The organism is Streptomyces diastatochromogenes, from assembly GCF_002242805.1.
Classification (GTDB): domain Bacteria; phylum Actinomycetota; class Actinomycetes; order Streptomycetales; family Streptomycetaceae; genus Streptomyces; species Streptomyces diastatochromogenes.
The window spans coordinates 1-51,211 of the sequence record NZ_MCGQ01000057.1 but is presented as its reverse complement, the minus strand read 5'-3'; the positions used below and the strand labels follow the sequence as shown (position 1 = coordinate 51,211).

The 51,211-nt window shown below is 72.0% G+C and carries 52 protein-coding genes; 34 read left to right on the top strand and 18 right to left on the bottom strand.

What is annotated here, in order from left to right:
- Positions 1-610: 610 nt before the first annotated feature.
- From BEK98_RS43650 to BEK98_RS43620, 7 genes are all read left to right on the top strand, one after another.
- Positions 611-1,309, top strand: a complete 699-nt coding sequence (locus BEK98_RS43650; RefSeq protein WP_094222392.1) for a DUF6230 family protein — start codon at positions 611-613, stop codon at positions 1,307-1,309.
- A gap of 4 nt (positions 1,310-1,313) precedes the next feature.
- The gene (locus BEK98_RS43645; protein WP_094222391.1) at positions 1,314-1,769 is read left to right on the top strand and encodes a DUF6114 domain-containing protein; all 456 of its coding nucleotides are present in this window, start codon (positions 1,314-1,316) and stop codon (positions 1,767-1,769) included.
- Between the two features lie 53 nt (positions 1,770-1,822).
- Positions 1,823-2,473 (top strand): M15 family metallopeptidase, encoded by a 651-nt coding sequence (locus BEK98_RS43640; RefSeq protein ID WP_094222390.1) that lies wholly within the window; start codon positions 1,823-1,825, stop codon positions 2,471-2,473.
- 145 nt (positions 2,474-2,618) lie between these two features.
- Entirely contained in the window at positions 2,619-3,596 is a 978-nt protein-coding gene (locus BEK98_RS43635) for a sporulation protein (protein ID WP_094222389.1), read from the top strand.
- A 26-nt stretch (positions 3,597-3,622) separates the two neighbouring features.
- Complete coding sequence (locus BEK98_RS43630; RefSeq protein WP_094222388.1) at positions 3,623-5,245, top strand: LCP family protein; 1,623 nt, start codon at positions 3,623-3,625, stop codon at positions 5,243-5,245.
- A gap of 124 nt (positions 5,246-5,369) precedes the next feature.
- On the top strand, positions 5,370-5,825 hold the full coding sequence (locus BEK98_RS43625; protein WP_094222387.1) for a tellurite resistance TerB family protein: 456 nt from the start codon (positions 5,370-5,372) through the stop codon (positions 5,823-5,825).
- Between the two features lie 206 nt (positions 5,826-6,031).
- Complete coding sequence (locus BEK98_RS43620; RefSeq protein ID WP_244202232.1) at positions 6,032-7,057, top strand: sulfotransferase family protein; 1,026 nt, start codon at positions 6,032-6,034, stop codon at positions 7,055-7,057.
- Between the two features lie 192 nt (positions 7,058-7,249).
- Here BEK98_RS43620 and BEK98_RS43615 read toward each other — a convergent pair whose 3' ends face one another.
- Complete coding sequence (locus BEK98_RS43615) at positions 7,250-8,209, bottom strand: ABC transporter substrate-binding protein (protein ID WP_094222386.1); 960 nt, start codon at positions 8,207-8,209, stop codon at positions 7,250-7,252.
- 245 nt (positions 8,210-8,454) lie between these two features.
- Between BEK98_RS43615 and BEK98_RS43610 the strand changes: the two genes are divergently transcribed.
- The 4 genes from BEK98_RS43610 to BEK98_RS43595 are packed head-to-tail and all read left to right on the top strand — an operon-like array spanning position 8,455 to position 12,486.
- Positions 8,455-10,989, top strand: a complete 2,535-nt coding sequence (locus BEK98_RS43610; protein ID WP_094222385.1) for a sensor histidine kinase — start codon at positions 8,455-8,457, stop codon at positions 10,987-10,989.
- The gene (locus BEK98_RS43605; protein ID WP_094222384.1) at positions 10,986-11,456 is read left to right on the top strand and encodes a roadblock/LC7 domain-containing protein; all 471 of its coding nucleotides are present in this window, start codon (positions 10,986-10,988) and stop codon (positions 11,454-11,456) included. Before BEK98_RS43610 ends, BEK98_RS43605 begins: the two co-directional genes overlap by 4 nt.
- Positions 11,457-11,486: 30 nt before the next feature.
- On the top strand, positions 11,487-11,903 hold the full coding sequence (locus BEK98_RS43600) for a DUF742 domain-containing protein (protein ID WP_094222383.1): 417 nt from the start codon (positions 11,487-11,489) through the stop codon (positions 11,901-11,903).
- Positions 11,890-12,486 carry a GTP-binding protein gene (locus BEK98_RS43595; protein WP_094222382.1) on the top strand — a complete coding sequence of 199 codons (597 nt, stop codon included), beginning with the start codon at positions 11,890-11,892 and terminating at the stop codon, positions 12,484-12,486. Before BEK98_RS43600 ends, BEK98_RS43595 begins: the two co-directional genes overlap by 14 nt.
- A 3-nt stretch (positions 12,487-12,489) precedes the next feature.
- Here BEK98_RS43595 and BEK98_RS43590 read toward each other — a convergent pair whose 3' ends face one another.
- Genes BEK98_RS43590 through BEK98_RS43580 form a run of 3 tightly spaced genes read right to left on the bottom strand, consistent with a single transcriptional unit; the run spans position 12,490 to position 14,929 of the window.
- Positions 12,490-13,158, bottom strand: coding sequence for an ABC transporter permease (locus BEK98_RS43590; RefSeq protein ID WP_094222381.1), 669 nt, complete (start codon positions 13,156-13,158; stop codon positions 12,490-12,492).
- Positions 13,155-13,808, bottom strand: coding sequence for an ABC transporter permease (locus BEK98_RS43585; protein ID WP_094222380.1), 654 nt, complete (start codon positions 13,806-13,808; stop codon positions 13,155-13,157). Before BEK98_RS43585 ends, BEK98_RS43590 begins: the two co-directional genes overlap by 4 nt.
- Positions 13,805-14,929 (bottom strand): ABC transporter ATP-binding protein, encoded by a 1,125-nt coding sequence (locus tag BEK98_RS43580; protein ID WP_167444412.1) that lies wholly within the window; start codon positions 14,927-14,929, stop codon positions 13,805-13,807. The genes BEK98_RS43585 and BEK98_RS43580 overlap by 4 nt, the downstream gene beginning before the upstream one ends.
- A 233-nt stretch (positions 14,930-15,162) precedes the next feature.
- Between BEK98_RS43580 and BEK98_RS43575 the strand changes: the two genes are divergently transcribed.
- Positions 15,163-17,184, top strand: a complete 2,022-nt coding sequence (locus BEK98_RS43575) for an ArnT family glycosyltransferase (protein WP_094222379.1) — start codon at positions 15,163-15,165, stop codon at positions 17,182-17,184.
- On the opposite strand, the gene BEK98_RS43570 is transcribed toward BEK98_RS43575, so the two are convergent.
- Genes BEK98_RS43570 through BEK98_RS43560 form a run of 3 tightly spaced genes read right to left on the bottom strand, consistent with a single transcriptional unit; the run spans position 17,177 to position 19,646 of the window.
- Positions 17,177-17,905 (bottom strand): FAD:protein FMN transferase, encoded by a 729-nt coding sequence (locus tag BEK98_RS43570; protein WP_094222395.1) that lies wholly within the window; start codon positions 17,903-17,905, stop codon positions 17,177-17,179. The two genes, BEK98_RS43575 and BEK98_RS43570, sit on opposite strands and share 8 nt — an antisense overlap.
- A gap of 3 nt (positions 17,906-17,908) precedes the next feature.
- Entirely contained in the window at positions 17,909-18,295 is a 387-nt protein-coding gene (locus tag BEK98_RS43565; RefSeq protein WP_094222378.1) for an FMN-binding protein, read from the bottom strand.
- 13 nt (positions 18,296-18,308) lie between these two features.
- Positions 18,309-19,646, bottom strand: a complete 1,338-nt coding sequence (locus BEK98_RS43560) for a ferredoxin reductase family protein (RefSeq protein WP_094222377.1) — start codon at positions 19,644-19,646, stop codon at positions 18,309-18,311.
- Between the two features lie 151 nt (positions 19,647-19,797).
- Here BEK98_RS43560 and BEK98_RS43555 point away from each other — a divergent pair, with 151 nt between their 5' ends.
- Positions 19,798-20,490 (top strand): response regulator transcription factor, encoded by a 693-nt coding sequence (locus BEK98_RS43555; RefSeq protein ID WP_094222376.1) that lies wholly within the window; start codon positions 19,798-19,800, stop codon positions 20,488-20,490.
- Positions 20,487-21,932, top strand: a complete 1,446-nt coding sequence (locus tag BEK98_RS43550) for a sensor histidine kinase (protein ID WP_094222375.1) — start codon at positions 20,487-20,489, stop codon at positions 21,930-21,932. Before BEK98_RS43555 ends, BEK98_RS43550 begins: the two co-directional genes overlap by 4 nt.
- A 25-nt stretch (positions 21,933-21,957) precedes the next feature.
- On the opposite strand, the gene BEK98_RS43545 is transcribed toward BEK98_RS43550, so the two are convergent.
- The 5 genes from BEK98_RS43545 to BEK98_RS43525 form a co-directional block, all read right to left on the bottom strand.
- Complete coding sequence (locus tag BEK98_RS43545; protein WP_244202231.1) at positions 21,958-23,250, bottom strand: PP2C family protein-serine/threonine phosphatase; 1,293 nt, start codon at positions 23,248-23,250, stop codon at positions 21,958-21,960.
- A 78-nt stretch (positions 23,251-23,328) separates the two neighbouring features.
- Positions 23,329-23,736, bottom strand: coding sequence for a peptide-methionine (R)-S-oxide reductase MsrB (gene msrB, locus BEK98_RS43540; protein ID WP_094222373.1), 408 nt, complete (start codon positions 23,734-23,736; stop codon positions 23,329-23,331).
- 24 nt (positions 23,737-23,760) lie between these two features.
- Complete coding sequence (gene murC, locus BEK98_RS43535) at positions 23,761-25,152, bottom strand: UDP-N-acetylmuramate--L-alanine ligase (protein WP_094222372.1); 1,392 nt, start codon at positions 25,150-25,152, stop codon at positions 23,761-23,763.
- 192 nt (positions 25,153-25,344) lie between these two features.
- Positions 25,345-25,818 carry an indole-3-glycerol phosphate synthase gene (locus BEK98_RS43530; protein WP_208643398.1) on the bottom strand — a complete coding sequence of 158 codons (474 nt, stop codon included), beginning with the start codon at positions 25,816-25,818 and terminating at the stop codon, positions 25,345-25,347.
- Between the two features lie 127 nt (positions 25,819-25,945).
- Positions 25,946-26,818 (bottom strand): dihydrofolate reductase family protein, encoded by an 873-nt coding sequence (locus BEK98_RS43525; protein WP_094222371.1) that lies wholly within the window; start codon positions 26,816-26,818, stop codon positions 25,946-25,948.
- A 37-nt stretch (positions 26,819-26,855) separates the two neighbouring features.
- Between BEK98_RS43525 and zapE the strand changes: the two genes are divergently transcribed.
- From zapE to BEK98_RS43485, 8 genes are all read left to right on the top strand, one after another.
- Positions 26,856-27,959 carry a cell division protein ZapE gene (zapE, locus tag BEK98_RS43520; protein ID WP_094222370.1) on the top strand — a complete coding sequence of 368 codons (1,104 nt, stop codon included), beginning with the start codon at positions 26,856-26,858 and terminating at the stop codon, positions 27,957-27,959.
- A 165-nt stretch (positions 27,960-28,124) separates the two neighbouring features.
- Positions 28,125-28,520, top strand: a complete 396-nt coding sequence (locus BEK98_RS43515; protein WP_094222369.1) for a hypothetical protein — start codon at positions 28,125-28,127, stop codon at positions 28,518-28,520.
- An 81-nt stretch (positions 28,521-28,601) separates the two neighbouring features.
- Positions 28,602-29,180: a carbonic anhydrase gene (locus BEK98_RS43510; protein WP_094222368.1), complete on the top strand. Its 579-nt coding sequence runs from the start codon at positions 28,602-28,604 to the stop codon at positions 29,178-29,180.
- Positions 29,181-29,188: 8 nt separating this feature from the next.
- A complete protein-coding gene (locus BEK98_RS43505) occupies positions 29,189-30,685 on the top strand; it encodes a SulP family inorganic anion transporter (RefSeq protein ID WP_094222367.1) in 1,497 nt (498 codons plus the stop codon).
- Positions 30,686-30,832: 147 nt separating this feature from the next.
- Positions 30,833-31,651 carry a slipin family protein gene (locus BEK98_RS43500; protein ID WP_094222366.1) on the top strand — a complete coding sequence of 273 codons (819 nt, stop codon included), beginning with the start codon at positions 30,833-30,835 and terminating at the stop codon, positions 31,649-31,651.
- 10 nt (positions 31,652-31,661) lie between these two features.
- The gene (locus BEK98_RS43495) at positions 31,662-32,210 is read left to right on the top strand and encodes a YbhB/YbcL family Raf kinase inhibitor-like protein (protein WP_208643397.1); all 549 of its coding nucleotides are present in this window, start codon (positions 31,662-31,664) and stop codon (positions 32,208-32,210) included.
- Between the two features lie 89 nt (positions 32,211-32,299).
- Complete coding sequence (locus BEK98_RS43490) at positions 32,300-33,148, top strand: polysaccharide deacetylase family protein (protein ID WP_094222365.1); 849 nt, start codon at positions 32,300-32,302, stop codon at positions 33,146-33,148.
- Positions 33,149-33,166: 18 nt separating this feature from the next.
- On the top strand, positions 33,167-33,349 hold the full coding sequence (locus tag BEK98_RS43485) for a hypothetical protein (RefSeq protein WP_094222364.1): 183 nt from the start codon (positions 33,167-33,169) through the stop codon (positions 33,347-33,349).
- On the opposite strand, the gene BEK98_RS43480 is transcribed toward BEK98_RS43485, so the two are convergent.
- The gene (locus BEK98_RS43480) at positions 33,341-34,012 is read right to left on the bottom strand and encodes an ABC transporter (RefSeq protein ID WP_094222363.1); all 672 of its coding nucleotides are present in this window, start codon (positions 34,010-34,012) and stop codon (positions 33,341-33,343) included. The two genes, BEK98_RS43485 and BEK98_RS43480, sit on opposite strands and share 9 nt — an antisense overlap.
- Positions 34,009-34,887: an ABC transporter ATP-binding protein gene (locus BEK98_RS43475; RefSeq protein ID WP_094222362.1), complete on the bottom strand. Its 879-nt coding sequence runs from the start codon at positions 34,885-34,887 to the stop codon at positions 34,009-34,011. Before BEK98_RS43475 ends, BEK98_RS43480 begins: the two co-directional genes overlap by 4 nt.
- Before the next feature lie 105 nt (positions 34,888-34,992).
- On the opposite strand from BEK98_RS43475, the gene BEK98_RS43470 reads away from it, so the two are divergent.
- From BEK98_RS43470 to BEK98_RS43440, 7 genes are all read left to right on the top strand, one after another.
- Positions 34,993-35,709 carry a peptidyl-tRNA hydrolase gene (locus BEK98_RS43470; RefSeq protein ID WP_167444411.1) on the top strand — a complete coding sequence of 239 codons (717 nt, stop codon included), beginning with the start codon at positions 34,993-34,995 and terminating at the stop codon, positions 35,707-35,709.
- A 10-nt stretch (positions 35,710-35,719) separates the two neighbouring features.
- Positions 35,720-36,361 carry a TetR/AcrR family transcriptional regulator gene (locus BEK98_RS43465; RefSeq protein ID WP_094222360.1) on the top strand — a complete coding sequence of 214 codons (642 nt, stop codon included), beginning with the start codon at positions 35,720-35,722 and terminating at the stop codon, positions 36,359-36,361.
- 92 nt (positions 36,362-36,453) lie between these two features.
- Positions 36,454-37,062, top strand: a complete 609-nt coding sequence (locus BEK98_RS43460) for a TIGR03086 family metal-binding protein (protein ID WP_094222359.1) — start codon at positions 36,454-36,456, stop codon at positions 37,060-37,062.
- A gap of 128 nt (positions 37,063-37,190) precedes the next feature.
- Positions 37,191-38,480, top strand: a complete 1,290-nt coding sequence (locus BEK98_RS43455) for an MbnB/TglH/ChrH family RiPP precursor modification enzyme (protein WP_094222358.1) — start codon at positions 37,191-37,193, stop codon at positions 38,478-38,480.
- 261 nt (positions 38,481-38,741) lie between these two features.
- The gene (locus BEK98_RS43450; RefSeq protein ID WP_094222357.1) at positions 38,742-39,509 is read left to right on the top strand and encodes a DUF4142 domain-containing protein; all 768 of its coding nucleotides are present in this window, start codon (positions 38,742-38,744) and stop codon (positions 39,507-39,509) included.
- A gap of 96 nt (positions 39,510-39,605) precedes the next feature.
- A complete protein-coding gene (locus BEK98_RS43445; RefSeq protein WP_094222356.1) occupies positions 39,606-40,397 on the top strand; it encodes a TIGR04222 domain-containing membrane protein in 792 nt (263 codons plus the stop codon).
- A gap of 151 nt (positions 40,398-40,548) precedes the next feature.
- Positions 40,549-42,183, top strand: a complete 1,635-nt coding sequence (locus BEK98_RS43440; protein ID WP_094222355.1) for an alpha/beta hydrolase — start codon at positions 40,549-40,551, stop codon at positions 42,181-42,183.
- On the opposite strand, the gene hemQ is transcribed toward BEK98_RS43440, so the two are convergent.
- Both hemQ and hemG read right to left on the bottom strand, forming a co-directional pair.
- Positions 42,180-42,911, bottom strand: coding sequence for a hydrogen peroxide-dependent heme synthase (hemQ, locus tag BEK98_RS43435; protein WP_094222354.1), 732 nt, complete (start codon positions 42,909-42,911; stop codon positions 42,180-42,182). The two genes, BEK98_RS43440 and hemQ, sit on opposite strands and share 4 nt — an antisense overlap.
- 5 nt (positions 42,912-42,916) lie before the next feature.
- Positions 42,917-44,395 carry a protoporphyrinogen oxidase gene (gene hemG, locus BEK98_RS43430; protein ID WP_094222353.1) on the bottom strand — a complete coding sequence of 493 codons (1,479 nt, stop codon included), beginning with the start codon at positions 44,393-44,395 and terminating at the stop codon, positions 42,917-42,919.
- A 158-nt stretch (positions 44,396-44,553) separates the two neighbouring features.
- Between hemG and BEK98_RS43425 the strand changes: the two genes are divergently transcribed.
- Both BEK98_RS43425 and BEK98_RS43420 read left to right on the top strand, forming a co-directional pair.
- Positions 44,554-45,516 carry a DUF4349 domain-containing protein gene (locus tag BEK98_RS43425; protein ID WP_094222352.1) on the top strand — a complete coding sequence of 321 codons (963 nt, stop codon included), beginning with the start codon at positions 44,554-44,556 and terminating at the stop codon, positions 45,514-45,516.
- Positions 45,517-45,543: 27 nt separating this feature from the next.
- Positions 45,544-46,938, top strand: coding sequence for an FAD-dependent oxidoreductase (locus BEK98_RS43420; protein WP_094222351.1), 1,395 nt, complete (start codon positions 45,544-45,546; stop codon positions 46,936-46,938).
- 28 nt (positions 46,939-46,966) lie between these two features.
- Here BEK98_RS43420 and BEK98_RS50470 read toward each other — a convergent pair whose 3' ends face one another.
- The gene (locus BEK98_RS50470) at positions 46,967-47,254 is read right to left on the bottom strand and encodes a hypothetical protein (protein ID WP_094222350.1); all 288 of its coding nucleotides are present in this window, start codon (positions 47,252-47,254) and stop codon (positions 46,967-46,969) included.
- Between the two features lie 92 nt (positions 47,255-47,346).
- Between BEK98_RS50470 and BEK98_RS43410 the strand changes: the two genes are divergently transcribed.
- On the top strand, positions 47,347-48,171 hold the full coding sequence (locus BEK98_RS43410; protein ID WP_094222349.1) for a rhomboid family intramembrane serine protease: 825 nt from the start codon (positions 47,347-47,349) through the stop codon (positions 48,169-48,171).
- 10 nt (positions 48,172-48,181) lie between these two features.
- Here BEK98_RS43410 and hemE read toward each other — a convergent pair whose 3' ends face one another.
- Positions 48,182-49,249 (bottom strand): uroporphyrinogen decarboxylase, encoded by a 1,068-nt coding sequence (gene hemE, locus BEK98_RS43405; RefSeq protein ID WP_094222348.1) that lies wholly within the window; start codon positions 49,247-49,249, stop codon positions 48,182-48,184.
- A gap of 110 nt (positions 49,250-49,359) precedes the next feature.
- Between hemE and BEK98_RS43400 the strand changes: the two genes are divergently transcribed.
- Positions 49,360-50,037: a DUF3000 domain-containing protein gene (locus tag BEK98_RS43400; protein WP_094222347.1), complete on the top strand. Its 678-nt coding sequence runs from the start codon at positions 49,360-49,362 to the stop codon at positions 50,035-50,037.
- Positions 50,038-50,351: 314 nt separating this feature from the next.
- Complete coding sequence (locus BEK98_RS43395) at positions 50,352-51,011, top strand: helix-turn-helix transcriptional regulator (protein ID WP_094222346.1); 660 nt, start codon at positions 50,352-50,354, stop codon at positions 51,009-51,011.
- The last annotated feature ends 200 nt before the right edge of the window (positions 51,012-51,211 follow it).

The following is a 51,211-nucleotide window of genomic DNA, read 5'->3' as shown; positions in this document are numbered from 1 at the left end:
GGGGGATGGTGGGTGGGGGGTGCCGCCGTCGCCGGGCCGTGACGCCTTCTCCGTACGTGACGGACCGGCGACGGCGGCCGGCCGGGCACCGGTCGAAGGCCTCGGGGGAAGGCCTCCGACCGGGCCGGACAGAGGGCGGCCGGGCACGGGCCGAGGAGGGGGAAGCGACCGTGCCGATGCCGCGCTGGTGCGGAGCGGTTGTCGGTTGTCGGAGAAAGGCAGAGCGGTTACCGAATGAAGGCCGGGAACGCGGCCGATACCGCTCGGCGGATCCGGCGCCACGGATCCGGGGAAACCAGGGAGAGTTGTAGACCTGATCAACCATCAACGTCAAGGCGCGGCAAGGGAGTTGCTGCTTATTGACGGTGGTCGGAGACCGCCTCCCGACCGGGCCCGTCGACGTCCCCGCACATCCAACACCCTTTTTTCACAACTCCCTTGACCCTCCAAAGTAACCGGCGGTAACTTCCTCGCAGGCTACTGCCGCGTAACGAGAAAGCCCTTGCATCCGCCGGGAGTGCGAGGAGGCGTACGCGGCAGCCACTGTCCGCGCCAGGACAACGCGCCACTGAAGCCCAACCCGCATTGATCTATGCCCATGGGAGCAGACATGGCCTCGTCCCCGGACCTCTCGTCCGCCGACAACACCCCCGAGAACCCGGGAAGCGGTTCCCCGTCCGAAACCTCAGCCGCGTCAGGGACCGCCGGCGGCGGCGAACGGCGAGGTCGGGTACGACTGCGCAGGGCCGCCGTCATGGCGGTGCCCGCCACCTTGGTCGCCGCCGGCCTGGCGATCCTCACCGCCGAGGGCGCGCTGGGTGTGCAGTTCGCGATCTCCGGCATGCCGTTCACCGTCACGGCCACGGAACTCAACGGCACCGGGTTCGAGCAGTTCGGCGGTCTCGACAACATGGCGGACGGCAGCCCGAACGCCGGGGACACCGGCGGGCAGGTGCTCGTCGTCACCTCCGCGATCAAGAACGCCACGCTCACCAAGCTGTGCCAGAGCGTCGACCTGGGCGGCACCAACCTGAAGATCACCGCCGGCGGCGGCGACCAGAAGGTGACCGCGAGCGACCTCACCACCGACTCGACCGAGCTGTCGGGCGACGCTGCTTTCGGCAACATCGAGATCGGCAACGACGCCAGCACGCTGAACAAGGCGAACGCGAAGGGCCCGATCGGCGTCTTCAGCCAGCAGGCCGACACCGTGCACATCGGCAACCTTCGGCAGACCAACTACGCGACCACCGCTGGTGTGTTCAGGCTGCCCGGACTCAAGCTGAGCTTCAGCGACAAGGCTTGCTGATCCGATGCCGGAGCGTCCACATCAGGGACTGAGGCCCGCCTTCCGCAGGTGGCGGGCCCGCCGGCCGTTCTGGGGCGGGCTGCTGCTGGCCCTCGGCGGCGGCTGGATCCTGCTCACCGAGAAGGCCTCGCTGAAGGTCGTCATGCACATCGGCATGCAGGGCCTGGCCGGCTATCTGCTGCCGACGCTGATGGTGCTGCTGGGTCTGCTGATCCTCTTCAATCCCTCCCAGCGGCTCTTCTACTCCATCACCGGCATCCTGCTCTCCCTGGGCACCTGGCTCACCTCCAACCTGGGCGGCTTCTTCATCGGCCTCCTCCTCGGCGCCACCGGCAGCTGCCTCGCCTTCGGCTGGCTCCCCGACCAGGCACCCCGGGTGAGCCGCCGTCAACGCCGCAAGGCGGCCCGGGCGGCGGGGCAGGGGCTGGGGGAAGGGGCGGGGGCAGGGGAACCGGCCTGAGTTCGACGCTCTACCGCTCACGGCCGAGTGGGGGCGTCGGCAATGATCAGTGCATGAACGAGATCGTGCTGATGTCGGATCCGAAGATCGCGGCCGTCCCGGTGGTCGACTGCGGTGAACCGCTCGTCGACGTCCGGCTGCGGGACCTCGCCGTCGGTGATCGCAACACCGACGACTCGGGGGCGTTCGCGCATCTGCGAGAAGGGGTGCTGACCCGGCTGCTCAAGGCTCAGGAGCTGCTGCCGGACGGCATACGGCTGCTGTTCGTCGAGGGGTACCGGCCGCCCGCGCTGCAGCGCCACTACTTCGAGGGTTATGCCGACGAACTGCGAGGCGACAACCCGGGTTGGTCGCCGGCGCAGGTGCGGGAGGCCGCGAGCCGGTACGTGTCGCCGCCGGAGATCGCGCCGCACAGCGCCGGCGCCGCGGTCGACCTCACCCTCGTCTCCGCCGACGGGCGGGAACTCGACATGGGGACCCGGATGAACGCCAGCCCCGAGGAGAGCGCGGGCGCCTGCTACACGGACGCCGGCAACGTCGGCGCCGAAGCACGCGCCAACCGGCGGCTGCTCGGGGACGCACTGACCGCAGCGGGCCTGGTGAACTACCCCACCGAGTGGTGGCACTGGTCCTTCGGCGACCGCTACTGGGCCCTGGCCACCGGAGCCGACAGCGCGATCTACGGCCCGCGCGAACTCGGTTGACCGGACCGCCAGGCGTTCTCTCACTACACCGTCACCCGAACAGGTGACCTGGGAACTTCACCGCCGTCGCGGCGAGTTCATCGGTCGGACGGACGGCAGTGGAAGGCCGTGCGGATGAGGCGACGAGTGAAGGAGCTACGGGGTCATGGTGTTCAAACGGCTGCTGGGGGCGATCGGGGTCGGCGACCCCTCCGTGGACACGGTGCTGGACGGCGGGGCGGCCCTGCCCGGTGGCCCGTTGTCGGGGCGTGTGCTGCTGCGCGGCGGCGACACGGCCGTGGAGGTCGAGCACATCGGCCTGGAGCTGATCGCACGCGTAGAGGCGGAGCACGAGGAGGGCGAGAGCGAGGGCGCCGTCGTCTTCGAGCGGTTCACCGTCGGCGGCGGCTTCCGGCTCGGCGAGCATGAGGAGCGCGAGCTGCCCTTCAGCGTGCCGCTGCCCTGGGAGACCCCGGTCACCGAGCTGTACGGCCAGCCGCTCGGCATCGTCCTGGGCGTGCGCACGGAGGTCGCGGTGGCGGGCGCCCGGGACAAGGGCGATCTGGACCCGCTCACCGTCCGCCCCCTGCCCGTGCAGGAGGCGGTCCTGGAGGCCCTCGGTCAGCTGGGCTTCGGCTTCCGCTCCGCCGACCTCGAGTACGGCCGCATCGGCGGTACGGGCCAGCAGCTGCCCTTCTACCAGGAGATCGAGCTGGCCCCGGCCCCGCAGTACGCGCACGCGGTGAGCGAGATCGAGCTGACCTTCCTCGCCTCCCCCACCGGCAGCGAGGTCGTCCTGGAGGCGGACAAACGCGGTGGCCTCTTCTCCTCCGGGCACGACGCGCTGACCCGGTTCGTCGTGCGCCACGAGGACGCGACCGCCCTCGACTGGAACACGGAGGTGGACGGCTGGATCCGGCAGCTGACCGAGCACCGCGAGGCCTACGGCACCCACGCGGCGTACGGCCACGGCGAGTCGCACCCCGTCCACGACTCAGGCCACCACCACTCCGGCCCGGGCCTGGGTACGGCCGTGGCGGCGGGCGCGGCAGGCCTGGCCGTCGGTGTGGTGGGCGGGCTGGTGGCCGCGGAAGTCGTGGACGAGATCGGTGACTTCTTCGAGGACGACGAAGAGGAGGACTGAGGACCACGGGGGACGGGAGGGGGCCCATGAGCGTCACCAGCAACCGGGGTACGGCTCCGTCGCGGCACGGCAGCACGGGCAACGGCCGTGACGGGCACGACGGCCGCGGCGCCCACAACGACCACGGCGGCCACGACAGCCACGACCGCCCCGAAGCCTTCCGGCCCGACCGGCACGGTCCGCGCATTCCCCGCGGTCGCAGGATCCGCAGAGCGCTCACCCTCTGCATGTCGCTGCTGGTGCTGGTCACGGCGGGCGTCGGCTGGCTGTATCTGAAGCTCGACGGCGGCATCCGGACCTTCGACTCCGGCGGTCTCTCCGACAACCGTCCCGGCGCCGGCTCGTCGAAGGGCGAGAACGTGCTGGTCATCGGCTCGGACGCGCGCACCGACGGCAACGCGGCCCTCGGCGGCGGCGACAAGGGCGACATCGGCCGGTCCGACACGACGTTCCTGCTGCACATATACGCCGACCACCAGCACGCCCTCGCGGTCTCCATCCCCCGCGACACCCTGGTGACCGTCCCGCCGTGCAAGCTCCCTGACGGCAGCTGGACCAGAACGCAGACCGACACCATGTTCAACGCGGCCTTCTCCGTCGGGGAGACCGACAAGGGCAACCCGGCCTGCACCCAGAACACGGTGGAGAAGCTCACCGAGCTGCGGGTGAACCACACGGTCGTCGTGGACTTCAAGGGTTTCGCCGCGCTGACCGAGGTCGTGGGCGGTGTCCGGGTGTGCCTGCCGAACGACGTCCACGAGAACGACCTCAACCCCCACCGCACCACCCGCGGCGGCCTGCTGCTCAGGAAGGGTGTGCAGACCGTCTCGGGGCAGCGGGCACTGGACTACGTCCGCATCCGGCACGGCATCGGAGACGGCTCGGACATCGGCCGGATCAAGCGCCAGCAGGCCTTCGTGTCCAGTCTGTTGAAATCGGTCAAGAGCGAGGGGCTCACGCCGACGAAGCTGCTTCCGCTGGCCGACGCGGCGACCAGGTCGCTCACCGTCGACACCGGGCTGGGCACCGCCGACAAGCTCATAGCCTTCGCGATGTCGCTGAAGGACATCGACCTGCACAACACCGAGTTCGTGACCGTCCCCTGGCGGTACTCCGGATCACGGGTGGCCGTCGTCGAGCCGGACGCCGGCGAGCTGTGGGCCGCGCTGAAGGCGGACCGCACGATCGACGGCACGGACGCGGGTGGCAGGAAGGGCAGCGGCGACGGGGCGTCCACGTCCCCCTCGCCCTCGCTCTCCCCCACCGCCTCACCCGTCTCCGGCGCGGGCATCGACGTGGCCGTCTACAACGGCACCACCGTCAGCGGGCTCGCCGCCCAGGGCGCCGCCGAACTCCGCGCGGACGGCTTCACCGTCACCGGTACCGCGACCGCCGCCTCCCAGGACCACGCCACGACGGTCGTCCAGTACGGTCCGGGCCTTGCGGCGCGGGCGCGGACCGTGGCCGAGGTGTTCCCGGGCGCCGAGCTGGAGCAGATCGGCGCGACCCGCATCAACGTCGTCCTCGGACGGTCGTACGCCGGCACCGGCTCCGCCGCACCGCCGACGGCGACCGCGGTGCCGACCGCGGTGGCCGACGGGGCACGGTCCGCGGACGAGGACCCCTGCGCGAACCTGACCTACGGCTGACATCGCCCCGAATTCAGTCCAGGTTGCCGGAACTTATCGGCCGCCTCACGAGTTTCTACGTTGCTGTAGAAGTTGCTGTAGACATGGGTGTCGAGGCATTCGACTGTGGATACGAGGAGTTCGCATGGCCCTGTGGGACCGCATCAAGGAGTCGGCGTCGCAGATGCAGACCCAGTTGGTTTCGAAGAAGAACGACCTGAAGAGCGGCGCCTTCCGCGACGCGAGCATGGCGATGTGTGCGCTCGTGGCCGCCGCCGACGGCACCATCGACCCGTCGGAGCGGCAGCGGGTGGCCCAGCTCATCTCGACGAACGAGGTGTTGCAGAACTTCCCGGCCGACGACCTGAGGCGCCGCTTCGAGGAGAACCTGAACAAGCTGACCACCGACTTCGACTTCGGCAAGGTGAGCGTGCTCCAGGAGATCGCCAAGGCGAAGAAGAAGCCCGCCGAGGCGCGCGCCGTGGTGCAGATCGGCATCGTCATCGGCGGCGCGGACGGGGACTTCGACAAGACCGAGCAGGCGGTGGTGCGTGAGGCGTGCTACACGCTCGACCTGCCGCCGCACGAGTTCGACCTCTGATCCGTCGCCATCCGCGAGGACGGGGGCATGCTCGACGACCTCGACCGTGCCCTCATCCACGCCCTGCACGGCCGAGCGCCGTTCAGCAGGACCGCCGGGGTGCCTGGCGACGGTGTAGGGACGGTCGTTCCGGTCATGGGATAGTGCTGCGACAGCCGGGCCTGGTCCTGAGTGTCGCGAAGCTGCGGAGGGTGACTTTGCGTTCCTTGGCCTTTGTCATTGGTACGGGGCGTAGCGGCTCGACCGCGCTGTCCCGCATCCTCAACACCCACCCGGACGTACTGAGCCTCAACGAGTTCATGGCCTCCGTGGGCGACGCCGCATTCCCCGAAGGGAAGCTGACCGGTGAAGAGTTCTGGCAGTTGCTCTTCCGGCCCGCTCCGCACTTCGAGCGGATGATCCGCAGCGGGCTGCCGCTGCCGGAGTTCCTCTACACACGCCGCCCCGGAAGGTATGCGGCGGAGACCACCGGAATTCCCGCGCTCTCCCTGATGGTGTTGCCCCACCTCACCGACGACCCGGACGGGCTCCTCGACGAGCTGCGCGCAGCACTGGTCCGGTGGCCCGAGCGCACCGCCGCCGAGCACCACCGAGCGCTGTTCGGGCTGCTCTGCGAGCGGTTCGGTCGGACCGCCGTCGTGGAGCGCTCCGGTTACTCGACAGGCTGGGCACCAGGACTACGGGCCGCGTTCCCGGACGCGAGGTTCGTGCACATGTTCAGAGACGGACCGGACTGCGCCCTGTCCATGAGCCGTCACCCCGGATACCGCACCATCTCCCTGCTGCGCGAGATCAAGGCACGAGCCGACGTCGACAGTCTGGCCGACCTGACCGACGAGCATGTGCGCTCGCTGCCCGCGGACCTGTCACCACTGCTCGACGAGCGCTTCGATCCCGCCCTCGTACGCGACCGGGACGTCCCCCTGCGGGCGTTCGGCGCCCTCTGGTCCGAACTCGTCACCGAGGGAACGGAGTTCCTCGGTCGACTGCCTGCCTGGCAGCGCACCACACTCGCGTACGAGGACCTGCTCGACGATCCCGCCGAAGAGCTGACCCGCCTGGCCGAGTTCATCGGTGTCGATCCCCTCCCGCAGTGGCTGCTCGCCGCATCCGCGCTGCTGGACCACAGCCGGCGCGGCTCCGCCCTGAGGCTGCCGGCCGCCGAACTCGCTGAACTGAGGGAAAGCTGCGCCCCGGGCACCCACGTCCTGGAGAGTCGACCGCTCCGGTGACCATCTCCCGGACCCGTACTCCCTCTTACACCGCCGAGGACCGCCACGCCCACGGTGGCACCCAGTTGCTGGACCACTTTGAGGAGCCCGGCCGCCGAGCCGATCTCCTGGGGCCCGTTCCGTCCAGCACGACGCGGGTGCCCCCGGAGGCCGGGGGCACCCGCGTCGTCGGGTCGTCCGTGCCGCGGTGCGTCAGTCGAGACCGGCGGACTTCAGCCAGGCCTTGGCGACGTCCAGCGGGTCCTTGCCCTGCAACTGCACCTGGGCGACCAGGTCCAGCAGGGTCGCCGTGTCCAGCTTGGCGGAGACGGCGTTGAGCGCGTCGGCGCCCTTCTGGGGCAGGGCGCTCTTGTAGACGAGCGGCTGGACGTTCTCGTAGCCGAAGAGGTTCTTCGGGTCCTGCAGGACGACGTGCTTCTCCTTGGAGATGGTCGCGTCCGTGGTGAAGATGTCCGCGGCCTGCACGGTGTTCTTCTTCAGGGCCGCCTTGGTGAGCGGGCCGCCCGCGTCCAGCGCCTTGAAGGACTTGAACTCCAGGCCGTACACGTCCTTGAGGCCGACCAGGCCCTGCTGCCGGGTCTGGAACTCCGGCGAGGCGCCGATGACCAGGTCCTTCGCGATGCCCTTGAGGTCGGCGATGGACGACTTGTCGGTGAGGTTGTACTTCTTCGCGGTGGCCGCGTTGAGCGTCACCGAGTCCTTGTCCTGCGCCGGCGAGGGCTGCAGCAGGGTCAGCTTGGAGTCCAGCTTGGCCTCGATGGCCGACGTGGTCGCCGCGACCGTCTTGGGCGTGGCCTTCGGGTCGAGGTAGGCCAGCAGCGCGCCGTTGTACTCGGGCAGGACCGATATGGACCCGTTCTTGAGCAGACCGTACGTGGTCTCGCGGCTGCCGATGTTCGGCTTGTAACTGACCTTGATGCCCTTGGCCTTGAGGGCCTCGCCGTAGATGTCACCGAGCAGGACGCTCTCGGCGAAGTTGTTGGAGCCGACGACCACGCCGTCGCCGCTCGCCTTGCTGTCCGAAAGGGGGTCGTCGCCCTTGCTGTCGGAGGAGTTACAGCCCGCCAGCAGGGCCGTCGCCGCCGCGAGGGCGACAGCCGCCGCGCCTCGGTTCCTCCGGATGGGCCTGCTGATGCGCTTGGTGGAAGTCACACCACTGATCCAATCCAGCCGGTTCTCGGTCAGTCAAGTACCTCTGGGTCACCGATTGGCTTCGATACGCGGTCAGTTGTGTGCAGAGGTTGTGCGCAGAGAGCGCTCACCTTGTAACTCATTCTTGATAAAAGGCGAGGTGATTGATCCTTCAAGGGGCCTGTAGTCTCACGGGAGTCGAAATCGGTCACAGCGGTGCACGGGGCCCGCTTCCGCCGTAAGGCACCCCCCATGAAGGAGGCTCGGTGTCCACGAACCAGGTGGACGCGCCCGCGCGGCATGCCCCGGTACACAGCGGTGTACGAGGCTTCGCCGACCGCTGGCCCTTCCGGCGCAAGCTCAACCTGCTCGTCGCCATCCCGCTCGCCGTCATCGCCGCCCTGCTGTCGTACTTCGTCACCGACCTGGTCGAGCAGTCGGACAACGCCGAGTCGGCGGCCCGGACGGTGCGGGACAGCGCCCAGGTGGCCCGGCTCGTGGACCGCGTCGAGGCCGAGCACCAGCAGGCGATCCTGCTGTCCGCGCGCTACGAGACCGGCTGGTCCAAGCCCTCGCTCGCCGACTACCGCGCGGCACAGGAAGCGGTGGAGACCCAGGTCGACAAGGTGCGCGCCACCTACGGCGACCGGCTGCCGGATGCCGAGGAACAGGCGCTCAGGGACATCGACGGCCTGTCCAGCCTGCGCCAGAGCGTCGAGCGGGGCTATCTGCCGGCCGATAACATCGACCCCGCCTACGTCGACCCGACGGGCCGGCTGATCGACGGCCTCGGACTCGACCGCGACCCCGCTCTCGCGTCGACCTTCACCGGCAGCCTGCTGGACTCCCTGCTGCGCGCGGACGCCGCCCACGGCGCCTTCGAGACCAGCGTGTTCTCCGCCACGACCGGGGACACCAACGCGCTGATCGAGTTCACCAGCGCGGTCGGTTCGTACGACCTCTACACCCACCAGGCCGACCGCTTCACCCGGTTCGCCACCGAGCGCCAGGCGCGGCAGCTGGCCGGCATCGACCACACCCCCGCGCAGCAGAACATCGCGGAGTCGTACGCCGAGCTGCAGATCGACCCCACGCAACTGGAGGCCGGGTCGAAGGCCGAGATCCACAAGGCGGTCCAGGACGCGCTGGCCGACTACCCCGACTACCCCGAACAGGCCGCCGCCCGGCTGAAGATCACCACCTCGCTGATCGGCCAGATCGCCGACCGCGCCGACCGCGAGTCCTCCTCCGCCCAGTGGCGCGCGGGACTGCTGCTGTACGGCTCGCTGGTGGGGTTCGCGCTGTGGATCGCCTTCTCGGTGCTGGTACGCCGCTCGGTGGTGCGGCCCGTACAGGCGCTCACCGGGGCCGCGCAGGAGGTCGCCGAGGTGGCCAGGCGCGAGCTGGACCGGGTGGCCGACGACGACGCCGAGGACGACGGCCCGCCCCGGCTGCGGGACATGCCGGTCACCGCGCGCGACGAGATCGGCGACCTGGCCGAGGCCTTCAACCGGGTGCAGACCACCGCCGCGGCCCTGCTGGCACGCCAGGTGCTCAGCCGCCGCAACACCGCCGAGATGTTCGGCAACGTCGGCCGCCGGGTCAGCAACCTGACCACCCGCCAGCTCGCGCTGATCGACGCCGTGGAGCGCGGCGAGACCGACCCGGAGCTGCTGGAGCGCCTCTACTCCATCGACCACATCGCCGTACGACTGCGCCGCAACGCCGACAGCCTGATGCTGCTGGCGGGCATCCGCGAGACCGCGCTGGACGGCGGGCCCCTGGCGCTCTCCAACGTGGTGCGGGCCGCGCTCGGGCAGATCGAGGGCTATCAGCGGGTACGGCTGTACGCCGCCTCGGACGCCAATGTCGCGCCCGACATCATCGGTGACCTGACCCTGATGATGGCCGAACTCGTGGAGAACGCGGTGTCGTTCTCCCCCGAGGGCAGCCCCGTGGAGGTGACCGTCCGCTCCGGCGCCGAGGGCGCCCACGTCGTCGTCACCGACCACGGCCTCGGCATGAGCGCCGAACGGATCGCCGAGGAGAACGCCCGCCTGATCCGCCGCGAACGCCTGGACCTGATGCCGACGAAGGTGCTGGGCCTGTTCGTGGTGGGCGCGCTGGCCCGCCGCTGGGAGATCGGGGTCGAGCTGACCCGTACACCCGGCGGCGGTGTGACGGCGGAGGTGACGCTGCCGGCCTCGCTGCTGCTGACGATGAGCCCGGTGGCGGAGCCGGTCGCCGTGGCACCGACGGCCACGGACGTCCCCTCCGGACCGGTGCCGTCCGGCTCCGCCGGGGAGACGAGCCAACCCCCGGGAGAGAAGACCCAATCCACCGGGGAGAAGACCCGACCTGCCGGGGAGAAGACCCAACCCGCCGGCCCCCTGCCACGCCGGCTGCCGAGCCGCGAGGCCACCGCTCCCGAGGCGCAGCCGCAGCCCATCTCCTCCGGCACCCCCGAGGACCAGCCGCAGCCCATCTCCTCCGCCACCCCCGAGGACCAGCCGCAGTTCGTCTCCTCCGGCACCGCCCGCCCCCTGCGCCGCCGCGTCCGCGGGGCCACGCTCCGCACGACCGCCGCCGCCTCCCCGGCCGTACCGCAGCCGGCGCGCCCCCGCGACGCCGAGGCGGAGCGCAGCGCGCTGGAGGAGTTCGAGGCGGCGGTGGAACGCGCCCACCGGGACAGCGACACCGGAAGCCACGCACGGCCCCACCCCGAGCCGACCTCCTCCCCTCCCCCCACGCCGACCCCGCCGCACGACCCGAACCACCTTCCGGAAGGAGCCGAGCAGTGAGCACGTCGACAGGTGACACCCCGACGGGCGGCACCGCGCCGACCGACCTGCAGGCAGCCGCAGCCGACTTCACCTGGCTGCTGAACCGTTTCGCGACCGAGACAGCGGGCGTCGTCGACGCGATCGCGGTCTCTTCCGACGGCCTGCTGATCGCCGTGTCGGAGCTGCGCGAGCGCGCCCACTCCGAACGGCTCGCCGCGATCGTCTCGGGCATCACCAGCCTGGCCGCCGGGGCCTCCGGCAACTACGGCCTGGGCGGCCTGAACAAGGTCATCATCGATCTGGAGGGCGGCCATGTCATCGTCTCCGCGATCGGCAGCGGCGCCGTCCTCGGCGTGGTCGCCGACAAGGACGCCAAGCTCGGCAACATCGCCTACGAGATGACGGTGTTCGCCAACCGCGCCGGTGCGGCGCTCAGCCCGCAGCTGGTGCTGGAGCTGAAGAACAGCGTCGGCGCCACGCGCTGAGGCGCGCCCGGACAGGAGGAGTGAACAGCCATGGCGGACGGCACCCCGCCCCCGGGCCCGGACCCGGTCGGCCCCGCCCCCGCCGTACGGCCGTTCCTGGTCACCGCCGGCCGGGTGGCGGATGCCGCCTCCGGCCGGTCGATGCCCGTGGAGACCCAGGTGGTGACCACCGCCGCGGGTCTCGACGCGCTCGGCCGGCTCTCCTTCGAGCGGTACGACATCGTCGCCGCCTGCCGGCTGCCGCAGTCGATCGCGGAACTCGCGGCCCGGCTGCGGCTGCACCTCAACGTGGTCCGCGTCCTGGCCGAAGACCTGCGCGAGGCGGGGCAGCTGACGGTGCACGTGCCCGACGCCGAGGCCACCCACGACGCCTCCGTCCTGCGCAGGCTCATCGATGGCCTCAGGGCCATCCCCGACTCCCGAGGGGAACCGAGTGACACCGACTGAACCGCTCACCCGGGGCACGGCCGCAGCCGCCGTGCGGCCGCCGCTGCCGGTGAAGATGGTGATCGCGGGCGGCTTCGGCGTGGGCAAGACCACCACCGTCGGCTCGATCTCGGAGATCGAGCCGCTGACCACCGAGGCGTCGATCACCGAGGTCGCGGCGGGCGTGGACGACCTCACGCACACCCCCCGCAAGACCACCACCACGGTGGCGATGGACTTCGGCTGCATCACCATCGACCCGACGCTGAAGCTGTACCTGTTCGGCACGCCCGGGCAGGAGCGGTTCGGGTTCATGTGGGACGACATCGTGGAGGGCGCGGTCGGCGGTCTGGTCATCGTCGACACCCGCCGCCTGGACGACTGCTACGCGGCCGTCGACTACTTCGAGCACAAGGAGATCCCGTTCGCGGTGGCGGTCAACGCCTTCGACGGGCAGGTGGAGCACTCCCTGGACGAGGTCCGCTGGGCCCTCGACGTCTCCGACGGCGTCCCGGTCGTGGTGTTCGACGCCCGGGAGCGCGGGTCGGTGCGGGACGCGCTGCTCGTCGTACTCGAACTCGCGCTGGCCCGCACCGAGAACTGAACCTCAGCTGCTCCGGCGCACGCCCGGCGAGACCACGATCCGGGACACCGCCCAGAACACCAGGAGGGTCGCGAGCGCCATCCCGGCGACCAGGGTGGCGCCGCCGACGACCTTCTCGTAGTTCTTCTGGTAGAGGCCGTCGATGATGTAGCGGCCGAGGCCGCCGAGGCTGACGTACGCGGCGATGGTGGCAGTCGAGACGATCTGGATGGCGGCCGAGCGCAGTCCGCTGAGGATCAGCGGGAGCGCGACCGGGAGTTCCACCTGGAAGAGGACCCGTGACTCCGGCATGCCCATGCCCCGGGCGGCGTCCACCGGGGAGGGGTCGACGGACCGGACCGCTTCGTAGGTCGTGACCAGGATCGGCGGGATGGCGAGCACGACCAGCGGGATCATCACGAGCCCCGTGCTGAAGCTCAGCCAGGTGACCAACAGCACCAGCAGGCCGAAGGTGGGCAGCGCCCGGGCCGCGGTGGCGATCAGCGCGAGCACGTTGCCGCCGCGCCCGTAATGCCCGGTGACCAGGCCGACCGGCAGCCCGATCGCGGCGGCGAAGGCGAGCGCCTCCAGGGAGTACTGGAGGTGCTCGACCACGCGGTACGGGATGCCGTCGTAGCCGTGCCAGTGGGCGCTGTCGCTGAAGAAGGCGTTGACGAAGTGCAGGACGTTCACCGGGCCGCGCGCTCCTTCGGCATCCAGGGGGTCAGCAGGACACGCACGCCGACCAGCACCGCGTCGACCAGGACGGCCAGTACGGCCGTCGTCACCACGGAGTTCACGGCGAGCAGGGGCCGGTTGTAGATCTGGGCGTCGTGCAGCAGGTTGCCGAGGGCGCCCTGGTTGCCGATCAGCATGCCGACGCTGACCAGGGAGATGCTCGACACGGTCGCCACCCGCAGGCCCGCGATGATCGCCGGTACGGCGATGGGCAACTGGACCTGGAGATAACGCCGTACGGGTCCCAGCCCCATGGCCGTGGCAGCGGCGAGGGTCTCCGGCGGCACCGAGCGGACGCCGTCCACGATCGCGGGGACCAGCACCACCAGGCTGTAGACGGCGAGCGGGATCATCACCGTGGTCTCGGTCTGGCCGGTGTAGTCGATGAGGACGACGAAGAAGGCCAGGGACGGGATGGCGTACAGCACGGTGGTCACACCGAACACGGGCGGGTAGAGCCAGCGGAACCGTACGCACAGCTGGGCCACGGGCAGCGAGACGAGCAGCCCGGCCAGCACCGGCAGCAGGGCCTCCCGCAGGTGCAGGCCGATCAGGCCGAAGTAGCTGTTCTGGAGGTCGCTCGGGATGTCGAAGAAGCCGCTCATCGGGCGGCCTTCGCATCCGGCCGGCCCGCGGTGTGGGCGGCGCGGACCGCCTCGCCGATCACCTGCTGGGAGACGACGCCGACGGCGCGCCCCTCGCCGTCCACGGCCACGGCCCAGCCGGTCGGCGAGAGCACGGCACCGTCGAGCGCGGTGCGCAGCGAGTCCGTGCCGGGCACGAACGGCCGCCCGTACGGCAGCAGTCGGTCCCGGTCGATCTCCCCGGCGGTGAGGTCGTCCGGCGCGCCCCAGCCGAGCGGCCTGCCGTCGACGTCCGTCACCAGGAGGTAGGGGGCCGCGCCGCGGGAGGCGAGCTTCTCCGCGCCCGCGTCGATCGCGACCACGGGAGCCGTCTGCAACTCCAGTTCGGCGGACGGGAAGAAGGAGAGCCGCCGGATGCCCCGGTCGGCGCCGAGGAAGTCCTCCACGAACGGGTCGGCGGGCGCGCTGAGCAGCTCGGCCGGCGGGGCGAACTGGGCGAGCCTGCCGCCGGTGCGCAGCACGGCGACCATCGTGCCCAGCTTGATGGCCTCGTCGATGTCGTGGGTGACGAAGACGATGGTCTTGCCCAGCTCGTCCTGGATGCGCAGGAGTTCATCCTGGAGGCCCTTGCGCACGATCGGGTCGACGGCGGAGAACGGCTCGTCCATCAGCAGCACCGGCGGGTCGGCGGCGAGCGCCCGGGCCACGCCGACGCGCTGCTGCTGGCCGCCGGAGAGCTGGTACGGGTACCGCTTGGCGAGCGCGGTGTCGAGCCCGACCCGCTCCATCAGTTCCGCCGCCCGCTCCCGCGCCTTCTGCTTGCTCCAGCCGAGCAGGCGAGGCACGGTCGCGATGTTGTCGAGGATGGTGCGGTGCTGGAAGAGACCGGCGTTCTGGATGACGTAACCCATCGACCGGCGCAGGGTGTTGACCGGCTGCTGCCGGATGTCCTGGCCGTCGAGGAGGATGCTGCCCTCGCTGGGCTCCACCATCCGGTTGATCATCCGCAGGGTCGTCGTCTTGCCGCAGCCGGAGGGGCCGACGAGGACGGTGATCGCGCGGTCGGGTATCTCCAACGAGAGCCGGTCGACGGCCACCGTGCCGTCCGGGTACCGCTTGGTGACTGCATCTATCCGTATCAAAACGCCGCGTACCCTTCGGTTTTGGCCAAGCCTGGGCCGTTGCGGGGAGAGTCTAGACGGCGAATGTTGCGGCACCTTGACCGGAGAGCGCCTGGCAGCCCGGCGTGACCGGACTGTGCCTGACCTGTGAGTTGCCTGAATCTCATGCGGCGCTCAGCAAAGGCTCAGAGATCCCCCAGACGCGGCCCCGATCGTCACGGCCAGGACCCCTCCTCCTGTTGGGAGCACGCGCCATGACGATCCTCGCCCCGCCGCACCGCAAGCAGTCCCCGCCGCCCGGCAGGGAAGGCGTGCGCCGCGCCGCCCCGCCGGACCCGCGCTGGGCCCGGCCCGCGCTGTGGGCGGTCCTGGTGCTGGCCGCGGCCCTGTACACCTGGAACCTGACCTCGCTCAGCGGCAACTCCTTCTACGACGCGGCCGTCTACAGCGGCACGAAGAGCTGGAAGGCCTTCTTCTTCGGCGCGCTCGACGCGGGCAGCTTCATCACCGTCGACAAGCCGCCGTTCGCCCTGTGGGTGATGGGCCTGTCGGCGCGCCTCTTCGGCTACGGCACCTGGCAGCTCGTGCTGCCGATGGCCGCGGCGGGCGTCGGCTCGGTGGCGCTGCTGCACCGCATGGTCAAGCGGGACTTCGGCCCGGTCGCGGCCACCGTCGCCGCCCTCGCGCTCGCCCTGACGCCGATCACGGTGGCCATCAACCGGGACACCAACCCCGACCCGATCCTGGTCCTGCTGATGCTGCTGGGCGCGGCCGCCCTGCTGAAGGCCGTGCGCACCGGCAGGCTCCTGCCGCTCGTGTGGTCGGCGGTGGCGATCGGCTTCGCCTTCAACACGAAGATGATGCAGGCGTACGTCGTCCTCCCCGTGTTCTTCGGCGTGTACCTGTGGGCCGCGCAGACCTCGCTCGGCCGCCGGATCCGCAATCTCGCCGTCGGCACGCTCGCGCTCGTCGTCTCCAGCGCCTGGTGGATGGTGGTCGTCGACCTGATCCCGGCCGCCGAGCGGCCCTACATCGGCGGCTCGACGGACAACACGGTGTGGGACCTGGTCATCGGCTACAACGGATTCGGCCGGATCTTCGGGGCGAGTTCGTCGGTGGGCGCGCAGGGCAACGGGGCGAGCTTCGGCGGCAGCGCGGGCCTGTACCGGATGTTCAACGACATCATGGGCGGCCAGATCTCCTGGCTGATCCCCTTCGCCGCCGTGGCACTCGTGGCCGGCCTGGTGCTGCGCGGCCGGGCCCCGCGCACGGACGCACAGCGGGCCGGACTCCTGCTGTGGGGCGGCTGGTTCGTCCTGCACTACCTGACGTTCTCCCTCGCCGAGGGCACCTTCCACCCCTACTACGTCACCGCCATGGCCCCGGGCATAGCGGCGCTGGCCGGTGCGGGCGGGGTCATGCTGTACCGGGCCTTCCGGGAAGGATCCGTCCGGTGGTCCTGGGTGCTTCCGGCGGCCGTCGCGGGGAGCGCGGTGTGGGCCGTGGTCCTGCTGGAGCGGGTCTCGGGGACCCTCTACTCCGTGGCGGAGGCCGTGATCGCGGTGGCGGGGGCCCTCGCGGTGACCGGGCTGCTGGTCGGACGGTTCCTGAAGCGGCGCCGGCTGATGGGCGTCGCGGCGCTGGCGGCCGTGGTCGCGCTGCTCGCCGGTCCCACCGCGTACGCGGTCTCGGCGGTCGGCTCCAGCCCCAACGGCACCAATCCGACGGCCGGTCCCGGCACCGGGGGCATGGGCGGAGGTCCGGGCGGTGGCGGCGGGCAGCGGCCGAGCGCGAGCGGGATGAAGGGCGCGCCCGCGACGAGCAGCGCGCCGACCGCATCGCCTCGGAGCGCGGGTACCCGGCCCACCGGCGGCGGCATGGGCGGCGACACCCAGGTCAGCTCCGAGATGATCACGTACCTCAAGAAGCACCAGGACGGCGCCACTTGGCTGCTCGCCGTGGCCACCGACCAGACCGCCGCCTCGGTCATCCTGGAGTCGGGCGAACCCGTCATCTCCATGGGCGGCTGGTCCGGCAGCGACGACGCCATGACCCTCGCCAAGCTCAAGACCCTGGTGAAGGAGGGCAAGCTGCACTACATCGTCGTCGGCGACAGCGGCCAGGGCTCCAACGCGGAGATCACCGCCTGGGTGAAGAAGCACGGCACGGCGGTGAAGTCCTCGGCCTACGGCTCGACTTCGGCGTCTGCTTCGACATCTACATCTACGCCCACGAGCAGCGGCCTGTACCGCCTGGACCCCTCGGACGTCAGCTGACCCCGGCCATCGGCACCCCGGCCGTCCGCACCACCCGCCGCCCGGCGTCGACCGCGAACACCTCGCAGCCGGCCCGGGCGGCGGCCCAGGCCACGCCCTCCTCGCCCAGCGCGAAGGCGGCCGTGGCGGTGGCGTCCGCCTCGGTCAGGGTCGGGGCCAGCACGGTCAGGCTGAGCAGCCCGGTCGCCGGGCGGCCGGTGCGTCCGTCGAGGATGTGGTCGCCGCGCTCGTACCGCCCGGAGGTCGCCACCGCCCCGTCGGTCACCTCCAGCACCGCGCAGACCCGGCCGGCGTCCTCGGGGTGCCGTATCCCCACGCGCCACGGCCCGCCGGAGACCACCACGTCGCCTCCGGCGTTGAGGCAGAACCGCCGTGCCCCGGCGGCCGTCAGCAGCTCCGCCGCCCGCTGCACCGACCAGCCCTTGACCACCGCGCAGGGGTCGAGGCCCCGGCCGGGCAGCCGGGCGTCGAAGGCGCCGCCGGTCGCGGTCCGGTACTCCTCGCACAGGCCCAGGACCTGGGCGAGGTCCGCGCTCACCGCCCCGGCGGCCGGCTCGCCCCGGTCCAGCCGGCACACCTCGCTGTCCGCACGGAAGGGGCTGAACCGGCGGTCCACCGCACGCAGCCAGGCGAACGCCTCGTCGGCCACGGCGTCCCAGGCGCCCTCGTCGTCGATCCGCAGCGACACCGGGAAGCCCATCACGTGCTCGACCCTCCGCAGCATCTACGCCTCGTCCAGCGCGGCCTGCAGCGACTTCTTGTACCCCTCGCTGGTGACCGTGGCCCCGGAGACCGTGTCGACGTCGGCGCTCTGCGCCTTGAGCGTCTCCTGGATCAGCGTCGGTACGGCGCCCTTGGTCTGGGGGCTGTCCGGCTGCTTCAGCATCCGCACGGAGCTGATCCGGTCCCCGTCGAGGGTCACCTCGACCTGGACGTCCCCCTTCTCGGTGGTGACGGTCGGCCCCGCCACGACCCGGCCGGACGCTGAGGCGCTCGGGGTCGTGGCGGTCGTGGGTGCCTCGGTGGCCGTGGTCCCGTGCGACGGCTCGTAGCGCCACAGCGGGACGAGTCCGGCGACGGTGAGGACCAGGACGGGCAGTGCTCGCTTCACGGTGTCGTTCTCCTCATCCCGCCAGGCTGAAGCGTTCGAAGTGGATCTGCCGCTTGGGTACGCCCATGTCGCGCAGGTGGCGCAGGACCGCGGCGGTCATCCCGGGCGGGCCGCACACGAACACGTCGCGGTCGCCGATGTCCGGGACCAGGCGGGCCAGTTCGCGGGGTGCGAGCAGGTCGGGGTCGGCAGGACCGGTGATCAGGTGCAGCTGGGCGCCCTTGGCGGCGGCCAGCTCGGACAGCTCCTCGTACAGGACCGCGTCCCGCTCCGCCGTCACCCGGTAGAGGAGGACGGCGTGGCCCTCGATGTCCTCCAACAGGGCGCGGATCGGGGTGATGCCGACCCCGCCCGCGATGAGCAGGCTGTCGGGGCGGGTGCGGTGCAGGGTGGTGAAGGCGCCGTAGGGGCCCTCGGCGAAGACGCGGGTGCCGGGCTCGATCCGGCGCAGGGCGGCCGTGCCCTCGCCGGCGGTCTTGACGGTCAGCCGGAGCTGCCGCCCGTCGGGGGCGGCCGACAGCGAGAACGGGTTGGCCTGCCACCAGCGGCCCGGGGTCAGGAACCGCCAGAGGAAGAACTGCCCGGCAGCGGCGGGCAGCCGGTCGAGGTCGCGGCCGGTGACGTACACCGAGACGACGGTGTCGGACTCGGCGACGACGGCCGTCACCCGCAGCCGGTGCCGCAGGTTGCGCCACAGCGGCAGGACCAGCCGGCCCACGAGGACCGCGCCGAGGGCCGTGCCCCACACCGTGTACCAGTAGGCGCGCGCGGCGGTGGACGCGGTGAAGGTCGTACCGGCCGCGACCTGGTGGCTGAAGGCCAGCAGGACGGCCAGGTAGGTGTAGAGGTGGATGAAGTGCCAGGTCTCGTAGGCGAGTCGGCGCCGGGCCCAGCGCGCGGACACCGCGCCCACGGTCACGATCAGGGCGAACGCGACGATCGCCCGCAGCACGCCCTCGGTGGTCTCGGCGAGGTCGACGAGCTGGTCCACCGGGTCCAGGGAGGACAGCTGGGCGTACCCGAAGGTGATGAAGACCAGGTGCGCGAGGAGGGTCCAGAGCACGGTGAAGCCGGTCCAGCGGTGCCAGGAGGTGAGCCGGTCCATGCCGATGCGGCGGTCCAGCCAGGGAAGCCGGGCCACCAGCAGCAGCTGGAAGGCCATGACGAGGGCGCCGTAGAGCCCGGCGAGGCGGCCGATGAGGATCAGCGCGTTGGAGCCGAAACCGGCATCGGCGAAGAGCACGGCCACGATGACGGCGTTGGCGGCCAGCAGGGCGTACAGGCCGGTGCGGGCCACGACCCGGGGGCGTATCGCCGTGGGGGGCGCGGGACGGGACTGGAGGGTCGTCACGGGCGGGCAGCTCCTAGATCGGGACCTGGGAGTCGAGCTTCGCCCGGGGATGCTGTCGTTTTCCTGTCGGACAACTTTCAACTGGATATCGATGTGCCTGGTGGGGACGGCCGGGTCTGGCGCAACAGGGCCCGTGAAGGAGTATGAGCGGGTGGAGAAAGTACGACTGCTGGTCGTGGACGACGACCCGCCGATCGCCGACCTGGTCGCCACGGTCGCCCGGTACGAGGGCTGGGAGGCGGTCACGGCGTACTCCGGCGAGGAGGCGCTCACCCGGGCCGCCGAGTTCCGGCCGGACATCGTCGTCCTGGACCTGATGCTGCCCGACGTGGACGGCTTCGGCGTGCTCGACCGGCTGCGCGGCTCGGGGACGATGGTGCCGGTGGTGTTCCTCACCGCGCGCGACGGCGTCGCCGACCGGGTCGCCGGGCTCACCCGGGGCGGGGACGACTACCTGGTCAAGCCGTTCGCGGTGGAGGAGCTGATGGCCCGGCTGCGCACGGTGCTGCGGCGCAGCGCGGGACCCGGCTTCCAGCGGTCCGTGCTGCGGGTCGCCGACCTGACGCTGGACGAGGACACCCGCGAGGTCCGCCGGGCCGGACGGCTGCTCGCCCTGACGCCCACCGAGTTCGAGGTGCTGCGCTATCTGATGCGCAGGTCGCCGTCGGTGCTCACCAAGGCGCAGATCCTCGACCACGTGTGGGAGTACGGCTTCGGCGGCCGCTCGAACGTCGTCGAGCTGGTCGTCAGCCGGCTGCGCCGCAAGCTCGACGAGCCGGGCGCCGAGCCGCTGATCCACACCGCGCGGGGCTTCGGGTACGCCGTGCGGCAGGCCGCCCGGTGATCGCCCGGCTGCGCCACGCCTACGCCAGACTCCGCCTCGGCACCCGCCTGGCCCTGGGCCTGGGCGCGCTGTCCCTGGTGGTGTTCGCCGTGGTCGGCACGGCCCTGACGACGTACATGCGGAACTATCTGTCGGACCAGCTCGACGCCCAGCTGGGGCTCGCCCAGGTCGCCCAGTCCAAGAGCATCGCGGAACAGGGCACACTCCAGGGCAAGAAGTACTACCGCTGGTACTACGCGGTGTACGACGTGTCGGACGGCACCCCCGTCCTGCGCAGGCCCGAGGAGAGCACCGACCTGCCCCAGGACATCGGCGACGTCACCGCCGTGGCCAGGGCGCAGATCGCCGCGGGCACCGAGGTGCTGCGCACCGAACACCTCACGGGCCAGGGCGAGTACCGGCTGCGCGCCTGCGAGGTCGAGCCCGGTGTGGTCCTGGTCAGCGGTGCCCCCATGGACGACATCGAGAACACGGTACGGCGGCTGGTCACGGTCCAGGTGGTCGCCTTCGGGCTCGCGCTGCTGGCGCTCGTGGTGTTCGGCCGCAGGACGCTCAGGCGCGGCCTCAAACCGCTCAGCGACATGGCGCACACCGCCCACGGCATCGCCTCGCACGACCTGACGGAGACGGCGGCGCGGCTGCCGGTGCGCGCGGACGGGCGGGACGGCGGTCCGGAGGTGGCGGAGCTGCGCACCGCCTTCAACACGATGCTGGACCACATCGACGACGCGCTCGCCGTGCGCGCGGAGGCCGAGCAGCGGCTGCGCCGCTTCGTCGCGGACGCCTCGCACGAGCTGCGCACACCGCTGATGTCGGTACGGGGCTACGCGGACCTCTTCCAGTACGCCGCAGCCAACGCCCCCGGGGAACGGGACAGGCACCTGGCCCGGCTGCGCGCCGAGGCCGCCCGGATGGGCGTCCTGCTGGACGACCTGCTGCTGCTCGCGCGCCTGGACGCGGCGGAGGTGGACGCGCCGCTGCGGCCGCAGGACGCGGATCTGGTGGAGCTGGCCGAGGAGGCGGCCGCCGCCTTCCGGGCCGGCCACCCGGAGCGCCCGCTGACCCTCGCGCCAGGGCCGGCCTCGGTGAAACTGCGCCTTGACCCGCACCGCATCCGACAGGTGCTGGACAACCTGCTCACCAACGCCGCGGTGCACACCCCGGCCGGTACGAGCGTGTCGCTGGCGGTGTCCGTCACGTCCGACGCCGCCCTGGTCCGGGTCGCCGACGCGGGCCCCGGCATCCCGGCCGCCGACCGGGACCGCGTCTTCGACCGCTTCTACCGGGTGGACAAGGCCCGCAGCCGGGACCGGGGCGGCAGCGGGCTGGGGCTGTCGGTGGCGCGGGGGCTGGTGGAGGCGCACGGCGGGAGCCTCGGGCTGGAGCGGGAGGAGGGGCTGACGGTGTTCACGGTCGGCCTGCCCCTGCGGGCCGCGCACTGAGGAAACCCCGCCTCCTCGGGGCAGTTCAGGAGCCCATCACCTCGGCGCCGTCCTCCAGTACCGCACTCTCCTTCCGCGGATACGGCCGTGCCGCGAGGACCGCGACGTCGTCCTCCGCGTTGCGTGCGTCCAGGCCGGTCAGGATGGTGTCCAGGACGTCGTCCACGCCGTGGCCGGTGAACCGGAGGGCGGACAGGCGGGCCATGGAGCTGTCGATGTCCTCGCCACGGCGTTCCACCAGCCCGTCGGTGAAGAGCACCAGTGTCTGGTCGGGGGCCAGCTGGTGGGTGGCCGACTCGTAGCCGCCGAAACCGGTGCCGAGCGGCGGCCCGACCGGCACGGGCAGCGGTACGGTCCGCCCGTCCCCGCTGATGAGCACGGGCGGCAGATGACCGGCGCTGGAGAGCGTGACCTGCCCCCGGCCGGGATCGATCCGCGCCAGCAGACAGGTGGCCGGCCTCCGCTCGGCCTCGCCGGCGGCGATGTCGTCCATCTGCCGCAGCACCCGGTGCGGGGGCAGGTCGGAGGAGGCGATGTAGCGCAGCGAGGAGCGGTAGGCGCTCATGTCGACGGCGGCCTCCAGGCCGTGGCCCATCACATCGCCGACGACCAGCAGGGTGCGGCCGAAATGGAGCCGCACGGTCTCGCACCAGTCGCCGCCGACCAGCACCCGGCTGCTGCCGGCCGGGAGGTAGCGGATCGCGACGTCCAGGTTCGGGTGCGGCCGGCCGGGCTCCGCCAGCAGCGCCCGTTGCAGGTCACCGGCGGTCTGGCTGACCAGGTCGTAGGCGCGAGCGTGCCGGATGTGGGAGGCCGCGCTCTCGGCGACGAGGGCGAGCCGCTCGGCCTCCGAACGGGTGAACCGCGCTCCGTACCGCCCCGCGACCAGGACGCCGTACTGGTCGTCGCCGCTGGTCAGAGGCACACAGAGCGCGGGCCGGCCGCGGCTGCCGGGCGGCTGCTCGGTCCAGGGCTCCGGTTGTCTGTCGGCCGCCGGGGTGCCTGCCTCCCGGGCCACGGCCGTGGCCCACCGGACATCGGGCAGCACGTCCGGATCTCCGGCGATCGCCTCGTACCCGGAGACGGTCTTCCCGGTGCGCCGCATGACCGCGGCCGCGCCGCCCACCAGCCGTACGACGGCCCGGGTCAGCTCGGAGCAGGTGGTTTCCTCGTCGAGTGTCGTACCGATCGCGCCCGCGGCAGCCCGCAGGGCCGTCAGCCGGACCTCCTCGCCCTCCGGCTCACCGGCCCGGTCCGCGCGGTGGCCGTCAGCGGGCACGGGCCTGCGACGGGCCTGGATCCAGCGCGCGACACCCATCACCCTCACAGAATCTCAAACCGGGGCAAGCCGGGCACCAGTCACTGGTGTCCCGGCCGCCCGTGGAGCCACGCCGCGTCAGGCCTCGTCGGGCGCCAGCCGCAGCGAGATGCTGTTGATGCAGTACCGCTGGTCGGTGGGGGTCGAATAGCCCTCACCCTCGAACACATGGCCGAGGTGGGAGCCGCAGCGGGCACAGCGCACCTCGGTGCGGACCATGCCGTGCGAGCGGTCCTCGATCAGCTCCACCGCGTCGGTGTCCTTCGGGTCGTAGAAGGACGGCCAGCCGCAGTGCGACTCGAACTTGGTCGTGGAGGTGAACAGTTCGGCACCGCAGGCGCGACAGGAGTACACGCCCTTGGCCTTGGTGTCCGTGTACTCACCGGTGAAGGCCGGTTCGGTGCCGGCCTGGCGCAGCACGGCGTACTCGGCCGGCGTCAGCTCCGCGCGCCACTGCTCGTCCGGCTTCTCGACGTCGTACGACATGAGCCTCAGCCCCTTTACTGCTGCTTACTGCTGCGACAGGCGGTCCAGGATCTGCGGGCCCAGGTCGGTCACGTCACCCGCGCCCATGGTGAGAACGAGATCACCGGGCTTCGCCATTCCCGCGATCACCGCGGGGATCTCCGCCTTGTCGTGCACGGCGGTGACGTCGGCGCCCGCCGCGCGCGCGGCCTCGATGATCAGCTCGCTGGTCACCCCGGGGATCGGGTCCTCACGGGCCGGGTAGATGTCGAGCACGACCGAGGCGTCGGCGAGCGCCAGGGACTCGCCCATCTCCTTGCCCAGCTCCTGGGTGCGGGAGAAGAGGTGCGGCTGGAAGACGACCAGGATCCGGGAGTCACCGGCGGCGCCGCGCATGGCCTCCAGGTCGGCGGTCATCTCGGTGGGGTGGTGGGCGTAGGAGTCGATCACCTGCACACCGGCCGCCTCGCCCTTGAGCTGCAGGCGCCGCTTGACCCCGGTGTAGGCGGCCAGCGCGGGCGCCAGCTCCTCGGCGGGAACGCCCAGGGCCGCACCGGCGGCCAGCGCGGCGACCGCGTTGAGCGCGTAGTGGCGGCCGGGCACGGAGACCCCGAAGGTCAGCTCCCGCCCGTCCAGCACGGCGGTGACCTGGCTCTTCAGCCCCTGCGGTACGACGGACAGGACCCGCACATCGGCGTCGGCGGCCTCCCCGTACGTCACGGTCTTCACCGACCCGTCCAGGCGCCGCGTCAGCTCCCGCGCACCCTCGTGGTCGGCGGAGATCACCAGCGTCCCGCCCGGCACGATCTTCCCGGCGAAGGTCTCGAAGGACTCGTAGATCTCGTCCATCGAGGCGTAGTTGGCGTGGTGGTCCAGCTCGACGTTGAGGACGATGGCGACCTCGGGCGCGTACTTGTGGAAGCTGCGGTCCGACTCGTCGGCCTCGGCGACGAAGATGTCGCCCTCGCCGTGCAGCGCGTTCGAGCCGGGCGCGTCCAGGTCGCCGCCGATGGCGTACGACGGCTCGCGGCCCAGCTCGCTCAGCGAGACGGCCAGCATCGACGTGGTCGTGGTCTTGCCGTGGGTACCGGCCACGGCGATCGGCCGCAGCCCCAGCATCAGCGCGGCCAGCGCGTCGGACCGGTGCACCACCGGGACGCCCAGCTCGGCGGCGCGGGCCAGCTCCGGGTTGTCCTTGCGGATCGCCGACGACACCACGACACAGCTCGCGTCGTCGGCGAGGTGCTCGGCCGCATGCCCGATGTGCACGGTCGCACCGAGCGCCCGCAGCGCCTCGGCGGTCGCCGACTCCTTGGCGTCACTCCCGGCCACCTCGGCCCCACGCTGCGCGAGGATCTTCGCGATACCCGACATCCCAGCACCGCCGATGCCGATGAAGTGCGGTCGGTCCATGGCGGCAGGAAGTCCGGGTGCCATGCAAGTCTCCATAAGATCCGGTACGAGGCTGAGCAGGCCTAGCCTATGCGCTGAAGGACCGGGCGCCTTGCAACGGGCGAGAGCTTGCCAACCGGAAGGGGCGCGGGACTGTGTCCGACATGCGGCTCCGCCGCGTGGGCGCGTCAGCCACAACACACCCGCACCCGCCTACGCGCCACATCCCCCCGGCGCCTAGGCCTTACTGTGCGAGAACAGCTTCAGCACCGGCACGCCCACTTTGTGCCGGGCCCGAGACGCCCAGTCCCGATGGAAGAACTCCTCCACATAGTGAGGATCGGTCAGCACGATCACCTCATCCGCACCGACCTCCGCGACCAAAGACTTCAGCGCGTCCAGCGGGTGATCCTCGACCAACCGCCCCTCGGCCTCACTGCTGGCAGCCCGCAGGGCCTGGACGGACACATCAAGCGCCTGCTGCCCGACACTCCGCGCCTCCTCGCCCTCAGGCGTCTCCCCCTCACGCCGGGCCTCGTCCAATTCGCCGAGGGCAATGTCGTCGATGGCCCGCAGCAGCCGGTCCGCCTGGTCGCCGCGCGGCTGAAGGAGCACATGGAAGGAGACCGACTCGTCTCCGTGCAAGGTGGTGACGAACTCCACGTCGACGGACGTCAGGGCCTTCTCGATCATCAGAACGCTTGTGAACACGCGGCGCCTCTTCCCTCCGTGGGCCCTGCAGGGCCCTGCGGAAACCATCCTGCCCCGTGATCGCACGGGTAGTGCCGGACCTAGTCTGCCCGCCCGAAGCTAAACGGAACGGCTGATTCCGCCGATTTCAGGACCGACGGTAACGACTGAACAGGAAACCGTCCTCTTCCAGCAGGGACGCGAGTTCGAAGCGCCGCGGCACGGTGACGGACGGCCCCCCGGCGATGCGCTGCGCGTCCCCCGCGCTGAGCATCGGCGACACGGTCAGGCACAGCTCGTCGAGCACGTCCGCGGCCACCAGCTGACCGAGCAGCCGGGGCCCGCCCTCGGTGAGCTGCCGGGTGTGGCCGAGGTCGGCGAGGGCGCGTACCGCGCGGGCCGGGTCGATGCCCGCACCCTCCCCGGCGACGACCACCCGGGCGCCGGCCTTCTCGGCGGCCGCGACCCGGTCCGGGGCGGCGGAGGCACCGGTGAGGATCAGGGTGGGCACCAGGGGCGACGTGAACAGCGGGAGGGCGAAGTCCAGGTCCAGGCCGGCGGTGACGATCGCGACGGCCGGGGCCGGGCCCTGCCCCGCGGCCTGCCGGGCCGCCGCGAACTCCGCACGCGCGCGTGCGGGGCGGTACCCCTCCTGCCGTACCGTTTCCGCGCCCACCACGATCACGTCCGCGAGCGCCCGGAGCGTACCGAAGACGCGCATGTCGGCCGCGCTGGAGATGGGCTGGGAGCGCCCCTCGTGCTGGGCGGCGCCGTCGAGGGTCGAGACCATGTTGGCCCGCAGCCAGGGCCGCCGGGGCCCGGAACCCGTCTCCGGGTACGCGTAGGCGGCGGCCAGCTCGGCGAGGGTCCACTCGCGGTTCATGAGCAGGTGGTCCATGGCGGCCTGACCGAGCGCGTGAGCGGCATGAGCACCGGCCGCCCCAGGCACCTCCTCCCCCTCCGCGCTCCCACCGAAGGCCTGGGCTGCTGTTTCGTAGGTCACAGGGAACAGGCGTCGCATGTCGTGCAGTGTGACACGGCGCTTAGCATGGGTAACCGTGTCGTCCTCCACCGCCGCCCCCGGTTCCAGCCCTTTGACCGATGCGGGCCCGCAGTCCCTGTGCGCCCGTGAGCCGCACGTCCCCGCGGACCGACTGGTCGCCGAGATGGTGCCGCCACCGCGTTTCGACTCGGTGCGCTTCGCCACGTACATCCCGGACCCGAACCAGCCCAGCCAGACCGAGGCCGTGCGGGTGCTGGACGGCTTCGCGGCCGGGCTCGGCGGCGCCCACGCCGTCGGCGGCGGCAAGCGCGGCTTCTTCGGATTCGGCCGGGCCAAGGCGCCGAAGACCCCGGCGGGCCCCCGCGGTGTCTACCTGGACGGCGGCTACGGCGTCGGCAAGACCCACCTGTTGGCCTCCCTGTGGCACGCCACCCCGGCGGAGCCCTCGCTCAAGGCGTTCGGCACCTTCGTGGAGCTGACCAACCTGGTCGGCGCGCTCGGCTTCCAGCAGACCGTGCAGACGCTGAGCGGCCATCGCCTGCTGTGCATCGACGAGTTCGAGCTGGACGACCCCGGCGACACCGTGCTCGTCTCCACCCTGCTCGGCAAGCTGGTCGAGGCGGGCGTGGCGCTGGCCGCCACCTCCAACACGCTGCCCGGGAAGCTCGGCGAGGGCCGGTTCGCCGCCGCCGACTTCCTGCGCGAGATCCAGGGCCTGTCCGCCCACTTCCGCGCCCTGCGCATCGACGGCGAGGACTACCGCCACCGCGGCCTGCCCGAGGCTCCGGCGCCGTACTCGGACGAGCAGGTGACCAAGGCGGCGTACGCGACCGCGGACGCCTCGCTGGACGACTTCCCGCATCTGCTGGACCACCTGGCCAAGGTGCACCCGAGCCGGTACGGCGCCCTGACCGACGGACTGAAGGCGGTGTGCCTCACCGATGTGCGGCCGGTGCCGGACCAGTCGACGGCGCTGCGGCTGGTGGTGCTGGCGGACCGGCTCTACGACCGTGAGGTCCCGGTGCTCGCCTCCGGCGTGCCGTTCGACCAGCTGTTCAGCGAGGAGATGCTGAACGGCGGCTACCGCAAGAAGTACTTCCGCGCGATATCCCGGCTCACCGCGCTGGCCCGGGACGCGAAGGGGCTCGTCAGCTCGTAGTCAAGGGCCAGTTCACGCCACCCGACCCGCACTTTTCACGCTCTCTTGCGCCCGTAACCCGCCGTTAACCCTGCAAAGGTCTTTGCAGGGTTAATGTGTTTCTTGACCAATCGTTGACCAATGCTTGGTTCGTGCAAGAGGCGTGAACTCCTGGGAGGAGGGTGCATGTTCCGAGGTACGACGGCCCGGACCCTGCTTGCCCTGCTCACCGCCGCCCTGCTCGCACTGCAGTTCTTCGCACCCACGGGAACCTTCGCACCCGCGCATACGCTCAGTCATGCGAAGGCCAAGGCCGCGCCCGAGACCGCGCGCCTCACGAAGCCCGTGCGCAAGGGGATGGGCACGTTCCGCGAGGGCGGCTGCTCCCAACAGCCCGTGGGTGACCAGCACCTGCGCGACCGGCAGCGCGGCTCCGCCTCCGGCTGGGCGCAGGAGCGCCCGCTCATAGCCCGTCAGGCGGCCGCCCCGCACACACCGGCCGCGTCCGGTGCCCCGCACCACCGCACCACGAGATCCTCCAGAGCCCACTCCCCGGCAGCTCTTCAGGTCTTCCGCTGCTGAGAGACGGCTCGTCCTCCCCCCACCACGAACGTCGTGCAAGCCCGACGCGCCGCTGCGGCGCGCCAGGAGGAGTCCACACGCATGCAGCCCCTCATCGACAACGCCCGTACCTTCGGACAGCGCCCTGAGGAGTTCGCCAAACTCGCAGAAGGCCAGTCCCCGCAGGTCCTGTTCATCACCTGCTCCGATTCCCGGGTCGTCCCGGCCCTGATCACGGGCGCCCGCCCCGGCGAGCTGTTCGAGCTGCGCACCGCGGGCAACATCGTCCCGCCGTACGCCTCGCAGCACCCCACCAGCGAGGCCGCCACCATCGAGTACGCCGTGGAGGTGCTCGGCGTCCGCGACATCGTCGTCTGCGGGCACTCGCACTGCGGTGCCGTCGGCGCGCTGGTGCGCGGCGACGACCTGACCGCCGTACCCGCCGTGCGCGACTGGCTCGCGCACGCCACCCCGCGCCCGGCCGGCGCGGCCGAGGACCCGGAGGTCGCCGAGGGCGTCCAGGCCCATGTCCTGACCCAGCTGCTGCGCCTGCGCTCGTACGCGTGCATCGAGCGCAAGCTGGCGCAGGGTCAGCTCGGCCTGCACGCCTGGTACTACGAGGTGCACACCGGCGCCGTACGCGCGCACCGCCCGCAGACCGACACCTTCGAAGCCCTGTGAGCGCGCCGATGAACAGCATTCTCATATCCCGTTTCCCGCATCTGAGGCAGGACTTCGCCGCCTCCCTGGTCGTCTTCCTGGTCGCGCTCCCGCTGTGTGTGGGCGTGGCCGTCGCCTCCGGCGTGCCGGCCGAACTCGGCCTGGTCACCGGCATCGTGGGCGGTCTCGTCACCGGGCTGATGCGCGGCAGCAGCCTGCAGGTGTCCGGACCGGCCGCCGGACTGACCGTGCTCGTCTTCGAGGCGGTCAAGGAGTTCGGGCTGCCGATGCTCGGCGCCATCGTGCTCACCACCGGCCTGCTCCAGCTGCTCATGGGCGCGCTGAAGCTGGGCCGGTACTTCCGGGCCATCTCGGTCTCGGTCGTCGAGGGCATGCTGGCCGGAATCGGTCTGGTCCTGATCGCCGGCCAGCTGTATCCGGCCATGGCGGCCAAGGCCCCCGACTCGGGCCTGGGCAAGATGGCCGGGCTGCCGAGGGCGTTCCTGGACGCCTTCGGCGACGGGGCCGCGCTGGCCTCGCTCGCCCTGTGCGCCGGCACCGTCCTGGTGCTGGCGCTGTGGAAGCACGCACCGGCGAAGGTGCGTACGGTGCCCGGCCCGCTCGCCGCGGTCGGCCTGGCCACGCTGGCCGCGCTGCTGCTCAGCCTGCCGGTGGCCACCGTCGAGGTGAAGGGGCTGCTGGGCGCCGTCCAGCCGCCGCCGCTGAGCGCCTTCGCCGAGTTCGCCGGCGTCGGGGTGCTCGGCACGGTCGTCGCGTTCACGCTGATCGCGTCCGCCGAGTCGCTGTTCAGCGCGGCGGCCGTGGACCGGCTGCACGACGGGCCGCGCACCGAGTACGACAAGGAGCTGATCGCCCAGGGCGCGGGCAACGCGGTGTGCGGCCTGCTCGGCGCGCTGCCGATGACCGCGGTGATCGTGCGCAGCGCGGCCAACGTGCAGGCGGGTGCCCGGACGAAGGCGTCCCGCGTGCTGCACGGCGTCTGGCTGCTGCTGTTCGCGGCCCTGCTGCCGGGCGTGCTCGCCTACATCCCGATCCCGGCTCTCGCGGGCATCCTGATCTACTCCGGCGCCAAGCTGGTGCCGGTCCGGGCGCTGGCCGTGCTGTGGCGCGAGCACCGCGGCGAGGCGCTGATCCTCGCCGTGACGGCCGTGTCGATCGTGGCGGTGAGCATGTTCGAGGGCGTGCTCATCGGCCTGGCGCTGGCGATCGTCAAGACGGCCTGGGAGGCCTCGCACCTCCGGATGGAGGTCGTCGACAAGGGCGCGGGTCCCATCGAGGCGTACCTGTCGGGCAACGCGACCTTCCTGCGGCTGCCGAAGATCCTCGACAGCCTGGAGTCGCTGCCCCAGGACCGCCCCGTCCGGCTCGACCTGTCCGGCCTGCACCATCTGGACCACGCCTGCCGCACGGCTCTGGAGAACTGGGCCGAGCGACACAGCGCGACGGGCACCGAGCCGGTGCAGGTGACCGCGCCTGAGGAGCCTGTCAGAGCCACGGTCGCCTGACACCCGGCCGCCGTCCCCGGGCCAGGGCGCCGACGCCCCTCGGCACCCTGGCCCGGCCTTTCCGTACCGCCCATGGCTTCCGCCCCGGCCCGGAACTATCGTTACAGCAGCGGACACAAAGCAAGGCCTCTCCCTGAGGAGGTCACCATGCTCCAGGATCTGCTGGGGGCCCTTGCGGCACTGGGTTCCGTCGGGGTCGTGTACCTGGCGATGGCGGCACGAGTCGTCAAGCAGTACGAGCGGGGTGTGCTCTTCCGGCTCGGGCGGGTCTCCGGTCACGTACGCGATCCGGGCCTGAACCTGGTGATCCCGTTCGTGGACCGGCTGCACAAGGTCAACATGCAGATCGTGACCATGCCGATCCCCGCCCAGGAGGGCATCACCCGCGACAACGTCACCGTGCGCGTGGACGCGGTCGTCTACTTCCGGGTGGTCGACTCGGTGAGCGCGCTGGTGAAGGTGGAGGACTACAAGTTCGCGGTCTCCCAGATGGCGCAGACCTCGCTGCGCTCGATCATCGGCAAGAGCGAACTGGACGATCTGCTCTCCAACCGGGAGAAGCTCAACGAGGGCCTGGAGCTGATGATCGACAGCCCGGCCGTCGGCTGGGGCATCCAGGTCGACCGGGTGGAGATCAAGGACGTGTCCCTGCCGGACGCCATGAAGCGGTCCATGGCCCGCCAGGCCGAGGCCGACCGGGAGCGCCGGGCCCGGATCATCAACGCCGACGCCGAACTGCAGGCCTCCAAGAAGCTCGCCGAGGCCGCCGCGCAGATGTCCGACCAACCGGCCGCGCTCCAGCTGCGGCTGCTGCAGACGGTGATGGCGGTGGCGGCCGAGAAGAACTCCACGCTGGTCCTGCCCATCCCGGTGGAGCTGCTGCACTTCCTGGAGAGGGGCCAGCAACCGGAGACAGGCCAGCAACAGCTCGCGCCGCACGCGGATGGTGGGCCTCCGTCCGGCTAGCGTGCCGGGCATGCGCAAAGGTTGGGTGATCGCCGTGGCCGCGATGGCCGTCGTACCGGGATGCGCGGACGGGGGCGGCTCGTCCTCGGTCCCTTCCCCCACCACCACCCTGAGGCTCACGGTCACAAGCCCCGCGTACGCGGACGCCGCCACGATCCCGAGCCGCTACACCTGCGAGGGCGAGAACGTCTCACCCCCGCTCGCCGTCACCGGCGTACCCCCGCAGACCGCCTCCCTGGCGTTGCTGCTGCAGGACCCCGACGCCCCGCGTGGCACCTTCACGCACTGGCTGGTGTGGGACATCGACCCGCACACCACACACCTCACGGCCGGCGAGGGCCCGAAGGGGGCGGCCGAGGGCCGCAACGGCTTCGGCCGGACGGGCTACGGCGGCCCCTGCCCGCCCCGCGGCGACAGCCCGCACCACTACGTCCTCACCGTCTACGCCGCCGACATCCGCCCGGACCTCGCCCCCGACGCCACCCCCGCCGACCTCCTCGGCGCCCTGTCCGGCCACACCCTGGCGACGGGCACGCTGACCGGGCGGTACGGCCGCTAGCAGCCCGCCGCCACCTGCGTGGGTGACGGTACTTCCACGCATGGGTGCATAGAACCGCAGAGCCGGTCAATTAGTACTATTTTCATATTGTGATTTCAGTAGCACGCAGTGTCACTGCCGTCTGCGCCTTGGGCGCGGCCCTCGCCGCCTGCGGTACCGCGGGCACCCCCGGCCCCGCGCGGCCGGACCACACCAAGCCCGCCGCCTCCCCGTCCGCCACACGTCCGCCGGAGCTCGCCCCGGGTCCGGGCGGTCTGGCGCAGGTGTTCGAGCACGGCCCGCGCACCCTGGGCAAGACCGTCGCGCTGACCTTCGACGCCGACATGACCGCCGATCAGGGGCCCCGCGCCGCCGCCGGCGAGCACTTCGACAACCCGGATCTGATCGGCACCCTGCGCGCGTTGAAGGTGCCGGCCACCATCTTCATGACCGGCCGGTGGGCCGAGCAGTACCCGGCCCAGGCCCGTTCCCTCGGCCACGACCCGCAGTTCGAGGTGGCCAACCACTCCTACAGCCACTACGCGTTCACCGCCGACTGCTACGGCCTGCCGACCGTTGCCCCGGACCAGGTGCGGGGGGAAGTCGAGCGGGCGTACGCCGCCATCCGCAAGGCGGGCGTGCCCCACCCGCTGCCGTACTTCCGTTTCCCCGGCGGCTGTTACGACCGTGAGGCGCTGCGCGCGCTCAGCGGGGTCGGAGTAACCGCGGTGCAGTGGGACGTGGTGAGCGGTGACGCGTTCGCCACGGACGCCGACGCGGTGGTCCGGGACGTGCTGGACGGGGTGAAGCCCGGGTCGGTGGTCGTGATGCACTGCACGCGCAGCGCCGCCCCGACCACCGAGCGGGTCGTCCGCACGGTCGTGCCGCAACTGCGCAAGCAGGGCTACCGGTTCGTGAAGGTCTCCGAGCTGATCGGCGAGACGAACGGCCACCGGTGACCGTCCTACGCTGAGGGCATGAGCGACGACGACTACTGCACCGTCACCGACGCGCCCCGACCCTCGAAGGCCGACGGCCCGCCGTACGCCGCGTGCGTGCTGTGCCAGGAGCCCACGGAGTATCCGGAGTCGTACAAAGGCATCACGCTGTGCCCCGTGTGTGAGTGGCAGGAGGCACAGCGCACCGCGTGTTCAGGGTGAGCGGCGGGCGGTAAGCGCACAGGCCGCCGCGAAGGCCGCGGCGGTGACGAGGCCGGCCCCGGCCAGGGGCAGCAGCGGCACCGGCACCCGGCCGGACTGCGAACCGGTCACCAGACCGCTGACCGCGGCCTGGGCCGGGGAGCCCGCGAGCACCACCGACAGCAGCGCGGCCAGCAGCATCGCGGGCACCGCGCGGCCGGTGGAGCGCAGCACCGGCCGGTTGGTGAGCGCGCCGACCGCACTGCCCAGCAGCGCGCAGGCCAGGGCGGCCAGGAGTCCGGCCGCGCCCGCCCTGAGCGGCGGGACATGGATCCGGTGGCCGTTGCTCGCCGGGTCGCTGACCAGCGTCACGACCAGGGTCGCCACCACCCCGAGCGCCGCCGAGGCGAGCAGCGCGGTCAGCAGGCAGGCCAGGTGGGTGCGGGCGGGACCGCGCGCCGCGGCGACGCAGACACGGGCGGCGTCCGGCTCGCCGGTGACACAGATCCGCACCAGCCAGGCGGCCACCGGCAGCAGACCGGCGGCCGCGTAGCCGAGCGAGTCGAGCACCGGCTGGCCGCTCTGTACGCCGATCGCGAGGAAGGCGGCGTAGAGGATCACCGGCGGCAGCCAGCGCTGCGAGCGCAGCAGCAGGTCGGCCTGATAGCGCAGGAGAGCGGTCATGGGCGGCTTCCGGGGTCGAGTGGGGTGGTGCCGTCCGGCTCGACGCTCACCACGTGCCAGGGCGGGCGGGCCGTCAGCAGGGCGCGCAGGAGGACGTCCGAATGGGAGGCGGGGACGGCGAGGCGGTGGACGCCGGGGGTGATCTCCTGCGCCGAGGTGACCGTCCGCACCGCGTCGGGCGGCAGCTGCGCCCCCGGCGGCCCCTGCACGGTGACCCGGGTGAGCGGCCCGGTCGGCGGTGGACTCCCGCTGTCCGTGCGGAGCTTGAGGCCGCCGTCCACGACGGTGTACGTCGCGTCGGGCGCCCCGGCCAGACGGCGCGGGTCGTGATCCACGAAGACGACGGCGCCCCCGGCGGCGGTCCGCTCGGCCACCGCCCGCTCCAGCTCGTCCCGCGCGGCCGCGTCCAACCCGGTCCACGCCTCGTCCAGCACCAGCAGCTCCGGGTCGGCGAGGAGGGCCTGCGCGACGGCGACCTTCTGGCTGCTGCCCTTGGAGAGGCGTGACATGGGGGTGGTCGCGTAGGCGGCTGCGCCGAACCGCTCCAGCCAGCTCTGCGCGGCGCTCGCGGCGGTCTTGCGGGACAGGCCGTGGATGGTGCCGAGGTGGGTCAGGTAGCCGGACGCGGTGAAGGGCAGGGCCGACGGGAAGCGCTCCGGGACGTACGCCGTGCGTGGGCGCCCGGTGACGCGGCCTTCGGTCGGGGCGTCCAGGCGGGCGACCAGGCGAAGGAGGGTTGATTTTCCGCTGCCGTTGTCTCCTTCGATGCGGGTGAGTGTTCCGGGGGTGAGGGTGAGGTGGATGCCTCTTAACACCCAGGGGCCGCGGAGGCCGTAGCGGCGGCCGACCTCGACCAGCCGTAGGTCACGTTGCATGGGGGGATTTTGTCCGGTCTCGCCGTAGGGGGTGATCATGAGTCCGGTGTGCGAGACGTCCGGGGCCGGTCGGGCAGTTCCCCGCGCCCCTTAAAGTTGGCTGGTGTGAGCCATGTTCCAGCGTCCCCCAGCGACAGTCCTTTCCACTCCGAGCCCAACCCCCGCGACGAGGCGCCGCAGTACGTCCTCCCCCTCGTCGTCCGTATCGAGCGGAGTGCTCCCCCTGCCCGTACCGATGCGCTGGAGACGGCCGCTCGGGCCGTGCTTCTGCTGCTCAGTGATGAGCGGGCCGCCGGCGACGGGGAGTGGGCTCAGGCCGTGCGGGACTGGGAGGACGCGCGGATCCGGAAGGTCGTGCGGCGGGCCCGGGGAGCGGAGTGGCGGCGGGCCGAGGCGCTGCCCGGGATCACGGTGAACGGCAAGTCCGCCGAGGTGCGCGTCTTCCCGCCGGTGCCACTGGACGGCTGGCCGAAGGATCTGGCCAAGCTGCAGGTGTCCGGAACGGAGCTGGACGATCCGGAGCCGCCCGTCGAGGCGGATCGTGCGCAGCCGGTGCTGTGGCTGAACCCCGAACTGGACATGTCGGCCGGGAAGACGATGGCCCAGGCGGGGCACGGCGCCCAGCTGGCCTGGTGGGCGCTGTCCGACGAGGAGCGGACCGCGTGGCGGGAGGCCGGGTTCCCGCTGGCCGTGCGCACCGCCGATCCCGCCGAGTGGCACCGGCTGACCGGCGGCGGGCTGCCGTTGGTGCGGGACGCCGGCTTCACGGAGATCGCGCCGGGCTCCTGCACGGTGGTCGCCGACCACCCCGCGCTGCGGTAGGGGGTGCCGGGTGACTCGGCTCGACGGGCGCGTCGAACGGGGCAACCGGACCCGGCAGTTGGTGCTGGGCCGGACCGTGGAGATCGCCTCGGTCGAGGGGCTGGAGGCGCTGACCGTCGGCCGGCTGGCCACCGAGCTGGAGCTGAGCAAGAGCGGGGTGTTCGCGCTGTTCGGCTCCAAGCAGGAGCTGCAGCTGGCCACCGTGCGGGAGGCGGCCCGGATCTTCACCGAGCGGGTGGTCCGGCCCGCGGGCGAGGTGCCGGCCGGCGTCGGACGGGTGTGGCGGCTGTGCGAGCTGTGGCTGGAGTACTCGCGGGGGCGGGTGTTCCCGGGCGGCTGCTTCTTCTACGGCGCCATGGCCGAGTTCGACGCACGGACGGGCCCGGTGCACGACGCGGTGGTCCGCGCCCAGCGCGACTGGTCGGCCCATGTGGAGCGCACGATCGAGGAGGCCCGTACGGCGGGTGAGATGCGCGCCGACACGGACGTCGCCCAGCTGGCCTTCGAGCTGGTGGCGTTGATGGAGACGGCGAACGCCCTCTCCGTGCTGCACGACGAGGAGACCGCCTACCGCAGAGCCCGGGTGGGCATCGCGCGGCGGGTGCGGGACGCGGCGACGGGAGAGGCGGCCCCGATTCCCGAAGTTCCTTGAGAGGGCGCGCTGTTGAGGGCTGCAACCGGGTTGTCGCCCCGGGTGTCGTAAAGAACTAGCACGATCGTTCGCACAGTTTTAGGCTCGCTGGTATGACCGTCACCGAGAACGACATCGTGGAACTCGACCGCATCGCCGTGCACGAGGCCGTGCGGGTGGTGGGACTGGCGCAGGAGCCGGACTGGGAGCGGGGCACCCCGTGCGCGGGGTGGACGCTGCGGCAGCTCGTGGCACACATGACCGCACAGCACGTCGGCTTCGCGGCCGCGGCGCGGGGTGCGGGACACGAGGCGGTGTACTGGCGGGAGCCCGAGGACATGCGGGAGCCCGCCGGGGTGCACCGGGTGGCCGCCACCGCCGTACTCGCGGCCTTCGCCGAACCGGGCGCTGCCGAGCGGGAGTTCAGGCTGCCGGAGCTGGGCCGGAGCTTCCCCGGGCACCTGGCGATCGGCTTCCACTTCGTCGACTACGTGGTGCATGCCTGGGATGTCGCCGCCGCCCTCGGGGTGCGCCTGGACCTGCCGGAGCACGTTCTCGACGCCGCACTCGCCGTGGCCCGGCGGGTGCCGGTCGACCCGGCCCGGCGCGGGCCGGGTTTCGCCTTCGCCCCGGCGCTGGACGTGCCACCGGGGTCCGGGCCCCTGGAGGAGGCGCTGCGCCTGCTGGGCCGGGTCCCGGAGAAGTGGCCGGTACGGGGGTGAGGGACGGCGAACCTCGAACATCGAGGAACGGCGAACCTCAAATGTTGCTCTGAACGCACGGGCGCGGGGGTTGGGAGCCGCCCGCGGGGGCCATACCCCCGTCACTCGGAGACGGAGGGGGTGGAGCCGTGCGGCGACTGGGCACGGGAATCGGCTGGCGGCCGGAGATCGCGGACGCCGTGGAGCGGATGCCGGGCATCGACTGGGTGGAGGTCGTGGCGGAGAACGTCTGCCCCGGCCATCTCCCGGACTCGCTGCTACGGCTGCGCGAGCGCGGGGTGCCCGTGATCCCGCACGGCGTCTCCCTCGGCCTCGGCGGCGCGGAGCGCCCCGACGAGGGCCGGCTCACCGCGCTCGCGGAACGGGTGGAGGCGCTCGGGGCGCCCCTGGTCACCGAGCACATCGCGTTCGTACGGGCGGGCGGCGCGCTCACCGCCTCCCCACACCTGGAGGCGGGCCATCTGCTGCCCGTGCCGCGCACCCGGGACGCACTCGACGTGCTCTGCGAGAACGTGCGGATCGCGCAGGAGGCGCTGCCGGTGCCGCTCGCTCTGGAGAACATCGCCGCGCTGCTCTCCTGGCCGGGCGAGGAGATGACCGAGGGGCGGTTCCTGGCCGAGCTGGTCGAGCGGACCGGGGTACGGCTGCTCATCGACGTGGCCAACCTGCACACCAACCACGTCAACCGGGGCGAGGACCCGGCCGAGGCGCTCGCCGCGCTGCCCCTGGAGGCCATCGCCTACGTCCATGTCGCGGGCGGCTTCGAGCGCGACGGCGTCTGGCACGACAGCCATGCGCACCCCGTGCCGCGTCCGGTGCTCGACATCCTGACCGACCTCGCGTCACGGGTCGCGCCGCCCGGAGTGCTGCTGGAACGGGACGAGAACTTCCCCGAACCGAGTGAGTTGGAGCGGGAGTTGGGGGCGATCCGGGGGGCCGTGGCGGCGGGTCGGGAGGCCGCGGTGGTCGGCGGTGCGGCGAGGCCGGGCGGGGGCGTCGCCGTCCTGGCCCCGCCCGAGGCCCGGCAGCGGCTCGGTGTCGCGCAGGCGGCGGTGCTGTCCTCGCTGGTGGCCGGGACGCCGGTGCCCGAGGGGTTCGACCGGGCGCGGATGGGGGTGCAGGCGCGGGCGCTCGCGGCGAAGCGGGCGGATGTGGTGGCGAAGGTGGCGCCCGAGTTGCCTCTGCTGCTCGGGGAGGGGTACCGGGAGGCGTTCCTCGAGTATGCGCGGGTGCGGCCGATGAGCGGGGGGTATCGGCGGGATGCGCTGGACTTCGTGGGGCAGCTGCTGAAGGTCGGGCGGCCGGACGATGCGAAGGTCCGGCGGGAGCTGCGGGAGTGGTGGCTGGACCGAGCGGGTCCGGCCCCGCGGTCGCCCGGGCTGGCGGCGCGGGCGAGGGTACTGCTCCGGAGGCGCTGAGCGCAGATGGTGCGGGCCGGGGGTGGGTCCGCTCACCGGCGCCGACCGGGTGCCGCTGCGCCCACCCGTGCCGCCTGGGGGTCCCCCCAGGCCCTTGAGGCGCTGGGGGAGGCACGACTGCCCGCAGCTACGGCGGGATGCCCGACCGCGGGTGTCTGCGGCTGCGCTCAACGACGCCGAACCGAGCTACCCCGAACTCCGCAGTAATATGCCAAGCCCGCACCCGCAGCAAGCACCCCGGCGTGCGGAGCAGGAGGCACCATGCGACCGCGACCCCCCATCAAGGGCCGAGGCATATTCAACGGCACCGGGCTCATCATCACGGGCCTGGCGGCGACAGCCGCCGCGTTGCTCTTTCCGCTCTGGTCGTACGCCGACCGACCGGACCCGACCGACGCCACCACACTCAGCGCCCAGACGGTGACGACCCCGTACGGCCCGCTGTCCGCGCAGGACCGGGACTTCGTCACCAAGGTCCGGCTCGCGGGCCTGTGGGAGCTGCCCGCCGGGCAGTTGGCGGAGCGGAAGGGGACGACACAGGCCGTACGGGACGCCGGCCGGCACCTGGTCGACGGCCACACCTCCCTCGACGCGCACGTCCGCACCGTCGCCTCCCAGCTCGGCGTGCCCCTGCCCAACGAGCCCAACGAGCAGCAGAAGCAGTGGCTCGCCACCCTGAACTCGGCGCAGGGCCAGGACTTCGACCGCAAGTTCGCCGGCATCCTGCGCTTCGCGCACGGCCGGGTCTTCTCGCTGGTCGCCCAGGTCCGCGCCGGCACCCAGAACTCCCTGGTCCGCGACCTGGCCGACGACGCCAACGCGACCGTGCTGGACCACATCAAGGTCCTGGAGGCGACCGGGTACGTCGACTTCTCGGCGCTGGCCCGGGACCTCGCCGCGTCCCCCTCCGCCGTGCCCACACCCCCTGAGGTCGACCCCGCCTCCGCGGTGCCGGTGGTGCCCTCGCCGTCGACGACGTACGCCCTGCCGCCCGCCGCCTCCAGCCCGCCGCCGGCGAACAGCCCCTGACCTGCGGGAAAAACGGAACGTCACATACCGGCAACACTCGGTCCGGATGGTGAACAGGGCATGGCGTTTCCCAGGCCTCTGGCATAGAAAAACGTCATGTTCTGGGTCCTCCTGCTGCTCCTGGCCTGGGCGTTCGCCGGCATCACGTGCACCCGGCTGTGCCTGGCCGCCGTACGCACCGCGGCCGTCGACGCGGACGGCACCACCGCGGACCACGGTCACGCCCTGACGCTGTACGAGGCGGCGTTCCTGTCCGGCGGCCCCGCGCGGGTCGCCGATGTGACCATGGTGTCCATGGCCCGGCAGCGGCGGCTGCTGCTCGCGCACACCGGATGGGCCACGGTGGTGGACCCGCGCGGCCACGACGAGATGGAGCAGTCCGTCATAGGGGCCATCGGGCCCGAGGGACAGTCCCGGATCGCTCCGGTGCGGGCCGCGGCGGCGGGCGCCGAGGCCGTGGGCCGGCTCGCCGACGGTCTGGTGCGCGCGGGACTCGCGGTGCCCGACGGTGCGCGTACGACGGTGGCGGACGGGATGCGCCAGGTGCGCGCCGCCGCACTGGTCGTACTGGCGCTGGGCCTGACCGCGCTGCTGATGCCCGGCCAGACCGGCATGCCGCGCCTCCTGGTCGCGCTGTGGTTCGCGCTGCCGCTCACGCTCACGCTGAGCTGCCTGGCCATCGCCCGGGTCGAGGTGCATCCGTACTCGCGCTGGGCCTCCCCCGCCGGACAGCGGCTGCTGGGGACGCTGACCCGGCGGTCGGCCGGCGACGGCGACGGCGACGAGCGGTCTTTCCTCACCTCCGTCGCCGTACGCGGCATCCGCGCGATCGGCGAGCCGGAGCTGCGCGCGGCCTTCACCCACCGCGACCAGCCCTGGCGGGAGTGAGGACGGCGGACTCGGGGGCGCATCGGGGGCATTGACGGCGACACCCGCCGGACGGTGCTTGCCTTCACCGACAGCCGAACGAAACATCCCTTTTGTCGTCGCCGGGCCGTGGCAGCCGTGCCATCGCCGCGGCGCACCGAAGGGATACGCGATGAGAGCTGCCGCCCTGTACTCGGCCGCCGGTTCCTTGCTCCTGACCACGCTGGCCGCGGCCCCGGCGGGCGGCGCCCCCGCCGCACCGGGCTCGGCAGAGCTGCGGGGGACCGCGGTGGCCGCCGCGCGCGCCCGTGCGGCCGGCGTCGACTTCGGCAAGTGCGCCGCCGAGCCGGACGCACCGGCCGGCATGCAGTGCGGCACGGTGAGCGTTCCGCTGGACTACGCGCACCCCGACGGCCGGCAGATCGGACTGACCGTCAGCCGGGTGAAGGCCACCCACAAGGACCCGCACAACAGCAAGCGGAAGGTGCCCCGGCAGGGCGCCCTCGTCTACAACCCGGGCGGCCCCGGCGCATCCGGCATGTACTTCCCGCTGATCGGCATGCTCCCCGAGTGGAAGCGGATCGCCGCCGCCTACGACCTGGTCGGCTACGCCCCGCGCGGGGTGGACCGTTCGGCTCCGCTGTCCTGCGTGGACCCCAAGAACTTCTTCAAGGGGCCCACCCAGTCGCCGACGCACCCCTCGGAGGAGTACAAGCGGCAGCGCATCGAGAAGGCGAAGGCGTACGCGCGCGGCTGCGCCGAACGCTCCGGCGGCAGGCTGCGGTTCTACAACTCCCTCAACAACGCCCGTGACCTGGACGTCCTGCGGGCGGCGCTGGGCGAGGACCGGCTGACGTTCATGGGAGCGTCGTACGGCACCTACTTCGGCGCGGTGTACGCGACGCTGTTCCCCTCGCATGTGCGGCGGATGGTGCTGGACTCGGCGGTGGACCCGGACCCTGCGAAGGTCTGGTACGGCGACAACCTCGACCAGTCGGCCGCCTTCGAGGACCGCTGGACCGACTTCCGCGAGTGGATCGCCCGGCACGACGACGTCTACCGGCTCGGCGACACGGCGGCGAAGGTGCAGAGCAGTTACGACACCGCGCGCGGGCGGCTGGCCGCGAAGGCCGCGGACGGGAAGGTCGGGCCGGGGCAGTTGCAGAACGCGTTCCTCACCGCCGGGTACTACGACGACGTCTGGCCGAGCCGGGCCGCCGCGCTGTCGGCCTATCTGCGGGGCGACGCGAAGCCGCTGGTCCGGCTGGCGGCACCGAGCCCGGAGGCGGCCACCGAGGCCGAGAACGGCAACGCGGTGTACACGGCCGTCGAGTGCAACGACGCGGCCTGGCCGACGGACTGGCAGGTGTGGGACCGCGACAACACACGGCTCGCGCGCGTGGCTCCGTTCATCACCTGGGACAACGCGTGGATGAACCTGCCGTGCGCCTACTGGCCCGCGCCCCGGCAGCAGCCGCTGGACGTGCGCACCGGACCCGGTGAGCTGCCGCCGGTGCTGATCCTGGCGGCCGAACGGGACGCGGCCACGCCGTACGCGGGCGCGCTGGAGATGAACCGGCGGCTGGCCGACTCGGTGCTGGTGACCGAGCGGGACGCGGGCACGCACGGGATCGGGGGCGGCCCGAACAAGTGCGTGAACGCGTACCTGGACGCCTACCTGCTGGAGGGCCGGCTCCCGGGGCGGCGCGCGGCCTGCGCACCGCACCCGGAGCCGAAGCCCGAGGCCCCCGCGGACAGTGCCCCGAAGCAGTCCCTGCGGGACTCGCTCAAGGGCAGGACCGCCTAGGCGAGCCCGGCCACCAGCTCGGCCACCGACTTGCGGCGCCCGGTGAAGAAGGGAACTTCCTCGCGGACGTGCATGCGGGCCTCCGAGGCGCGCAGGTGGCGCATGAGGTCGACGATGCGGTACAGCTCGTCGGCCTCGAAGGCGAGGAGCCACTCGTAGTCGCCGAGGGAGAAGGAGGCGACCGTGTTGGCGCGCACGTCGGGGTAGCCGCGGGCCATCTTGCCGTGGTCGGCGAGCATGCGGCGGCGGTCCTCGTCGGGCAGCAGGTACCAGTCGTAGGAGCGCACGAACGGGTAGACGCTCACGTAGTTGCGGGGCGTCTCGTCGGCGAGGAACGCCGGGATGTGCGAGCGGTTGAACTCGGCGGGGCGGTGCAGCGCCATGTTCGACCAGACCGGCTCCAGGGCGCGGCCCAGCTTGGTGCGGCGGAAGAGGTTGTACGCCTCCTGCAGCTGGTCGCTGGTCTCGGCGTGCCACCAGATCATGAGGTCGGCGTCGGCGCGCAGGCCGGAGACGTCGTAGGTGCCGCGGATCGTCACGTCCTTGGCGGCGAGCTGGTCGAACAGCTCCTGGACCTCGTCGGCGTAACCCGCGCGGTCCTCGGGCAGTACGTCCTTCAGCTTGAAGACCGACCACAGGGTGTAGCGGATGACCTCGTTGAGGTCCTTGGCCAGCTTGCCCTTGTTCGGGATCCTGCCGGACTCGGTGGTGGGGGCGTCGTCACTCATGGTCCCTATTCTCCCGCTCCGCCGTGCAGGCTCTGCACCGGGTTGGCCATCAGCTCCTCCACACCGGCGAGGTCACCGCCCAGCTGGTCCACCGCCGCGTACGCGCTCGCGATGCAGGCGGGGATGCCGACGCCGTCGTACTGCGCGCCGCACACCGCGAGGCCCGGCAGCTTGGCGACGTGCTCGCGGATGCGGGCCACGCGCGCGTGGTGGCCGACGGGGTACTGGGGCAGGCCGTCGGTCCAGCGGGTCACGCGGGTCCGCAGGGGAACGGCGTCCAGGCCGGTCGCCTCGCGCAGGTCTTGCCGGGAGACCTCGACCAGGCCGGCGTCCTCGCGCCGGAGGACCTCCGTCTCGCCGTAGCGCCCCACGGAGGTGCGCAGCACCACCACGTCCGGATCCTCGTCCGCGATCCAGCCCCACTTCTGGGAGGCGAAGGTCGACGCCTTGATGGTACGGCCGTCGACAGGCGGCACCAGGAAGCCACTGCCCTCGGGAAGGGCGAGGTCGGCCCGGCGGTAGGCGAGGGTGATCAGCGCCATGGAGGCGTACTCGACGGCGGCGAGTTCGGCGGCGGCCTCGGGGGACTCGGCGCGCAGGAGGCCGGCCGCGACGGGCGCGGGGACGGCGACGATCACGGCGTCGGCCTGCAGGACACGGTCGCCGGCGACCACGCGCCAGACCGTGTGCGGCCGCGCCGCCGCATCCGGCTCGGCCACCCTTCTCAGCTCCGTCACCGCGGCGCCCGTCAGGATCTCCCCGCCCCGGGCCCGCACCGACTCGGCGACCGCGAGCGGCAGTCGGCCCACCCCGCCCTCGATGCCCATGAACACGGGCCCGGTCTCCCGGCTCGCGGCGGCCTTGGCCTGGATGTCGCGGACGGCCGCCGTGAGCGAGTCGTGGGTGCGGGCGGCCTGGAAGAGCTGCGGGACGGCCGAGCGCATGGAGATGCGGTACGCGTCGCCCGCGTACACCCCGCCCAGCAGGGGCTCGACGAGGCGGTCGACGACCTCGCGGCCGAGCCGCGCCGCCACGTACTCCCCCACGGCCACGTCGTCGCCGACCTCCGTGCGGGGCAGTTCGGCGTCGCGCTCGATGCGGGCCAGGCCCTCGTCGGACAGGACTCCGGCCAGGGCGGTCGCCGTACCGGGGACGCCCATCACATGGCCCTTGGGCATCGGGCGCAGGGCGCCGCGCGTCCAGATCGAGGCGGTCGCGGTGGCCGGCGGCTGGAGCTGCCCGGTGAGGCCCACCTCGCGGGCGAGGGCCACCGCCTCGGGGCGGCGGGCGAGCATCGACTCGGCGCCCAGGTCCACCCGGACGCCCGCGATCTCGCCCGGCAGCAGCTTGCCGCCGACCCGTTCGGAGGCCTCCAGGACGGTCACGCGCAGCCCGCGCCCCAGCAGCCGGTGGGCCGCGGCCAGCCCGGCGATACCGGCTCCGATGACGACGACATGCCCCGTGCTCGTACCCGTTGCGCTCATGGCCCCACTCTCTCAGACCCCACCGACACCGCCGCCCCGGCCCGGTGTCCGGGACGAGTCCGGACCGTGACCGCATCGGAACCGCCGCCGTCCAACGTTCCCGCCCCCACCGGCGTCCAAGGAGCGTCACAGGTCACCGTCACCGGGGGGTTCCGCCCATGCGCACACCACGCTCCGCACGTTCCGCACGATCCGTCCAGGTCCTGGCCGGGGTCCTGCTCGCCGCCTCCCTCGCGCTCGCCGGGTGCAGCGGCGCGAACGACTCGGGCGACGCCAAGACCGCCGCGGGCAGCGCGGCGCAACAGCCGGGTGCCGCCGGGGCCAAGGCGGAGGGCGCCAAGTCGGCCCCCAGAGCGCCCAAGCTGACCCCTGGCGCCATCATCCGCACCGCCTCCCTGACCGTCGAGGTCAAGGACGTGCCCAAGGCCCTGGACGAGGCCCGTACGACGGCCGAGAGCGCGGGCGGCTACGTCGGCAACGAGACCACGAGCCGGGACACCGAGGGCCACGAGCAGACCCGGGTCGTGCTGCGTGTGCCCACCGAGAAGTACGACGAGGTCCTCGCCGACCTGCAGGGCTCCGGCAAGCTCGTCGACCGCACGGCGAAGGCGGAGGACGTCACCGACCAGGTCGTGGACGTGGACAGCCGGATCAAGTCGCAGCGCGCCAGCGTGGCCCGGATCCGCGACCTGATGGACAAGGCGACCAAGCTGAGCGACGTCGTCACCCTGGAAGGGGAGCTGAGCAGCCGGGAGGCCGACCTGGAGGCGCTGCTCGCACAGCAGGCGTCCCTGAAGGACCGCACCAGCCTCGCGACCATCACCCTGGCCCTGTCCGAGACGCCCGTGAAGAAGGCCGCCAAGGACGACACGCCCGGCTTCGTGGACGCCCTGTCGGGCGGCTGGCACGTGTTCGTCACGATGCTGCGCTGGATCGCCCTGGCCCTCGGCGCGGTCCTGCCGTTCGCCGCGCTCGCGGCCCTGCTGGCGCTGCTGTGGCTGCGCGTCGTACGCCCCCGGCTGCCCCGCCACGCGCAGCCCGCACCCGCGACGACGCCCGTCGCCCCGCTGCCCCAGGCGCGCCCGGTGCCGGACCCGTCCCGCGCGCCCGACGAGGACTGAAATGATCTCGCCCCGTAGCGTGTTCGCATGAGCATGAGTGGTGGGCGGGGCGGCAGGGAACGGCTGGTCGTGATCGGCGGCGACGCCGCGGGGATGTCCGCGGCGTCGCAGGCGCGCCGGATGCGGGGGCCGGACGAACTGGAGATCGTGGCCTTCGAGCGCGGCCACTTCTCCTCCTTCTCGGCGTGCGGAATCCCGTACTGGGTCGGCGGTGACGTGCCCGAGCGGGACCGGCTGATCGCGCGCACACCCGAGGAGCACCGCGCGCGGGACATCGACCTGCGGATGCGGACGGAGGTCACGGAGATCGACGTGGCGGGCGCTCGGGTACGCGCGCGTGGCGTCGATTCCGGGGACGAGTCCTGGGTGTCGTACGACAAACTCGTGATCGCGACCGGCGCCCGCCCGATCCGCCCGGACATGCCGGGCGCGGACGCCCCGGGCGTGCACGGCGTGCAGACGCTCGACGACGGCCAGGCCCTGCTCGACTCGCTGGCCCACACGCGCGGGCGGCGCGCGGTCGTCGTCGGCGCCGGATACATCGGCGTGGAGATGGCCGAGGCGCTCATCCACCGCGGCTTCCAGGTGACGGTCGTCAACCGCGGCAAGGAGCCCATGTCGCCCCTCGACCCGGACATGGGCCGCCTGGTGCACCGGGCCATGGAGGGCCTGGGCATCACCATGGTGAACGACGCCGAGGTCACCAAGCTGCTCACCGGTCAGGACGGCCGGGTCCGCGCGGTGGCCACGGAGGACGCCGAGTACCCCGCGGACATCGTCGTCTTCGGCATCGGCGTACGCCCCGAGACCGCGCTCGCCCGGGCGGCGGGCCTCCCCCTCGGCGCCCACGGCGGCCTGCTCACCGACCTCGCGATGCGCGTACGCGGCCACGAGAACATCTGGGCGGGCGGCGACTGCGTCGAGGTGCTGAACCTGGTCTCCGGGCAGGAGCAGTACGTCCCGCTCGGCACCCACGCCAACAAGCACGGCCAGGTCATCGGCAGCAACGCGGGCGGCGGTTACGCCACCTTCCCTGGCGTGGTCGGCACCGCGGTCAGCAAGGTCTGCGACCTGGAGATCGCCCGCACCGGCCTGCGCGAGAAGGACGCCCACCGCGTGGGCCTCCAGTTCGAGACCGTCACCATCGAATCGACCAGCCGGGCCGGCTACTACCCCGGCGCCTCCCCCATGACGGTCAAGATGCTCGCCGAACGCCGCACCGGCCGCCTCCTCGGCGTCCAGATCGTCGGCAGGGAGGGCGCGGCCAAGCGCGTCGACATAGCGGCGGTGGCACTGACCGCGCAGATGACGGTGGAACAGATGACGGCCCTGGACCTGGGCTACGCCCCGCCGTTCTCACCGGTGTGGGACCCGGTCCTGGTGGCGGCGAGAAAGGCGACCGCGAAAGTACGGGCAAGGTGACCTGCCTCTGCCTCACCCCGCAACAGTCCTAAGCCGTCCCACTGATCCGCGGCAGAGAAGCAACGGACGCGCTGGAGGAAACGGCAGTCGGCTGCTCCCCGGCAGGCCTCGCGTGTGTGGCCGACGGCCGGGTGGACCGCAGGCGATGGCTGACCGCCTCGTCCAGCGTCACCGGCCGCCCCGTCTGCGCTGCCAGCCGCCCGGCTTCCTGACCGAGCCGCGCGACATCCTCCCAGGGAAGCCGCAGAACCAGGGAGACTTCGGCCTCCCCGTCGGGCAGAGCATGCATCGCCGAAACCTGCGGAGCGTTCGTCATCGCCTGATCCTCACGTCGGTTGAGAACAGATACGCAAGCCCGCCCACCCGCGTTCACCGGTTCGCGCGCCGCATCGCGGGCACTACTCCTGTGTGGTCATCCCCGTCCATGACGTGAACCCGGCACGCCGCACGCCCTACGTGACGTACGCGCTCATCGCCGCCAACGTCCTCGTCTTCCTCGCCACACCCGGCATAGCCGGCTCCGTGGCCGGCGGCAGCGACCTGGCACAGCTGTGCCACCTGCAGGCCTTCATGGACCACTACGCGGCGGTCCCCCGGGAGCTGATCCACCATCAGCTGCCGCGGGCGGTCCCGACGGGCGACGTGGGCGTGGGCCCGCACGGCCCGGGCTGTGTAGTGGAACCGGCCCGCTACGACAAGTCCCCGCCCCTGTCCGTGTTCACCGCGATGTTCCTGCACGGCAGCTGGCTGCACCTGCTGGGCAACATGCTCTTCCTGCTGATCTTCGGCAACAACGTCGAGGACCGGATGGGCCACATCCGCTACTTCCTCTTCTACGTCGTCTGCGGCTACGCGGCCGGCTACGGCTTCGCGCTGCTCAACGCCGACTCCGGCGACCCGCTGATCGGCGCGTCCGGGGCGATCGCCGGAGTCCTGGGCGCCTATCTGGTGCTGTATCCGAGGGCGAGGGTGTGGGTCCTCGTCCCGTTCCTGGTCTTCCTGCCGCTCAGGCTGCCCGCCTGGCTGGTGCTGGGCTTCTGGTTCGCGCTCCAGGCGGTGTACTCCTCGGGCCACGGTGTCTCCGGCGCCGGGACGGTGGCGTACGCGGCCCATGTGGTCGGCTTCGTGATGGGCATGCTGCTGGCCTGGCCGCTCAAGCCCGGCACCCCGCCCCCGCCGGAACCGCGCCGCCTGCTGTTCGGCAGGCAGGCCCGGCCCCGTCAGGTGTGGTGAGCGGGTCCGCTCAGCGGGCGCTGTGTGTGTGGACGTACTCCACGAGCCGGGTCAGCGCGTCCGGGTCGGTGTTGGGCATGACGCCGTGGCCGAGGTTGAAGACGTGTCCCTCCAGGCCTGCGGCGGCGTCCAGCACCTCCTGCGCCTTGGCCTCGACCGTGTTCTTGTCGGTGAAGAGCACGGTCGGGTCGAGGTTGCCCTGCAGCGCCTTGCCGGGGCCGACGCGGCGCACGGCCTCGTCCAGCGGGATGCGCCAGTCGACACCCACGACGTCAGCGCCGGCCTCGCCCATGAGCTTCAGCAGCTCACCGGTGCCGACACCGAAGTGGATGCGCGGGACGCCGTAGCCGGCGACGGCCTCGAACACCTTCGCCGAGGCGGGCATCACGGACTGCACGTAGTCGGCCGGGGCCAGCGCGCCGACCCAGGAGTCGAACAGCTGCACCGCCGAGGCGCCCGCCTCGATCTGCACCTTCAGGAAGGCGGCCGTGATGTCGGCCAGGCGGTCCAGCAGGTCGGCCCACAGCTCGGGGTCGCCGTACATCATCGCCTTGGCGTTCTCGTACGTACGCGACGGACCGCCCTCGACCAGGTAGCTCGCGAGGGTGAAAGGCGCGCCCGCGAAACCGATCAGCGGGGTCGAGCCCAGCTCACGGGTGAGCAGGCCGATCGCCTCGGTGACGTAGGGGACGTCCTCGGGGGTGAGGTCGCGCAGCCGGGCGAGGTCGGCGCGGGTGCGGATCGGCTGCTCGACGACCGGGCCGATGCCGGGCTTGATGTCGAGGTCGAGGCCGATGGCCTTGAGCGGGACGACGATGTCGCTGAAGTAGATCGCCGCGTCCACGTTGTGCCGGCGCACCGGCTGGAGTGTGATCTCGGTGACCAGCTCGGGCCGCATGCAGGACTCCAGCATGGGGATGCCCTCGCGCACCTTGCGGTACTCGGGCAGGGAGCGGCCGGCCTGACGCATGAACCACACGGGGGTGTGCGGCACGGGCTCGCGCCTGCACGCCTTGAGGAAGGCGCTGTCGTACGTCGCTGTCGGCTGCTGGCCCGTGGAGGCGTCGTTGGCGGTCACGGGGCAAGTCTCGCATGTCACCGGGAAGCGGAACGCAGGTGGCCACGGCAACAGCGGGTGCGGGGTGTGTTGCCCTGCACAAAGCCCCGGTTCCCCTTACTCTTCCCCGCATGGCTGCGGCTCAGGGACGACTGTCGGACGGCGCTGACGGAATGGACGACGCGAAGGAGAACGCGGAGGCGGAGGGGCGGGCGGGTACGGCGGGGCCGCCGGCGTTCCGGGCGGCGGTCGACGCGCTGCGGGCCGCGCGCCTGAGGCCGCAGGTCGAGGTGGAGCCGACGCCCGCCCCGCAGCGGCTCGCCCCGTACGCGTACGCGGTGGAGGCCGTGGTGGCCGACGGCGAGCAGGAGCTGGCCGACGGGCGGCTGGTGCTGCTGCACGACCCGGCCGGGCACGACGCCTGGCACGGCACGTTCCGGCTGGTGACGCTGGTGCGTGCGGAGCTGGAGCCGGAGATGGCGGCCGATCCGCTGCTGCCCGAGGTGTGCTGGTCGTGGCTGACCGGTGCGCTGCAGGCGCGCGGGCTGACCTACGGCGAGCCGAGCGGCACCGTCACGCGCGCCAGCTCGCACTACTTCGGCGGTCTCGCCGAGCGCCCCGCCGCCTCGCAGATCGAGATCCGCGCCTCCTGGACGCCCCGCGAGGGCCTCGGCGGGGCGCCGGACACCGCCGGCCACCTGGCCTCCTGGTGCGATCTGCTGGCCCAGGTCGGCGGGCTGCCCCCGGCCGGACCGGGCGACGCCTCGGTGGTGACGCTGCCGCAGCGCAGGGGTCCGCAGTCCCGGTGACGTGACCCCCGGCCGCACCGGCGTACGCCGCACAGACCTCCGCACCACACCTCCGTACTCCTCACAGACCCCTTGTTGACCATCTCTTTGTCGATACGGCCACTTTCCGCACTCGAATCGCACCGGCCCGAACCGACTCGATCTTCGGATGATCGATCGCGTGTCCGAATTGCACGGATTGTTACTCACTAGATCGTGATCATTCTCTAAAGGCGGGCGCGTTTGCTGCCGAAGACGACTGTGACCTTGAAAGCACGGTTCGTCCCGGCTTCTTCCCCACAAGCCGGCCCCGTCCCCCCACCCCAGGAGGCCTGGTGTCCGTTCTCCTCGAGCAGCCCGCAAGCCTGGTCGCCTACCGCCCGAACAAGCCGACCGCCATGGTGGTCGTGGCCGACCCGCGCGTCCGCTCCACCGTCACCCGCCATCTGTGGGCGCTCGGTGTGCGCGATGTCATCGAGGCCTCGTCCATCGCGGAGGCTCGTCCCCGCATCGGCAACCCCCGCGACATCTGCGTCGCCGACGTCCACCTGCCCGACGGCTCCGGCCTGACCCTGCTGTCCGAGACCCGCGCCGCGGGCTGGCCCAACGGGCTGGCGCTCTCCGCCGCCGACGACATCGGCGCCGTCCGCAACGCCCTGGCGGGCGGGGTCAAGGGCTACGTCGTCACCGGCACCCGGACGAACATCGGACTCCCCGCCCGGCCCGGCGCCACTCCCCTCGGCACCGCCGCCCGGATGCACCGCCGCCCCCCGGGTGCCCCGAGCCACCCGGGCGGCTACCGCGAGCTGTCCGGACGCGAGGTCGAGGTGCTGCGACTGGTCGCGGAAGGCCAGTCGAACAAGGCCATCGGCGTCTCGATGGGCCTGTCCGCCCTGACCGTGAAGAGCCACCTCGCCCGCATCGCGCGCAAGCTCGGCACGGGCGACCGGGCCGGAATGGTCGCCGTGGCCCTGCGCACCGGGATCATCCACTGAGCCCCTGACCCTGCCCCCTCTATCCCCTGACCCCTGACCCTGACCCCTGCCCGCTTAACCCGTGAACCTCTAAGCCCTTGAGCCCCTGACCCGCACCGCCGCTGAGCCGCGCGGCGGAGTCCCGGTTCACTCATGTGAACCGTAAGTTTCACCGGCCTGACTGGTTTACGACCCTCCGGTGCCCGTCGACGGAACGTTCC

Coding starts and splice junctions, on each gene's coding strand:
- BEK98_RS43525 (WP_094222371.1), bottom strand. CDS start 26,818: ATGCGACGCCTGTTCCCTGTGACCTACGAAACAGCAGCCCAGGCCTTC.
- BEK98_RS43515 (WP_094222369.1), top strand. CDS start 28,125: ATGTTCCGAGGTACGACGGCCCGGACCCTGCTTGCCCTGCTCACCGCC.
- BEK98_RS43585 (WP_094222380.1), bottom strand. CDS start 13,808: ATGAGCGGCTTCTTCGACATCCCGAGCGACCTCCAGAACAGCTACTTC.
- BEK98_RS43645 (WP_094222391.1), top strand. CDS start 1,314: ATGCCGGAGCGTCCACATCAGGGACTGAGGCCCGCCTTCCGCAGGTGG.
- BEK98_RS43600 (WP_094222383.1), top strand. CDS start 11,487: ATGGCGGACGGCACCCCGCCCCCGGGCCCGGACCCGGTCGGCCCCGCC.
- BEK98_RS43630 (WP_094222388.1), top strand. CDS start 3,623: ATGAGCGTCACCAGCAACCGGGGTACGGCTCCGTCGCGGCACGGCAGC.
- BEK98_RS43420 (WP_094222351.1), top strand. CDS start 45,544: ATGAGCATGAGTGGTGGGCGGGGCGGCAGGGAACGGCTGGTCGTGATC.
- BEK98_RS43635 (WP_094222389.1), top strand. CDS start 2,619: ATGGTGTTCAAACGGCTGCTGGGGGCGATCGGGGTCGGCGACCCCTCC.
- BEK98_RS43425 (WP_094222352.1), top strand. CDS start 44,554: ATGCGCACACCACGCTCCGCACGTTCCGCACGATCCGTCCAGGTCCTG.
- BEK98_RS43650 (WP_094222392.1), top strand. CDS start 611: ATGGCCTCGTCCCCGGACCTCTCGTCCGCCGACAACACCCCCGAGAAC.
- BEK98_RS43475 (WP_094222362.1), bottom strand. CDS start 34,887: ATGCAACGTGACCTACGGCTGGTCGAGGTCGGCCGCCGCTACGGCCTC.
- BEK98_RS43445 (WP_094222356.1), top strand. CDS start 39,606: ATGTTCTGGGTCCTCCTGCTGCTCCTGGCCTGGGCGTTCGCCGGCATC.
- BEK98_RS43495 (WP_208643397.1), top strand. CDS start 31,662: ATGCGCAAAGGTTGGGTGATCGCCGTGGCCGCGATGGCCGTCGTACCG.
- BEK98_RS43400 (WP_094222347.1), top strand. CDS start 49,360: ATGGCTGCGGCTCAGGGACGACTGTCGGACGGCGCTGACGGAATGGAC.
- msrB (WP_094222373.1), bottom strand. CDS start 23,736: ATGTCGTACGACGTCGAGAAGCCGGACGAGCAGTGGCGCGCGGAGCTG.
- BEK98_RS43575 (WP_094222379.1), top strand. CDS start 15,163: ATGACGATCCTCGCCCCGCCGCACCGCAAGCAGTCCCCGCCGCCCGGC.
- hemQ (WP_094222354.1), bottom strand. CDS start 42,911: ATGAGTGACGACGCCCCCACCACCGAGTCCGGCAGGATCCCGAACAAG.
- murC (WP_094222372.1), bottom strand. CDS start 25,152: ATGGCACCCGGACTTCCTGCCGCCATGGACCGACCGCACTTCATCGGC.
- BEK98_RS43450 (WP_094222357.1), top strand. CDS start 38,742: ATGCGACCGCGACCCCCCATCAAGGGCCGAGGCATATTCAACGGCACC.
- BEK98_RS50470 (WP_094222350.1), bottom strand. CDS start 47,254: ATGACGAACGCTCCGCAGGTTTCGGCGATGCATGCTCTGCCCGACGGG.
- BEK98_RS43545 (WP_244202231.1), bottom strand. CDS start 23,250: ATGGGTGTCGCGCGCTGGATCCAGGCCCGTCGCAGGCCCGTGCCCGCT.
- BEK98_RS43640 (WP_094222390.1), top strand. CDS start 1,823: ATGAACGAGATCGTGCTGATGTCGGATCCGAAGATCGCGGCCGTCCCG.
- BEK98_RS43440 (WP_094222355.1), top strand. CDS start 40,549: ATGAGAGCTGCCGCCCTGTACTCGGCCGCCGGTTCCTTGCTCCTGACC.
- BEK98_RS43485 (WP_094222364.1), top strand. CDS start 33,167: ATGAGCGACGACGACTACTGCACCGTCACCGACGCGCCCCGACCCTCG.
- BEK98_RS43460 (WP_094222359.1), top strand. CDS start 36,454: ATGACCGTCACCGAGAACGACATCGTGGAACTCGACCGCATCGCCGTG.
- BEK98_RS43505 (WP_094222367.1), top strand. CDS start 29,189: ATGAACAGCATTCTCATATCCCGTTTCCCGCATCTGAGGCAGGACTTC.
- BEK98_RS43480 (WP_094222363.1), bottom strand. CDS start 34,012: ATGACCGCTCTCCTGCGCTATCAGGCCGACCTGCTGCTGCGCTCGCAG.
- BEK98_RS43625 (WP_094222387.1), top strand. CDS start 5,370: ATGGCCCTGTGGGACCGCATCAAGGAGTCGGCGTCGCAGATGCAGACC.
- BEK98_RS43500 (WP_094222366.1), top strand. CDS start 30,833: ATGCTCCAGGATCTGCTGGGGGCCCTTGCGGCACTGGGTTCCGTCGGG.
- hemG (WP_094222353.1), bottom strand. CDS start 44,395: ATGAGCGCAACGGGTACGAGCACGGGGCATGTCGTCGTCATCGGAGCC.
- BEK98_RS43510 (WP_094222368.1), top strand. CDS start 28,602: ATGCAGCCCCTCATCGACAACGCCCGTACCTTCGGACAGCGCCCTGAG.